This is a genomic window from Treponema sp. OMZ 805, assembly GCF_050937395.1.
Lineage (GTDB): Bacteria > Spirochaetota > Spirochaetia > Treponematales > Treponemataceae > Treponema.
The window spans coordinates 115,343-173,013 of record NZ_JACCLP010000004.1; the positions used below are offsets into that span (position 1 = coordinate 115,343).

57 protein-coding genes and 1 tRNA gene (2 of these 58 running past the window's edge) are annotated in these 57,671 nt (G+C 46.8%); 22 read left to right on the plus strand and 36 right to left on the minus strand.

The genetic code is table 11. From position 1 onward, the window contains the following. The 7 genes from HGH47_RS04925 to HGH47_RS04955 form a co-directional block, all read right to left on the minus strand. Positions 1-435, minus strand: the 5' portion of a protein-coding gene (locus tag HGH47_RS04925; RefSeq protein ID WP_212565825.1) for an ABC transporter ATP-binding protein. It extends 345 nt beyond the left edge of the window; the window shows 435 of its 780 coding nt (coding positions 1-435); its start codon is at positions 433-435; the stop codon falls past the left edge of the window. Continuing rightward, positions 435-1,574: a FecCD family ABC transporter permease gene (locus HGH47_RS04930; RefSeq protein WP_212565824.1), complete on the minus strand. Its 1,140-nt coding sequence runs from the start codon at positions 1,572-1,574 to the stop codon at positions 435-437. Before HGH47_RS04930 ends, HGH47_RS04925 begins: the two co-directional genes overlap by 1 nt. Before the next feature lie 104 nt (positions 1,575-1,678). Beyond that, entirely contained in the window at positions 1,679-3,808 is a 2,130-nt protein-coding gene (recJ, locus tag HGH47_RS04935; RefSeq protein WP_432910757.1) for a single-stranded-DNA-specific exonuclease RecJ, read from the minus strand. Positions 3,809-3,829: 21 nt separating this feature from the next. Next, positions 3,830-5,161, minus strand: a complete 1,332-nt coding sequence (locus tag HGH47_RS04940; protein ID WP_212565823.1) for a thymidine phosphorylase — start codon at positions 5,159-5,161, stop codon at positions 3,830-3,832. Between the two features lie 180 nt (positions 5,162-5,341). Further along, positions 5,342-6,151 carry a bifunctional hydroxymethylpyrimidine kinase/phosphomethylpyrimidine kinase gene (gene thiD / locus HGH47_RS04945; protein ID WP_016522524.1) on the minus strand — a complete coding sequence of 270 codons (810 nt, stop codon included), beginning with the start codon at positions 6,149-6,151 and terminating at the stop codon, positions 5,342-5,344. 552 nt (positions 6,152-6,703) lie between these two features. Then, the gene (locus tag HGH47_RS04950) at positions 6,704-7,561 is read right to left on the minus strand and encodes a hypothetical protein (protein WP_212565822.1); all 858 of its coding nucleotides are present in this window, start codon (positions 7,559-7,561) and stop codon (positions 6,704-6,706) included. Positions 7,562-7,960: 399 nt separating this feature from the next. Next, on the minus strand, positions 7,961-9,439 hold the full coding sequence (locus HGH47_RS04955) for a hypothetical protein (RefSeq protein WP_230974537.1): 1,479 nt from the start codon (positions 9,437-9,439) through the stop codon (positions 7,961-7,963). Positions 9,440-9,731: 292 nt separating this feature from the next. Here HGH47_RS04955 and infC point away from each other — a divergent pair, with 292 nt between their 5' ends. Genes infC through HGH47_RS04985 form a run of 6 tightly spaced genes read left to right on the plus strand, consistent with a single transcriptional unit; the run spans position 9,732 to position 12,135 of the window. Then, positions 9,732-10,253, plus strand: coding sequence for a translation initiation factor IF-3 (gene infC, locus HGH47_RS04960; protein ID WP_016522923.1), 522 nt, complete (start codon positions 9,732-9,734; stop codon positions 10,251-10,253). 15 nt (positions 10,254-10,268) lie between these two features. Continuing rightward, the gene (gene rpmI, locus HGH47_RS04965) at positions 10,269-10,475 is read left to right on the plus strand and encodes a 50S ribosomal protein L35 (protein WP_212565821.1); all 207 of its coding nucleotides are present in this window, start codon (positions 10,269-10,271) and stop codon (positions 10,473-10,475) included. Positions 10,476-10,499: 24 nt separating this feature from the next. Next, on the plus strand, positions 10,500-10,859 hold the full coding sequence (rplT, locus tag HGH47_RS04970; RefSeq protein ID WP_016522921.1) for a 50S ribosomal protein L20: 360 nt from the start codon (positions 10,500-10,502) through the stop codon (positions 10,857-10,859). Between the two features lie 3 nt (positions 10,860-10,862). Further along, positions 10,863-11,339, plus strand: coding sequence for a cell division protein ZapB (gene zapB / locus HGH47_RS04975; RefSeq protein WP_212565820.1), 477 nt, complete (start codon positions 10,863-10,865; stop codon positions 11,337-11,339). A gap of 2 nt (positions 11,340-11,341) precedes the next feature. Beyond that, on the plus strand, positions 11,342-11,680 hold the full coding sequence (locus HGH47_RS04980; protein ID WP_212565819.1) for a cell division protein ZapA: 339 nt from the start codon (positions 11,342-11,344) through the stop codon (positions 11,678-11,680). Then, positions 11,677-12,135 carry a YaiI/YqxD family protein gene (locus HGH47_RS04985; RefSeq protein ID WP_212565818.1) on the plus strand — a complete coding sequence of 153 codons (459 nt, stop codon included), beginning with the start codon at positions 11,677-11,679 and terminating at the stop codon, positions 12,133-12,135. Before HGH47_RS04980 ends, HGH47_RS04985 begins: the two co-directional genes overlap by 4 nt. On the opposite strand, the gene HGH47_RS04990 is transcribed toward HGH47_RS04985, so the two are convergent. Next, positions 12,074-13,357, minus strand: a complete 1,284-nt coding sequence (locus tag HGH47_RS04990) for a GAF and HD-GYP domain-containing protein (RefSeq protein ID WP_432910767.1) — start codon at positions 13,355-13,357, stop codon at positions 12,074-12,076. The genes HGH47_RS04985 and HGH47_RS04990 overlap by 62 nt on opposite strands. 180 nt (positions 13,358-13,537) lie before the next feature. Between HGH47_RS04990 and HGH47_RS04995 the strand changes: the two genes are divergently transcribed. From HGH47_RS04995 to HGH47_RS05015, 5 genes are all read left to right on the plus strand, one after another. Beyond that, positions 13,538-14,980, plus strand: a complete 1,443-nt coding sequence (locus HGH47_RS04995; protein ID WP_212566507.1) for an aminoacyl-histidine dipeptidase — start codon at positions 13,538-13,540, stop codon at positions 14,978-14,980. A gap of 254 nt (positions 14,981-15,234) precedes the next feature. Then, positions 15,235-16,656, plus strand: coding sequence for an alanine/glycine:cation symporter family protein (locus HGH47_RS05000; RefSeq protein WP_212565816.1), 1,422 nt, complete (start codon positions 15,235-15,237; stop codon positions 16,654-16,656). A gap of 184 nt (positions 16,657-16,840) precedes the next feature. Next, the gene (gene oadA / locus HGH47_RS05005; RefSeq protein WP_212565815.1) at positions 16,841-18,721 is read left to right on the plus strand and encodes a sodium-extruding oxaloacetate decarboxylase subunit alpha; all 1,881 of its coding nucleotides are present in this window, start codon (positions 16,841-16,843) and stop codon (positions 18,719-18,721) included. Between the two features lie 91 nt (positions 18,722-18,812). Continuing rightward, a complete protein-coding gene (locus tag HGH47_RS05010; RefSeq protein ID WP_230974536.1) occupies positions 18,813-20,084 on the plus strand; it encodes a glycoside hydrolase family 3 N-terminal domain-containing protein in 1,272 nt (423 codons plus the stop codon). A gap of 401 nt (positions 20,085-20,485) precedes the next feature. After that, positions 20,486-20,770, plus strand: coding sequence for a CC/Se motif family (seleno)protein (locus HGH47_RS05015; protein WP_269140248.1), 285 nt, complete (start codon positions 20,486-20,488; stop codon positions 20,768-20,770). A 143-nt stretch (positions 20,771-20,913) separates the two neighbouring features. Here the strand turns inward: HGH47_RS05015 and HGH47_RS05020 are convergent, their stop codons facing one another. Together HGH47_RS05020 and HGH47_RS05025 are read right to left on the minus strand one after the other, a co-directional pair. Further along, complete coding sequence (locus HGH47_RS05020; protein WP_212565812.1) at positions 20,914-21,798, minus strand: Abi family protein; 885 nt, start codon at positions 21,796-21,798, stop codon at positions 20,914-20,916. Between the two features lie 238 nt (positions 21,799-22,036). Further along, positions 22,037-22,684 carry a YoaK family protein gene (locus HGH47_RS05025; protein ID WP_212565811.1) on the minus strand — a complete coding sequence of 216 codons (648 nt, stop codon included), beginning with the start codon at positions 22,682-22,684 and terminating at the stop codon, positions 22,037-22,039. 141 nt (positions 22,685-22,825) lie between these two features. Here HGH47_RS05025 and HGH47_RS05030 point away from each other — a divergent pair, with 141 nt between their 5' ends. Genes HGH47_RS05030 through HGH47_RS05045 form a run of 4 tightly spaced genes read left to right on the plus strand, consistent with a single transcriptional unit; the run spans position 22,826 to position 26,896 of the window. Then, on the plus strand, positions 22,826-23,713 hold the full coding sequence (locus tag HGH47_RS05030) for an ABC transporter ATP-binding protein (protein WP_212565810.1): 888 nt from the start codon (positions 22,826-22,828) through the stop codon (positions 23,711-23,713). Continuing rightward, the gene (locus tag HGH47_RS05035) at positions 23,710-24,444 is read left to right on the plus strand and encodes an ABC transporter permease (RefSeq protein ID WP_212565809.1); all 735 of its coding nucleotides are present in this window, start codon (positions 23,710-23,712) and stop codon (positions 24,442-24,444) included. The genes HGH47_RS05030 and HGH47_RS05035 overlap by 4 nt, the downstream gene beginning before the upstream one ends. Then, entirely contained in the window at positions 24,441-26,009 is a 1,569-nt protein-coding gene (locus HGH47_RS05040; protein ID WP_432910774.1) for a Gldg family protein, read from the plus strand. Before HGH47_RS05035 ends, HGH47_RS05040 begins: the two co-directional genes overlap by 4 nt. Next, positions 26,006-26,896, plus strand: coding sequence for a DUF4340 domain-containing protein (locus HGH47_RS05045; protein ID WP_212565807.1), 891 nt, complete (start codon positions 26,006-26,008; stop codon positions 26,894-26,896). Before HGH47_RS05040 ends, HGH47_RS05045 begins: the two co-directional genes overlap by 4 nt. A gap of 50 nt (positions 26,897-26,946) precedes the next feature. On the opposite strand, the gene HGH47_RS05050 is transcribed toward HGH47_RS05045, so the two are convergent. From HGH47_RS05050 to rsmI, 14 genes are all read right to left on the minus strand, one after another. Further along, positions 26,947-29,226 carry an AAA family ATPase gene (locus HGH47_RS05050; protein ID WP_432910777.1) on the minus strand — a complete coding sequence of 760 codons (2,280 nt, stop codon included), beginning with the start codon at positions 29,224-29,226 and terminating at the stop codon, positions 26,947-26,949. Then, entirely contained in the window at positions 29,219-30,241 is a 1,023-nt protein-coding gene (locus HGH47_RS05055) for a hypothetical protein (protein ID WP_253675999.1), read from the minus strand. Before HGH47_RS05055 ends, HGH47_RS05050 begins: the two co-directional genes overlap by 8 nt. A 15-nt stretch (positions 30,242-30,256) precedes the next feature. Next, positions 30,257-30,880 carry a TP0733 family outer membrane beta-barrel protein gene (locus HGH47_RS05060; RefSeq protein ID WP_212565806.1) on the minus strand — a complete coding sequence of 208 codons (624 nt, stop codon included), beginning with the start codon at positions 30,878-30,880 and terminating at the stop codon, positions 30,257-30,259. 137 nt (positions 30,881-31,017) lie between these two features. Next, complete coding sequence (locus HGH47_RS05065; RefSeq protein WP_212565805.1) at positions 31,018-31,581, minus strand: hypothetical protein; 564 nt, start codon at positions 31,579-31,581, stop codon at positions 31,018-31,020. An 11-nt stretch (positions 31,582-31,592) separates the two neighbouring features. Continuing rightward, positions 31,593-32,189 (minus strand): hypothetical protein, encoded by a 597-nt coding sequence (locus HGH47_RS05070; protein ID WP_212565804.1) that lies wholly within the window; start codon positions 32,187-32,189, stop codon positions 31,593-31,595. A gap of 2 nt (positions 32,190-32,191) precedes the next feature. Further along, the gene (locus HGH47_RS05075) at positions 32,192-32,659 is read right to left on the minus strand and encodes a hypothetical protein (protein WP_212565803.1); all 468 of its coding nucleotides are present in this window, start codon (positions 32,657-32,659) and stop codon (positions 32,192-32,194) included. Next, positions 32,656-33,678 carry an RnfABCDGE type electron transport complex subunit D gene (locus HGH47_RS05080; protein ID WP_432910782.1) on the minus strand — a complete coding sequence of 341 codons (1,023 nt, stop codon included), beginning with the start codon at positions 33,676-33,678 and terminating at the stop codon, positions 32,656-32,658. Before HGH47_RS05080 ends, HGH47_RS05075 begins: the two co-directional genes overlap by 4 nt. Next, the gene (locus HGH47_RS05085; RefSeq protein ID WP_432910785.1) at positions 33,668-34,945 is read right to left on the minus strand and encodes a 4Fe-4S dicluster domain-containing protein; all 1,278 of its coding nucleotides are present in this window, start codon (positions 34,943-34,945) and stop codon (positions 33,668-33,670) included. The genes HGH47_RS05080 and HGH47_RS05085 overlap by 11 nt, the downstream gene beginning before the upstream one ends. Continuing rightward, positions 34,942-36,399: a hypothetical protein gene (locus HGH47_RS05090; RefSeq protein ID WP_432910787.1), complete on the minus strand. Its 1,458-nt coding sequence runs from the start codon at positions 36,397-36,399 to the stop codon at positions 34,942-34,944. The genes HGH47_RS05085 and HGH47_RS05090 overlap by 4 nt, the downstream gene beginning before the upstream one ends. Before the next feature lie 3 nt (positions 36,400-36,402). Beyond that, positions 36,403-36,888 (minus strand): divergent PAP2 family protein, encoded by a 486-nt coding sequence (locus HGH47_RS05095; RefSeq protein ID WP_212565799.1) that lies wholly within the window; start codon positions 36,886-36,888, stop codon positions 36,403-36,405. A 34-nt stretch (positions 36,889-36,922) separates the two neighbouring features. Beyond that, positions 36,923-37,837 (minus strand): TrmH family RNA methyltransferase, encoded by a 915-nt coding sequence (locus HGH47_RS05100; protein WP_432910789.1) that lies wholly within the window; start codon positions 37,835-37,837, stop codon positions 36,923-36,925. 3 nt (positions 37,838-37,840) lie between these two features. Next, on the minus strand, positions 37,841-38,989 hold the full coding sequence (locus tag HGH47_RS05105; RefSeq protein ID WP_212565797.1) for an iron-containing alcohol dehydrogenase: 1,149 nt from the start codon (positions 38,987-38,989) through the stop codon (positions 37,841-37,843). 104 nt (positions 38,990-39,093) lie between these two features. Beyond that, on the minus strand, positions 39,094-39,378 hold the full coding sequence (locus HGH47_RS05110) for a flagellar biosynthesis anti-sigma factor FlgM (RefSeq protein WP_432910792.1): 285 nt from the start codon (positions 39,376-39,378) through the stop codon (positions 39,094-39,096). Between the two features lie 47 nt (positions 39,379-39,425). Further along, positions 39,426-40,100 (minus strand): 16S rRNA (cytidine(1402)-2'-O)-methyltransferase, encoded by a 675-nt coding sequence (gene rsmI / locus HGH47_RS05115; protein ID WP_432910795.1) that lies wholly within the window; start codon positions 40,098-40,100, stop codon positions 39,426-39,428. Between the two features lie 61 nt (positions 40,101-40,161). Here rsmI and HGH47_RS05120 point away from each other — a divergent pair, with 61 nt between their 5' ends. From HGH47_RS05120 to HGH47_RS05140, 5 genes are read left to right on the plus strand one after another with little or no spacing between them, the layout of a single operon-like run. Beyond that, a complete protein-coding gene (locus tag HGH47_RS05120) occupies positions 40,162-40,575 on the plus strand; it encodes a hypothetical protein (protein ID WP_212565794.1) in 414 nt (137 codons plus the stop codon). Further along, positions 40,560-41,327: a selenium cofactor biosynthesis protein YqeC gene (gene yqeC / locus HGH47_RS05125; RefSeq protein ID WP_230974533.1), complete on the plus strand. Its 768-nt coding sequence runs from the start codon at positions 40,560-40,562 to the stop codon at positions 41,325-41,327. Before HGH47_RS05120 ends, yqeC begins: the two co-directional genes overlap by 16 nt. After that, positions 41,209-42,087, plus strand: coding sequence for a selenium-dependent molybdenum cofactor biosynthesis protein YqeB (yqeB, locus tag HGH47_RS05130; protein ID WP_230974651.1), 879 nt, complete (start codon positions 41,209-41,211; stop codon positions 42,085-42,087). The genes yqeC and yqeB overlap by 119 nt, the downstream gene beginning before the upstream one ends. A gap of 19 nt (positions 42,088-42,106) precedes the next feature. After that, positions 42,107-42,652, plus strand: coding sequence for a 4'-phosphopantetheinyl transferase family protein (locus HGH47_RS05135; RefSeq protein ID WP_253675991.1), 546 nt, complete (start codon positions 42,107-42,109; stop codon positions 42,650-42,652). Between the two features lie 11 nt (positions 42,653-42,663). Next, positions 42,664-42,957 carry a hypothetical protein gene (locus HGH47_RS05140; RefSeq protein ID WP_212565792.1) on the plus strand — a complete coding sequence of 98 codons (294 nt, stop codon included), beginning with the start codon at positions 42,664-42,666 and terminating at the stop codon, positions 42,955-42,957. 51 nt (positions 42,958-43,008) lie between these two features. Here HGH47_RS05140 and HGH47_RS05145 read toward each other — a convergent pair. The 7 genes from HGH47_RS05145 to HGH47_RS05175 form a co-directional block, all read right to left on the minus strand. Then, positions 43,009-43,081 (minus strand) — tRNA-Lys (locus HGH47_RS05145). 279 nt (positions 43,082-43,360) lie between these two features. Continuing rightward, positions 43,361-43,591, minus strand: coding sequence for a hypothetical protein (locus tag HGH47_RS05150; protein ID WP_212565791.1), 231 nt, complete (start codon positions 43,589-43,591; stop codon positions 43,361-43,363). Between the two features lie 92 nt (positions 43,592-43,683). Continuing rightward, complete coding sequence (locus HGH47_RS05155; RefSeq protein ID WP_212565790.1) at positions 43,684-45,360, minus strand: SH3 domain-containing protein; 1,677 nt, start codon at positions 45,358-45,360, stop codon at positions 43,684-43,686. Next, positions 45,312-45,908, minus strand: a complete 597-nt coding sequence (locus HGH47_RS05160) for a tetratricopeptide repeat protein (protein WP_230974531.1) — start codon at positions 45,906-45,908, stop codon at positions 45,312-45,314. The genes HGH47_RS05155 and HGH47_RS05160 overlap by 49 nt, the downstream gene beginning before the upstream one ends. Positions 45,909-45,987: 79 nt before the next feature. Continuing rightward, a complete protein-coding gene (locus HGH47_RS05165) occupies positions 45,988-46,950 on the minus strand; it encodes a vWA domain-containing protein (protein WP_212565789.1) in 963 nt (320 codons plus the stop codon). Beyond that, positions 46,950-47,948, minus strand: coding sequence for a VWA domain-containing protein (locus HGH47_RS05170; RefSeq protein ID WP_212565788.1), 999 nt, complete (start codon positions 47,946-47,948; stop codon positions 46,950-46,952). The genes HGH47_RS05165 and HGH47_RS05170 overlap by 1 nt, the downstream gene beginning before the upstream one ends. A 202-nt stretch (positions 47,949-48,150) precedes the next feature. Continuing rightward, on the minus strand, positions 48,151-50,247 hold the full coding sequence (locus HGH47_RS05175; protein WP_432910802.1) for a methyl-accepting chemotaxis protein: 2,097 nt from the start codon (positions 50,245-50,247) through the stop codon (positions 48,151-48,153). A 337-nt stretch (positions 50,248-50,584) separates the two neighbouring features. Here HGH47_RS05175 and rpsU point away from each other — a divergent pair, with 337 nt between their 5' ends. Both rpsU and HGH47_RS05185 read left to right on the plus strand, forming a co-directional pair. Continuing rightward, positions 50,585-50,794 (plus strand): 30S ribosomal protein S21, encoded by a 210-nt coding sequence (gene rpsU / locus HGH47_RS05180; protein ID WP_006188264.1) that lies wholly within the window; start codon positions 50,585-50,587, stop codon positions 50,792-50,794. Positions 50,795-50,959: 165 nt separating this feature from the next. Next, positions 50,960-51,616: an MBL fold metallo-hydrolase gene (locus tag HGH47_RS05185; protein WP_432910805.1), complete on the plus strand. Its 657-nt coding sequence runs from the start codon at positions 50,960-50,962 to the stop codon at positions 51,614-51,616. Between the two features lie 14 nt (positions 51,617-51,630). On the opposite strand, the gene pbp4b is transcribed toward HGH47_RS05185, so the two are convergent. The 5 genes from pbp4b to HGH47_RS05210 all read right to left on the minus strand — a co-directional run. Continuing rightward, a complete protein-coding gene (gene pbp4b / locus HGH47_RS05190; RefSeq protein WP_432910808.1) occupies positions 51,631-53,619 on the minus strand; it encodes a penicillin binding protein PBP4B in 1,989 nt (662 codons plus the stop codon). Then, entirely contained in the window at positions 53,594-54,676 is a 1,083-nt protein-coding gene (locus tag HGH47_RS05195) for an SPOR domain-containing protein (protein ID WP_432910811.1), read from the minus strand. Before HGH47_RS05195 ends, pbp4b begins: the two co-directional genes overlap by 26 nt. Before the next feature lie 7 nt (positions 54,677-54,683). Further along, positions 54,684-55,013: a hypothetical protein gene (locus HGH47_RS05200; RefSeq protein ID WP_206182633.1), complete on the minus strand. Its 330-nt coding sequence runs from the start codon at positions 55,011-55,013 to the stop codon at positions 54,684-54,686. Between the two features lie 21 nt (positions 55,014-55,034). Beyond that, positions 55,035-56,405: a tRNA (N6-isopentenyl adenosine(37)-C2)-methylthiotransferase MiaB gene (gene miaB / locus HGH47_RS05205; RefSeq protein WP_432910815.1), complete on the minus strand. Its 1,371-nt coding sequence runs from the start codon at positions 56,403-56,405 to the stop codon at positions 55,035-55,037. 91 nt (positions 56,406-56,496) lie between these two features. Further along, a protein-coding gene (locus HGH47_RS05210; protein WP_212565782.1) for a D-alanyl-D-alanine carboxypeptidase family protein crosses the window boundary here: on the minus strand, positions 56,497-57,671 show its 3' portion. It continues 289 nt past the right edge of the window; the window shows 1,175 of its 1,464 coding nt (coding positions 290-1,464); the start codon falls outside the window, past its right edge — the gene reads right to left on this strand; its stop codon occupies positions 56,497-56,499.

Genomic DNA, 57,671 nt, shown 5'->3' on the forward strand with positions numbered 1-57,671 from the left:
CTGCCGCTCGCCGCCGGAAATCTGGGTATACGTTTTTTCCCGCAGGTAGGAAATCTCCAGCATGTTCAGAACCTGATCGGCGATGCGGTATTCTTCAAATCCCGGAGCCTCGAAGGGACGCAGGTGCGCGGCACGCCCCATAACCACAACATCCGGCACGGAGTAGGGAAAGGGAGGCTCATGGCTTTGCGGAACATACCCCACGCATTTGGCAAAGTCTCTTGCGCGTATTCGGTCTCTGGGAACCCCATCCAGCAACACTTCTCCATCCAGCAATTTTAAAAATCCCAATACCGAACGAAAAACCGTAGTCTTTCCAATTCCGTTCGGGCCGAGAATGCACACAATTTCTCCTTGCCGAAGGGTCAGCGATACATCTTTCAGAATCGGCGTTGTCCCGTAACCGCAGGTAACATGTTTGAGCGTCAATTCCATTATGCAGCTCCTCTTCTTTTATAGAGAATAAAGATAAAGAACGGCGCCCCTAAAAGCGACGTCAGCACACCGAGCGGAATCTCATAGGCCATAAGCGACCTGCAAAAATTATCGATAATCAGCATGAAAAGTCCGCCGGTCAGCAATGACAGGGGAATCAATGTTTTATTGTTCGGCCCCACCAAAAAACGTACCAGATGAGGAATCATCAGCCCCACCCAGCCGATTGTACCTGCAACGGAAACAACCGCCGCCGTGAGTAAGGTCGCGCAGATAATGCAAACCACGCGCACGGCGCCTACATTAACGCCCATCGCTTTTGCTTCATCCTCTCCAAAGGATAAAACATTCAGCTTCCATCTCAGTGTAACGATCGGTACAATCCCGACGGCAAACGGAATAATAAAAAACAGTAAATCGCGATAGCTCACTTTAGCGATGCTGCCCATAAGCCAGTAGGTCATCTCCGGCAGTTGAGATTCCGTATCGGCAAGGTATTTGATGATGGATACCACTGCTTGAAACAGGGTGTTGACGGTCATACCGCACAGCACCAAAAGCAGGATCATATTACTGCCTCGGCCTATAGCCTTGCTGAGAAAATAGGACAGCGTAACCGCTATAATGCCCGTTGCGAAAGCTCCCGCTTGAATCATAGCAGAACTTTGATTCATCAGCATCATAAAACACGCGCCGACACTCGCGCCGGCCGAGGCTCCCAGAATATCCGGAGAAACCATCGGGTTACGAAACAGACCTTGATACGTCGCGCCGGCCGCCGCCAGAGCAGCCCCCACCAGAATAGCCGCACAGATACGCGGCATCCGCACCAGCCAAACAACCGTATCCTCCGCCGTTCCCCATTTTGAAAATTCACCGGCGCCGTTTTTGATCCCGTCCCCGATACTTTGTAACACTCGTGCAGGACTAATCGAGTACCGTCCGATACAAAACGAAGCAATGAACACCAAAGTCAACAGCGCAATCACCGCAATAAAGGCAATCAGCCCTTTTCGCTTGGATTGTTTGTATTCGCGGAGGAAACGTTCGTCTTCCGTATGGCTCACGCTCCCGGCTTTTTCGGGAATACGCGAGCCGATATCAAGATGTACAGTCTCCGTCCGGTTTTGGCTGTCCATATTCTCTCCTTTCGTTTGCCTCACGACAAAAGTTTTCAAGCAGCATTATTTAAGCCGTATTGGGTATCTTTATCCTAATGATGCGAAACAAGAGTAATACCTATTTACGCGCCCTGCGTCTTCCGCATATCCTGAATAACCATTTGAGGTACCGTATTGCCGTTAAAGGTATTCCGGCTTAGTGTGAATACGGCATCGATATTGTCGCCGATCTTAAATTCAACATTCAATTTATCCGCTGCCTGCCAATACACCGCTGTCCATTTATATGTTCCGCAATCGAACGTAAGACGCAAATGCTGCGGTTGGGTTTTCCCCATAATTGAGGCGGCGGTTAGTTTGATTCCTTTAGCGGCAAATTGCAGCGCCGGAAACCCTTCGCCGTAGGGTTCAAAGGTGTCGAGCACGGTTAAAAGATCAGGCGTTAAATAATCATGAGGGAGTTCCGCATCGATGGAAAGCGGAGGATTTTCGGAGTTTTCGTCAAATTCGATAGCCGCGGTAAATTCCTGAACTTTCTTTAAAAACGGCGCAAGTTTTTCCTGCATTAAGCTGAATCCTGCCGCAAATGAATGTCCGCCATAGTCGAGGAAAAAATCGGGATATGCTTCCGGCAAAGAAAGCACCCGATAGCCGCGGGCGGAACGAAGCGAACCGACTGCGGTTCCGTCTTCCATAAGACAGATAACCATACTCGGCACGTTAAACTTATCCGCAAGCCTATTTGAAAGAATACCGGTAATGCCGCGGTGGATTTTATCGCTTACGACAACGGTAAGCTTTTCGCGGTATTTTGCAAGACTTTCCCGCGCAATCGGTTCGGCAATTGCCCAGCCGGTCTTTCCGAGTTCTTTCCGCTCCTCGTTCATTGCAATAACTGCATCTGCAAGTTCATTGCGTACCGCTGCGTTTTGCTCAAGGAAGAGCCGGATCGCCGTTTCCGGTTTACCCATCCGTCCGGTTGCATTGATAACGGGCGTAATATTCCACGCAATATCGTTGGTTCCGATGTGCTTACCGATAAGCCCCTGTTTTATCATCAATTCGGAAAGACCGGCACGCGGCGCGGCATTGATAGCTGCTAAGCCTTGCTTTACCAATATCCGGTTTTCTCCGGTCAGCTGCATCAAGTCTGCAAGCAGCGAAAGCGCAACGAGCTGTAATTCACGCTTTTCTTTTTCACCGTACATATTATGCGCTTGTTGAACAAGCGTAATAAAGATATTGAAAAAGCCGTCGAGTTCGGACATCGGCGTGTCGTTGTACTTGCCAATCCGCGATAAATTCTTTAACCGCAAAAGGCTTAACTCGGCAAGCTGAGGCGCAATCTTTGCGCATTCAAGTCTAAAATCACTCACATAAAACTCAACCGACTTACCGAACACTTTTTCCAGCTGCTTGAGCTGCAACTCTTTATCCCAGACAAAAATCTGCTGCCCCTGCAAAAATCTGCCGAGCCGAGTATCTGAAAACGGAACCATACCGGGGATAATCGTTTCGGTGATTCGAGCCGTTTCAACTAAATTGACCGTATGGATAGCTTCCACTGCGAATGCATCGTTGACGGGGCGGACATTTAACAGGCAAATCTGCTGTTTATAAATGTCGAGAAGTCCGAAGCGCAGGGCAGTAACAACCTTCCACGCCGTAGCGCATCCGGAAAGATGTTCGTTGGGATACCCTGAGTCCGGCACCTTACAGTTAATGATTACTGCGGCATCGGGAAGCGTATCCTGCGGGGTGTGATGATCGATGACGATAACATCAATTCCTTTCTCCGCAGCGTAGGCGACTTCTTGAATATTGGAAATACCGCAGTCTACGGTAATGATGAGGGTACCGCCGTCGGTTTCATGCGCATCCACTGCGTCGCAGGAAAGTCCGTACGGTTCGTCGCCGGTGGGAATACGCCATGTCGTCGGGATGCCTAAATCGGTAAGCGCTTCGTAGAGCACGGTAACGGCGGTGATCCCGTCCACATCGCGGTCTCCAAAAATAAGTACCCGCTCACCTTCTTCCTTTGCATCGAGGATCCGGTCAACGGCATCCTCCATATTTACAAAAAGAAAGGGATTATGCACATAGCGCAGATCGTTTTCAAGGTGAAAAAACGCCTCGCTCCCTTCGGCAATGCCGCGCCGCAGCAAAATCGATGCAACAAGCGGAGTGCAGCCGTATTGCTGCGCCATGGAGCGGACAACACTCGGGTCTATATCTTTTTTTTCCCAATTCACTGTATGGTACCGGCTGCGCGGCTATAAGTCGGCCGCAGAAATTTCTTTAAATACCAGCGGACGCATTTGCGGCTTCTCCGCTGCATACCGTATCGCTGTTTTGATCATATCGGAAGCAGCCGGAAGGCACTCCGCATCCTTACCGTACACGTCCATGATGAGGTCGCCTTTTTTTACGGCATCGCCTGCGTGCTTATGCAGAATCATACCGGCATCAGGACACACCGCATCGGTGGTTTTATTACGGCCGACCCCAAGATTGACTCCGGCAATACCGATTTTGAACGCATCGATATCCACGATAAAGCCGTCTTGCTCCGCCCTAATGCGGCAAGCGTGCGGGCTGCGACGCTTGCCGCATTCGGCAACAAACTGCTGCGCATTGCCGCCTTGCAACGTAATGTTTTCTAAAAACAGCTCAAGCGCTTTGCCGCTGCGAAGCGCCTCTTGCGCTTTTTGAATTCCTTCTTCCTTGGTTCCGGCTTTACCGCCAAGTATGAGCATCCAACTTGCAAGTTGTAAGGTTAAGTCGGTTACATCCTGCGGTCCTGTGCCTTTCAGAACATTGTAGGTTTCTTCCATTTCCAAGAAGTTACCGACTGCATTTCCTAAGGGTTCATACATATTGGTTATCATCGCGATAACTTTTTTACCCATCGCGGTGCCGGTACCGACAAGGCTCTTTGCGAGCGCTTCAGCTTCGGGCAGCGTTTTCATAAAGGCGCCGCTTCCGCATTTGACATCGAATACCAGCGCTTCGGCGCCTTCGGCAACCTTCTTGGAGAGAATACTCGCCGTAATGAGCGGCACCGATTCGACGGTTGCGGTAACATCGCGTAAGGCATAAATCAGCCGGTCGGCAGGGACAATCTCTTTTGTCTGCCCCGTCATTGCAAAACCGGTTTTTTTAATATAATTTCGGAATTGTTCAACGGAAAGGCCGGTCTTATATCCGGTAATCGATTCAAGTTTATCGAGCGTACCACCGGTGTGCCCGAGTGCGCGACCGCTCATCATCGGAACCTTCACCCCGCAGGCAGCTACGATAGGTGCAAGCGGCAGAGAAAGCTTATCTCCGACACCGCCGGTGGAGTGTTTATCGACAAAGGGGCCTTCAATCCCCGACAAGTCCATGACTGCCCCGGAATGCAGCATTACATCGGTAAGAACGGCGGTTTCATCAAATGTCATACCGTTAAAGTAAACCGCCATCAGCCATGCGGCCATTTGATAGTCGGGAATCTCTCCGGCCACATATCCATTCACTAAAAAGGCAATTTCTTCCCGAGAGAGCGTTCCTGCGCCGGTTTCTCTAAACCCGCGCTTTTTCATAATGATATCAACTGCACGCATGTTTTTCTTCCTTACATAAAAAGGTACCGGAATCGATAAACACCGGAATATTCGCTATACAGCACAGGGCTTTTCCAAAAGGAGGTTACTTTCGGAATCGCTCCGTGTATCTTTAGGGCATCTCTAAAAACTCGGTTAGATTTGCTTCGCATCCTTTGAAATAGAGATGCCCGACGATTTTTAATTGAATGCTTTTCGCCACGCGGCGGGATTGCCCGGGCCAACCCATTTATTGAGGGCAAAACCGTTCCGTAAACTTAACGTAATAAATTTCTTTGCGCGAAGAGCGGCTTCATAGGGTTCAAGCCCGAAGCCTAAACCCGCAGTAATTGCAGCGGCAACGGTACAACCGCACCCGTGAGTCCATTCGGTTTTAATCAGCTCAGCTTCGAGATATTGGAAATCCTTACCATCGTAGAAAACATCGATGGAGGTCTCCGCATCTTTCAATTTTGAGCCGCCTTTGATGAACACATACGGTGCTCCCATATCATAAATCCGTTTTGCGGCATCTTTAATTTCTTCTAACGTTGAAGGCGTATCAACATGGGCAATCTGACCGGCCTCAAACACATTCGGCGTAATAATCTTTGCAAGCGGCAACAGTTTTTTAATCAACAACTCATTGATTTCGGGATTAAGCGGCAAATTTCCGCCTTTACAGATCATCACCGGATCAAGAACGTAGTTTTCTACCTTATATTTACCGAGATACTCGGCAGCCAGTTCGATTGCATAAGGGGTTGCCAACATTCCCGTTTTTGCCGCATCAACGCCGACGCCGGTAAAAATGGTTTCGAGCTGTGCACGCAACGAATCTTCGCCGATCGGGAACACTTCATGGCTCCAATCTTTGTGGGGATTCATGGTAGCAACCAAAGTAATCGCTGCCATACCATATCCACCGTACTCCTGAAATGTTTTTAAATCTGCCTCAAGCCCTGCTCCTCCTGATGCGTCGGAACCGGCAATCGTCGCTAATTTTACCATTTTATACTCCTCAATTATGAAAATATCTACGAGTGAGAACTATATCACATTTACCCGTTAAGTCAAGATCGTTGCGAGGCTGGGATTCTGGGCTCAGAGCACAGAGTTGCTTTTTACTGCCTGTTAGCCTATAATAATAAATACCACATTATGCCGATCCGATGTACCGCACTCCCACCGCACCAACCGCATTATCCCAAAGCGCAACTCCCAGCTTTTAAAAATAGCCTTTTGCAAAGAGGCGGTGTAGATGCTAGGAGTGTCCAGAAAGGTTTTACGATATGTCGTTGCTGCGAAAAAATTAATCCTCAACGTATCAAAACTGCCAAGGATGGCAGTGGTTTTATACAGGAGCGAGATTTGTGTTATGCACAAATCTCGTCGTTAAGCAGTTGTACACGGATGTACAACCGCTTAACAGTCTATTTCAAAAGGCTTACGGAAAGGTTTTACAGTATATGCCGCTTCTGCAAATACTCAACGTATCGGAACGAACAAGGATGTTTTTCGCTGCCCCGTTGAACTTACAATGAGGATTGCTCTGTTGACAAGTTAGTCGGTGTTGGGTTGCTTTTTCAAAACATCACTGTTTTTCTTTTTTCGATTCATTAATAAAAATGAGATTATTACCGGCAATATCGGCGCCGATAGAGCATATAGTAATTCAGCCGAAGCTAAAATTGTTTTTCCGTAGATCAAAATCGATAAGGCGGATACCGCATATAAAACGAAATGTTTTAAAATAATTTTACCGGTTCCTGTCATTGCACAAATAAAGGTTGCCACCAACGGCGCAATAAATTGTCCTAATACCTTGATATTTACTTCGGTTTGATCGATGTCCGCTTTTGCTGCAAAGGCAAATAGTATCGAAATAATAGTATAGCCGAAAAAAGAGATACATGTTGCTGCAAAGGAGTCAATAACGGCAGTTAGATATTTGGGTACTCGATAGTTTTCCGGACATAATTTTCTATGTACCAGCAGACTGAATACCAATGTTTGAAGAACAATTTCCGGCATACCAATTAAATGAAACCATAGCGGAAGTTTTGTATAGATTATTCCTTCGATTGATGCAGGTGAAGCAGCGGGAGTATTAATAATTCCAAACACCAGAAAAACCGACCAAAGCAAGAGCCAACCGTTTTTATCGGCTTTTAGAAATTGACGAAAAGGTAATAATACCAGACCGAATAGCAATCCACGAATAATTTGTATTAAAGGCCCTAAATAAACCGTTTGTGATTCAGTCGGTTTAAAATAATCGGCTATTATCGGCAGAGCGAATAATTGTTTATAATTAAAAACGCTCGATGCAATAATTCCGGCAATAAAATAAGTGATAACATGAAATGCCGTTACGGAAAGAATAAAAGGTATGATTTTTTCAGAATCGGATTTTTTCATCAGCCCCCCCCCCCCCCCAACACACATTTAAATTCATTCATTATATTTTAGTTAATCAACCTAACACCACACTTTGTCTGCCTTGCGAAGCAATGTCAGGTTGAAGTGGTGGTTGGATGATCTTTTTATTAGCACGTTGCGAGATTTGTGTTATGCACGAATCTCGTCGTTAAGCAGTTGTACACGGATGTACAACTGCTTAACAGTCTATTTCAAAAGGCTTACGGAAAGTTTTTTCAAAACCGTAGGGTAAACACATCAGATAGAATCGGTAAGAACGCAGAATAAATAAGCTGTGAGACCATTTGAGCCGCATAGCGGCGAAATTCTGGTTGAACAGCTTATTTATTCTGCGGGGTATTCAAAAAGTGTCTGATGTGTTTACCCTACCAATAGTCGCTATTTTGCGATGCGCGATGCGGCGCTGATAGTGCGGTGATGTTCTTCCCATGGAGAGGCAACACGGTTTACATCGGAAACGACGAGGAAGCACTGGGTTGCCTTGCCGAACCAGTCTTTATTGGTTGCATCTTTGCGGAGTACATACTGGCATTTTTTCCCATCGGTAGAGAACGAGCGGCATCCGTTTACCGGCTTGCCTGTTGCATCGATCATTGAACCTGAATCGCGATAGTATTCTTCTCCCGGTACGTCAAAATAGAAGTATGCGTTTTTAACCCGAGAATCGTTAACCGAAAAGATAATCTCTATTGTATCGGCGTCACGAGAGACGGAGCGAATAACCGGCATTGCCAGCGCTTGCTGTTCATTCTCCGCTTTTGCAGAGGGGACAATAAACGAAGTCTTTTTTGATTTCTCCTTTACTGTTTTACCCGCCGCACCTGTTACTGCTTGTCCGCCGATACCGGTTACATTTAATTCTTTTTCAAACGGCTTTTGTCCTGCAAGGGTAACCGATGCAAACCACTTTCCAAGAGCAGCTGCTCCTTCGCCTTCACCTGCAGCAAGATGCTTCAGCGTCAATAATTTATCTTTTTTATTGATCTCCAACAGCCCTTTCGCATTTTTCTCGTCAAGGCTCCACATATCAGCAGGGGACGCAAAAAACGCTTCATGGAAATCTTGAGCGGTAAGGTCTCCTTTATATTTTGCGAACATAGTAACAAACATTTTTCCGGCGCCTTTGTGCTGTTTAGAAACAAAAGAGGCATCAGCCTGTTCAATCATCCATAAAATATCCGTAATTTGAGCAGCGGCAATATGGGCAGCCGATCCTTTTGTTTCGGCTTTTTTGTTTTCCGACTGTTTTGCAGGAGCCGCTTTAGCGGCAGTGTTTTGTTTGTCAGATGCCGTTTTAGCGGTTTCTTTTTTGGCTACCTCTGCAGTCGTGCCTTTTTTCTGTGTTTTTTCCCCAACAGCTTTGGATTTTGATGTTTTTTGTTCTGTTTGTCCCTGTTTGGAAGACTTCGGTTGAGTGTTTTTTGCAGCCGATGCACCGGGTACATTTGACTTTGCTGGTTTCTGCTGCGCCGAACCCTGTTTAGCAGGCTTTGTCTGAGTATTTTTCACTTGAGAAGCTGTTTTGCTTTTAGCAGCGCTTCCCGATTGAGCTGTCGTCTTTCGAGGTGTTACCTTCTGAGCGGGCACTTGCGTTGACGTAGGCGTTTTTGCTTCAGCTTTTTGAGACTCGTTTTTTTTAGGTTCGACCTTTTCTGAATTGGAAAGCATAGCCGTAGTAGCCGAGTTTTGCATTGTTTCGGATTTGTTTTCAGTCTGTGCTGCCTGTGTATCCGAGGCAGAGGCTTTTGCAGTTTCTACGGGTGTCGGTTCGGGTTTTTTATCCTCCGGAGCAGTTTTACAACCCGCAGCAATTATTACTAAGCCGAATAAGATAAACGGTATCAATGATTTTTTCATTCGAAATCCTCCTCAGCGGTAAGGCGTATAAAAAACAAATAGTCTTATGAGATATATCGGTAATTATACCAAAAAGTCTAAGAAAATGCCAGAAGGAATCCCAGCCTCGCTCTGCGCCCATTTCTACTTGAAATATATGGGTTATCTGCTGCGTTGCTGCCAAAAACAGCCGGATACGTTTGCCATGCTTATCTTGGATACTAATCTTGACATATTCAAAGAAAATTCGATATACTTATGACCTATAACTTTATTTTATGTGCATTAAGAAAAGTGTACTGGAGGAGAATAGTTGGCGGAGAATAAAGGTTTGCGGATTAATGAACAGATCCGTGTCCGCGAGGTTCGTTTAATTGATGATGCAGGGGAGCAAAAGGGCATTGTTTCCACCCTTGAAGCTCTTAGGATGGCTCAAGACGTTAATCTTGACCTCGTTGAAGTGGCTCCGCAAGCGGATCCTCCCGTTTGCAAGATCTTAGACTATGGAAAGTATCGTTTTGAATTGGAAAAAAAGCTCCGTGATTCCAAGAAAAAACAGAAGCTGCAAGTTCTCAAAGAAATTCGTATGCAGCCTAAGATAAATGACCATGATCTATCTTTTAAAGCACGGCATATACAGGATTTTCTTGATGACGGCGATAAAGTAAAAGTAACAATCCGCTTTCGGGGGCGGGAGTTAGCCCATACCGAGCTGGGGCTGGACGTATTAAATAACGTACTGGCAAAACTCGGCGGAGATTTAACGGTAGAAAAACCTCCGGCAATGGAAGGGCGCACCATGTCAATGACATTAGCGCCTAAATCAAAGAAATAATTTACGAGGTGTACTATGCCTAAGATGAAGAGTAAGAGTGCCGCAGCAAAACGTTTTAAGCTTACCGGCAGCGGTAAAGTGAAGTACAAGCAAATGAATTTGCGTCATATTTTGACCAAGAAATCCCCGCAACGCAAACGCGATTTGCGCAAAGCCGGAATTTTAGCCGAAGCTGACAGCAAAAAAGTAAGAAAGCAGCTGCTTCCTTACGGCACCAATTAATTTTTGATTATTTAGGAGAATACAATGCCGAGATCGTTATGTTCAAATAAACGCATCCACAGACGCAAGAAGATTTTAAAGTTAGCAAAGGGATTCCGCGGACGCAGAGGTACGAACTATAAAGCTGCAAAAGACGCTGTTGTAAAAGCGCTTACTCATAGCTTTGAAGCACGCCGCGACCGCAAAGGCGATATGCGCCGCTTGTGGATCAGCAGAATAAATGCCGCTGTTCGTGCGGAAGGAATGAGCTATTCACGTTTTATCAATGGAATGGCAAAAGCGGGTATCACTTTAAACCGCAAAGCCTTATCCAATATGGCTATCGAAGATCCGGTCGCTTTTAAAAGCGTTGTCGAACAGTCAAAAAAAGCATTAGGAGCCTAACGTATGTTAAACCTCGATCAAATTAAACAGCTTGAAGCAAGAGTCTCAAAAGCGATTGAGCTGATGCAGACACTCAAAGATGAGAACGATTTATTAAAACTTGAACTGCACGATCGCCAAAAACGAATCGAAGAGTTGGAGAATATAGTACTTGTCTTTAAAAACGACCAAGCTAAGATCGAGGAAGGCATCATCAATGCGCTCAATCACTTGAGCGCATTTGAAGATACCGTGTATCAAGCGGCGAATTCCACCGCGACATCTGCCATATATGGAACGGCCCCGGCAGCAAACGAATCTTCGATAAGTGACGCTGCGGAAACACAGACAGAACCATCAGCGCCTGTTGTTACGGAACAACCGGACCCCATAGCGGATGAACCAACGGAGACTCAGGCTCCCGTTTCCACACCTGAAACAACAGTACAGTCGGCTCCGCAAGAATCTGTAAATCATTCCAATCAACTGGATATTTTTTAACGATGGCCGAACGCAAAGGGCGGTTGCAAATCGATCTGTTAGGTACGTCATTTGCGCTTGCGGCAGACCAACCCGCTGAATATTTACAGGCCATCTATAATCATTATAAAAAAGTCGTGTCGGAAGTTCAGCAAACATCCGGCGTGAACGATTCTTTGCGTGTTGCGATTATCGCCGGTATTCTGCTTTCGGATGAATTGAGCAAAGAACGGCTTAATCCGCAAGGAACACTTCCGCAAGACGAAACAGAGGTTTTAATTGAGCAGTCGGCACGAAAAATGATCGAAGATATCGATTCGATTATCTACTCGCTTGCTCCGTCAAACGATGCTCAAGCATGACCATCTTTGTCGATGCGGACTCCTGTCCGGTGCGTATCCGCGAAATTATTTGTAAAACGGCAAAGCGACTGCAAGTTAAAGCTGTCTTTGCCGCTAACCGTCTTATTCCTATTCCGAAAAATTCTTATTGTACCTCGATTATAACCGAAGCCGAAGATCAAGCAGCGGATATGTACATCCTTGCCCATGCTGTGCAAGGGGATATGGTTGTTACCCGTGATATTCCGCTTGCAAAACAACTTGTCGATGTGCATATCAGGGTTATTAACGACCGCGGTATTGTATACACGCCTGAAAATATCGGAGAACGTTTATCTATTCGGAATTTTATGTATGAATTATCGGTAAACGGACTTGCTCCCCAACGGACAAAAGCGTTCGGCAAGAAAGAAATTATGGAATTTGCTCAAGCGCTTGACCGTGAGACGCAGCGGCTTCTGAAAAATGTTCCTTGATGGCTTTAATTCTCGGTATAATTTCCAAAAAAGCATCGGTAATTTCGGGGTCGAATTTTACACCGCGCAGCCGCCGTATCTCTTCCAAAACTTTATCATCAGTCCATTCTTCTTTATAAATCCGTTTGCAGGAAAGCGCATCGTAGACATCTGCAAGTGAGGTAATACGGGCGCCAAGCGGAATTTCTTCACCAATAAGCCCCTGTGCAGCAGTGTGCGTACGGTTGTATTTTACTATTGCGCCGGTCTCTTCAGCGATATGCCCGGGATAACCGGTTCCATCCCAGTTTTCATGGTGCCGCAAGGCAATATCCCGCGACATAGTATCAACCGCCGAATTTCCCGACAAAAATAATTTTGCTCCGCGCCATGTATGGCTCTGCATAATTTGATATTCTTCCGGTGTGAGTTTACTGGGCTTTTTAAGTATCAAATCCGAAATTCCGATCTTTCCGACGTCATGCAGCATAGCAGCGATTTTAAGTGCATCTCGGAATTTTTCTCGTTCATGCCGGTTGATATTATGGTTAAACGCCCAGCGGTCATAAATTTCTACTGCATAGTTAGCAACCCGATGTACATGTAACCCCGTCTCCCGCGGATCATGCAGCTCAGCCCTTTGCACCATACGAAGAATCATCTCGCGAGTTAACGATGCGTGCATAAGCGTTGCGGCAGCATTTGCTGCAAAATGAGAGAGAAACATTTCGTCGTCGGAAGTAAAGGCGCAGATATGGCCATGTACGTCTAGCGCATTGATCATTTGCAGGACGCCCAATACATTGCCGGAAATCGCAATTAACGGCATCGTCAACGTCGATACTGTTTTATAGCCTGTCGCAACATCGCTGACCGTACCGAATTTATACTGTTTATCGGGAGAAATAGCATAGACATTCGGTTCATTGATCAACTGTCTGGTCATCGCAGCCGAACCTGCAATAGTCGTGTTATTGATTGGAAACGAAAAAACATGAAACGGAAGCTTTTCTCCCGGCTTTAATCGCTTTTGTAGCGTTTCGTTTTGGGCATAATGAATAACCAGATGATTCCCATCTACCAGATAAATGGAACCTGCGTCAGCATTTAAAGCCTGCCGTGCCTCAGTTAATATCCTTTCCAATAAAATATCTTTATCGCGAATACTGTATAACCGGGATGTCGTTTGCATAATGTCAAACAGAATTTCTTCCCGTGTCCTCACTGCCGACATCGTATCCATAACATTTCCTTTCCATTTATAAATTAATAATATAGAGATTCTGATAATATCATCTAAAATACGATGTGACAATACGGACGGACACCCTGTAACATTCGTAAAATTATGATACACTGAAAGGAACTCTAAGCGATGTTTCGATGGTTTAGAGAAATCCACTATTTCCGCTCAGGAGGAACAATTATGACTATAGAAAACATTCAACCCAAAGAAGTATTCCATTGGTTTGCCGAAATATCGGCTGTACCGCGCGGTTCACACAACGAAAAAGCCATCAGCGATTTTTTGGTGCATTTTGCAAAAGAACGTTCACTTGAAGTGTATCAGGATGAGGCGCTCAACGTCATTATCAAAAAGCCCGGGACGGCAGGATATGAAAAATCCCCGACGGTGATATTGCAGGGTCACATGGATATGGTCTGCGAGAAAACGGCGGATTCTAATCACGATTTTTTGAAAGACCCGATCAAGTTGATTGTAGACGGCGACAATCTCCACGCCGACCGCACAACGCTCGGCGGAGACGACGGCATCGCGGTCGCGTATGCGTTGGCAATTCTTGATTCCAAGTCGCTTGCACATCCGCCGCTTGAGGTCTTAGTTACCACAACCGAAGAAGTCGGCATGGACGGTGCGCGAGCGTTAAAAGCCGACCATTTGCAGGGGAGGATTCTGTTCAATGTCGATTCCGAAGAGGAAGGCGTCTTTTTAGTCAGCTGTGCAGGCGGCGCCAATACCCATATCGATTTTAAGATTGAAACGGAACCGTTGAAGGGACAGGCGCTCTCCGTCAAAGTCGACGGGCTACTCGGCGGGCATTCCGGTATGGAGATTATCAAGCAGCGTGCAAACGCCATCAAACTGCTGGGGCGGATTTTGTCCGCAGTAAAGGCGGAGCAGACTGTGCATATCGTGTCCATTTCAGGCGGCTCGAAGCATAATGCCATTGCAAAAGAAGCGCAGGCAATTATCACCGTCGAGGATGCCGCCCGCGCACAAGCAGCCATCGCAAAACTTGCCGAAGCAATCAAAGCGGAATACCGCGTTGCCGACAAAGATATCCGCATCACAGCCGAAGCGGCGACGGCTCTGCCTAAGATGATGTATAACGGCACGGTCAGCGGCGGCATCATAGACTTTATGACAATGGTTCCCGACGGGGTGCAATACATGAGTATGGATATCCCCGGATTGGTACAAACCAGCTTGAATAACGGTATCCTCGCCGTCGACGGAGAAACCTTGACATTTACGATTTCGGTGCGCAGCTCGGTGAAGAGCGAACTGGATGAAATTGTGCAGGTGCTGCAGCTCTGCGCGGAGCGTACCGGCGGCGTCTTTAACAAGGTGTCGGAGTACCCCGCGTGGGAGTATTCACCGCAGTCTCGCGCCCGGGATGTTGCCGTAAAAACATACAAAGACCTTACCGGAAAAGAGCCGATTGTGTCCGCCGTTCACGCAGGGCTGGAGTGCGGTCTTATCAAAAAGACCATCCCCGACATTGACGCCGTCAGCTTCGGTCCGAATTTATACGATGTCCATACCCCAAATGAGCATTTGAGTATTTCCTCAGCCGAGCGGATGTGGAAATTTATCGTTAAACTGCTGGAAAATATGCGGTAAGAAATATAATCCAATGGAATCAACAACCCCGATGCGGATCGTCGGGGTTAAATTTTCCGCACGAATAAATTATTAATTGGGACATTCTAAAAACCTACCGATCGACAACTCTTTATAACGCTCTCTTACTTATTATTCATTTTTTAAGTTTATTAAAAATATTTATAAATAGATAAAAAAATAATTATATACTTGCGAGCACCGACAATATATGATACGATATTCAAAGATTATTAATTGGAGGTTCTATTTGTATGGAAGCGTTTTTACAAAATCTTACTAATTTAGTTGGCAGCATAAACAGCTTTGTATGGGGTCCGTATTTCCTCATTCCCCTGCTCTGCGGAACAGGGTTGTTTTTCACCCTTCGACTCAAAGGCGTACAATTTTCAAAGTTCGGCGCCGGATGGCGCAGACTTTTCAGTAATTTTTCATTAAAAGGAGAAAAAGCGGGAAAGCATGGGATGAGTTCTTTTCAAGCTGTCGCAACCGCTATTGCCGCACAGGTAGGAACCGGTAACCTAGTCGGTGCAATGACTGCGCTGATTATGGGTGGCCCGGGAGCAATCTTTTGGATGTGGCTTGCCGCATTGGCAGGTATGGCAACAAACTTTGCCGAGGCTTGTATCGCACAAGTTTACAAAACAAAAGATAATTCAGGACAGACAGTCGGCGGCCCTGCATATTACATTTCCCGCGGATTAGGAAATACGGGCTTTGCAAAATTCCTTGCGGCGTTCTTTTCCATCGCAATTATCCTCGCGCTCGGATTTATGGGTAATATGGTTCAAGCGAACTCAATTTCCGATGCGTTTTTAAATGCATTCTCCGTCCCCACATGGATAACAGGAGTTATCCTTGCCGTTATTGCCGGTATCATTTTTATGGGAGGTGTAAAGCGTATCGCTTCCGTTACCGAAAAGGTTGTTCCGTTGATGGCGATTGTTTATATTATTGTCGGAATCATCGTTATTTTGATGAATGCGTCCAATATTCCGGCAATGTTCGCGATGATCTTTAAAGGGGCATTTAACCCGAGATCTGTTTGGGGCGGAGCTTTAGGTTTCGGTATGGGACGTGCAGCCCGTTACGGTATTGCACGCGGTCTTTTCTCCAATGAAGCAGGTATGGGTTCAACGCCGCATGCGCATGCAGTTGCAACCGTAGACAGCCCCGTTGAACAGGGTGTATTGGGAATTGTCGCCGTCTTTATCGACACCTTCGTTGTTTTGAATATTACCGTTTTTACCGTACTCAGCGCAGGAATTATCAAGTTTGAAAACGGGCAGCCGGTAATGAAAGGTATTCAGCTGGTTCAAGAGGCGTTTTCACAGCATCTTTTCGGGCACACTTTCGGTTACCTTTTTATTGCAATCTGTTTATTCTTTTTTGCATTCTCCACGATTATCGGTTGGTATTATTTTGGCGAAACCAATATCCGGTATCTGTTCGGCTCAAAAGGCTTAGTACCATATCAACTGTTGGTCGTAGTATTTATCTTTTTAGGCAGCTTGCTGAAAATCGATTTAGTATGGGAATTGGTAGACTTCTTTAACGGTATTATGGTTATCCCGAACCTTATCAGCTTATTGTTGTTGAGCGGTACCGTTGCGGCTGTCTTGCATGATTATAATGCGGGTAAACCGTATGACGTCAATAATTATATCAGAAAGTAACTGAATTTTAAAACGCACCAATCCGCCGATTAGTCTTTGCTCGGATTAGTCGGCGCGATTCATCCGTATCTACCAAAAACAGCTCTCTTAAAATAACCTGTCAAAAAACACCTTGCAAAAACCACCGATAAACAATATCATTATAAACCAATGTTCAATGTATGAACCGCATAGGAGTAATGGTATGGCACACAAAGTTCGGATTTCCGATCTGGTATTACGGGATGCGCATCAGTCTTTACATGCAACGCGCATGACAACCGCAGATATGCTGCCTATTTGCAGCAAGCTGGATAGCGTCGGATATTGGAGTTTGGAAGCATGGGGCGGAGCGACGTTCGATTCATGTATCCGTTTTTTAAATGAAGATCCGTGGGAGCGGCTGCGCTCTTTGCATAAGGCGCTGCCGAATACTCCCATTATGATGTTGCTGCGCGGACAAAACTTATTGGGTTACCGACACTATGCCGATGATGTCGTCGATGCGTTTGTAAAAGCTGCTGCCGATAACGGTGTCGGGGTGTTCCGTATCTTTGATGCGCTCAATGACCCGCGCAACCTTAAACGTGCAGCGGATGCAGCAAAGAAAACCGGTAAGCATGTTCAAATGGCGATCTCCTTTGCAACAACTCCGTATCATACTATCGAAAACTATGCGGAACTGGCAAAAACGTATACGGAATTCGGTGCCGATTCCATCTGTATTAAAGATATGGCAGGGCTTTTAAAGCCGATGGAAGCATTCGATTTAGTAACGGCGATTAAAAAGAAGACGAGTATTCCGATCAATATTCATACCCATGCAACAACAGGGCTTTCCGTAGCGACACTGCTTAAAGCAGCGGAAGCGGGAGCGGATATCTTGGACACGGCTATTTCGTCGATGTCGATGGGAACCTCGCACAGCCCAACCGAAACTATGGTAGAAATTTTCCGCGGTACTGAATGGGATACCGGTTTGGATATCAACCTACTCCTCGAAATTGCGGCCTATTTCCGTGAAGTACGCAAACATTACGCTCAGTTTGAATCGAGCTTCCTCGGTGCAGATACCCGTATTCTCGTGTCGCAGGTTCCGGGCGGTATGCTTTCCAACCTTGAAAATCAGCTGCGCGACCTTAAAGCCTCCGACAAAATAGATGCAGTCTTAAAAGAAATCCCGATTGTTCAAAAGGACTGCGGCTATATTCCGCTTGTTACCCCGACCAGCCAGATTGTCGGTACTCAGTCGGTGTTTAATGTGCTGTTCGGACGGTATAAAAAACTGACTGCAGAAACCCGCGACCTGCTTATCGGCCGGTATGGTAAAACGCCCGCTCCGTGCAATGAAGAGCTGGTAAAAGTCGCTTTGGCGGAAGCAAAGATAGAAGCCCCTGTAACGGCACGTCCTGCCGACCTCATCCCTAATGAGCTGGATAAAATAAAAGCCGAAGCAAAGGAAAACGGAGCGGGCAATTCTATCGAAGATGTTCTGACGTATGCGATGTTCCCCAAAGTTGCGCCCAAGTTCTTTAAAGAGCGCAGTAAAGGCCCCGTTGTGTTTACGGGAGCGGAGAAAAAAGCTAAGGGTACCGCGAACGGCAGCGGTTCGTATACGGTAACGGTGAACGGAACCGATTATGCGGTTTCTTCATCTAACGGAACATTCACCGTAAACGGCACCGCATACACAGTCAGCGTAAAAGAAAATACCGGTTCCGCACCAGCTCAAAAAGCGTCAGCGCCTGTATCGGCAAAACCGGCGACAGCTTCATCCGCTGCTTCGGTGGCATCTGTCGCGGCACAACCGGCTGCAGCATCCAAACCTACAGCACAGCAGCCCGCCCCGCAGGGGAAAGCCTCAGTCGGAGTCGGCGGCGAAAAACTTGCTGCGCCCGTTGCCGGTACGTTATTACGCTACACTGTTGCGGAAGGCGCACAGGTTAGCGAGGGACAAACGGTTATCATGCTTGAATCGATGAAGATGGAATTGGAAATCAATGCGCATAAGGCGGGCATTATTCACTTTGTGGCTGCAGCCGGTGTGCAGGTAGCAGAAGGCGACTCACTCGCAGAAATCCGTTAACAGCCGCTCTGCCGGTAATGGACAAAGATATTCGCTTCTCCGGTACCGCTTTTTTATGTTATCGCTAAAAAAAATACGCTGCAGCTGTTGTATGACGGCTGCAGCCGTTTTCGTTTTTACCCTTTCCGCTTTATTTGCGCAGTCTCGCAATCTCACCGTATCAACAGCCGCCTCAGAATATATGGCCTCATCTCAAAATGAGGCGTCCCTCCGTGCCGTTGTTTCTCAGCTTTCGCTTGAAGAAAAAGCGGCGCAAGTACTGATGGTCAATATTGCGGGGAGCAAAACGGCGGATGCAAAAAGCATCGCATCGTTCAAGGGAACCGTTCCGGGCGCCGTGCTTTTATTTGGCTATAATATCGCAGACACGCCCCAAGCGGTTGCAGACTTTTTAGAATCGGCCGCACAAGGATTTCAAAGCACGGCGCAGCGTTCAGGCCGTACTTTTGTCCCGCCGCTTTTTGCACTTGATAACGAGGGCGGCACTGTCTACCGAACCCGCCGCATCACCGCGCCGCTTCCCGCCGCAGAGGAAATCGGCAAGCGTTTTTCCGTCGAGGAAACTGAGGAACTCTACCGGTTATTGGGACAGCAGATGCGGGAGCTTGGTCTCCATCTTAATCTGGCTCCGGTTGCGGAAGCAGGAACGGAAGACGTTGCAACGGCGCTTGGTACGCGGACATTCAGCTCGGAACCGGAACAAGCAGGGCAATACGCCGCCGCTGCAGTACGGGGTATGCAGAACACCGGTATTCTTGCAGCGGTCAAACACTTTCCCGGCAACAGCGCCGCGGATTTACACAAAAGTGCTGCCGAATTAACCGTTGACTATGAAGCCTTCCTCAGCCGCTATTGCTCAGTATTCCAGCCTTCAATTACGGACGATGCGGCAGCGGTTCTCATTTCTCATATTACGGTACCGGCAGTCGAAGCCGCGCCGTTCTGTTTTTCTACAAAAGGAATTGCCCTACTCCGTAATGTATTGGGCTTTTCCGGCCTTATCATCACGGACGATATTGCAATGCAGGCATTAAACCGGAACGGCGCTTCGCCCGAAGAAAACGCCGTGCGTGCAATCGCAGCCGGCTGCGACATGGTTATGTGCTCGCTGTCTAAGATTTATCCGTTGGTTGAAGCCATTGCCGAAAAAGCCCGCACTGATACTGCGTTTGCAAAGCGGCTTGACGAAGCGGTACTGCATGTTTTAACCGCCAAGCAAAAAGTGCAACTCATCGATACAAGCAAGCCTATCTGCCCAGACGGCTTCTTGATACCGCATACACCTGATTGGGAAAAATTTCGACACGCAAAAGAAGCCGCCGTCGTATATGAAAGAAGAAAGGTAGATGCATCAGACGAGTAAATATAAATCACAAAATCGGGAGATTGGGCAAGCATTTGAAGCGCGAAGAAGTTCAACTCTGCTTGAACAGCCTCCCGATTTTGTGGGGAACCTTAAAAAAAATGCCTGATACGTTTACCCTGATATTTTTTCAATAGATTTGACGAAAAGTAAAATTTTTTTTATATTACTTTCAGAAACTAGGAATAAATCCTATAATTGAAAAATTTCTTTAATGTTTTAATATATTGAAGAAAAAGGAGTGTAAACTAAAATCCGTACAAATAGCACGGCTTTTAGTTACTCAAGTTTGCTTAAACGCAAACTTGTATATCATAAGCACGTTCTCACTTCGTTGCGAACGTGCGTAAAAAGTCAATCGAAAGTTGATACTTTCTTCTTGACTTTTTATAGGAGGAACTATGACAGTTACTGTTGATGAAAAAGCAAGAGCTTTTCTTGCAAAACACAATGAAACCAGCGTGTATACCTATTTAGGCGGATGCCGCACGTGAGGCGGCGTCGTACCTCAACCGGCCGTGTTTGCCGGTTCGCCTGATTCGCTCGATGACTACGACACCTATACTGCTGACGGTATTACCGTCTATGTACGCAAGGGCACTCAAACCGAAAACGGCACACTGACCGTTACAGTGGTTAAGATGCTGTGGATGGATTCTTTAGCAGTAGAAGGGATGGCATATTAGCCGTTGAAATTATCCCCGCAGGATGAACGCCTCCGGCAATCGATTTTCAACCTCTTTTGAAAATCGATTGTTGGGGTTACCGAAATGAGATTCCTCTCCTTTTTATCTATTTCAAGATGTTTATCGTCTTTGTAAATACAAATTTAAGACTTTTTCAATCTTGGACATAATTTTAAATGTGTATCCCAATCAAGAGGAAATCCAATATGCTGTAAATCAATATCTTTTGCATAAAGTCGCAGAAGAATTTTCATTTTTTGAAGAATTATATTGTTCCATTTTTCTACATCAGGAAATAAAAATTTTACTGCTTGTAGTTGCCCCCACAAGCGCCGTTCTGCATTTTTCTCCACACTAACAGAAGCCGGAATTGCCGGGAAAATTCTGTAATAGAGGCGTCCATAATGAGCGCAAATATTCCGTAAATCGGTGCAGCACCGTAAATAACTTATGATATTTTTGGGTATATTATTATACAGTTTTTTTGACAGCTCTTTTTGATCTAGACTTAGTAAGTCTGCATAAAAATATGAAAGCATTCCGAATGTAAAGAGTTCCGTTATAACCCACAGAGGGAATTGACCCCCATATTCTTCAATATGATGCTTTACAAACAGGACTTTTTTATTCTTTTCAATCTCGCGCTTAATCATTTCTATAAACTTATTGCTGTCATGTTTCTCAGAAAAAGTATCCGGATTAAGATAGCCCAGAGAGCCATACTTATGTGCATGAAAATACGCAAAATTACACCGTAAGAAAATTTCGATTTCTTCAAGCGCAGATAATAGAATACTCCGTAATTTGCTATCAAATTGATATATCCGATATACTCGCTTAAAAGATGTTTCTCTTTTATATGAGCCATCTTTATTCTTAAACGGAAGGAAATAAGCTGAAAGTCTATAATAATTTATCAACTGCAGCTTTTCTTCGCAGAAGGTGTCATCATCTATAATACATCCGCGCGATTTTAGCAAATATACTTGTTGATCAAAGGTAATAGGATTTTTTACTTGTTTAGTCATAAAAACGTCCTCCCATGGGTCACATCGTTGAGAGGTGCGGGAGGTCCTGTTACAATAATAATAGCATATAATAAATTTGATTGCAATTCTGTATCAAAACATTATTACCAGATACTTTTTGAATATTCTCATTTTCAGCAAAAACTTGTTACTGCTTTACATCATCCACCGTCCATGGCGGAACTTTGTCCGATTTGATGCCTCTCTTCTAAAATCAACACCATCTACCGCATTATACTTAGGTTATAGATTTTCCAAGAAAGGCAAAATAAAATATCGCAGTAAAAAAATAGAGAAATGCACTGACGTAAAAACCGGAAGAAGACGGTGTAAATGCGGAAGCTGCCGCACCGGCGGCAAAATATATGATACCGGACAGATAGTGTACACTGCGTAGCAGCTCTTGCCGTTTTCCACGAATGACTTTTCCCATCGCGAGTCCCGCATCCGTTAAATAGCCGCTAAAATGCGAGGTGCGTATCAATATGCCATTATATGGAATGAACATACCGTTTTGTATGCCGAGTACCATACATGTTATTGAAAGGACAATACGTAATGGCGGCCTTATAACGGCGATCGCGAAAAACACTGTTGAGAAAACCAATAAAAGAATACCGTAGCGTTTTGAGAATGTGCAATCACTCTTATGAAAAAGCATACCGGAGATACATGCTCCGATATAAAAAGAAAGAATAAGCAATAAAAAGGCGGCTGCCTCCGCAACAGCTCCTTTGGAAAGAGTAAGCGCTACACGAGTAATAGTACCAGTGTGATGGCTGACCGCCGTACCGGCTGTAATAAAAAATACACCGTTCAGAAATCCTGCGATAAAAGTTAGCAGATGTATTAATATCGTTAGAATAAGATTGTGTCTTTTGTTCACTCAAATACTATAATCCGATTTTGATAAAAAAGCTACGTGATTTATTCGTACGGAGATTTAATACCTGCTGTTTTTCAGCTACACTCTGCGTCGGGGTTTGTTGATTATCCGAAAAGTGATATAGTACCGGCAGAGGCAACAGTGATTATCCTTGAAGTACAAGACATCTGTAAATATTACGGCACAGGAAAGAAGCGGCAAACCGGCTGCGAACACATCAGTTTTACCGCGGAGGCTGGAGGTATCTACTCCCTGCTCGGATTAAACGGGGCGGGGAAAAGTACGGTATTGAACAGCATCAGCGGGTACCGCTTGCCCTCTTCCGGAGATGTATCGATTTGCGGATATTCCATTTTGAACGAACCGATCGAGGCTAAGCGGAATATCGGGATTTTGTATGAGCAAAACCCGCTCTATGATTTGATGACGGTGCGGGAGTTCTTGCTTTTTACGCTGCAAATGCGCGGTTTCGGTAACGGCGTGCAGCAAGACCTGCTTGACGAGGCGGTTGAGTTTACCGATTTGCAAGAAGTATACGCCAAACGGATTAAAGAGTTATCGAAGGGATACCGGCAGCGGGTAGGGCTTGCGCAAGCGATTATCCATCACCCCCGCCTCGTCCTCTTGGACGAACCCGCGTCCGGCCTTGATCCGTTCCAGCTGAAAGACTTTGAAAAAAAGATACTCGCGCTATCCACGTATGCGGCGGTCATCCTTTGCACCCATCAGCTTGAGCTTGCCGGACGAATATGCTCGCAGCATATCCTGCTCCACAAGGGACGGCAGATTGCCGGAGGAACACGGGCGGAACTTGCTGAGCGTTTATACGAGGACTTCGGCATTGAAGAAGATGCTGCTTCCGATACGCTTTTGTTCAAAACCTTTGAACAGTACGCCGGAGTTACCACCCGCGAGTTCCGTGAATCTGCCGCTTCCGAAGCCGCGGGACGGAAGCGCTCATATTCAGAAACGCCATCATCTGCGGTAGGTGCCGAACAATCGGAAGCCGGTAAGCGGGGGCGGCGATGAATCGTTTTCCGGCGTTTAAGGCGCTTTTTAACAAGGAACTGCATACCCTCATATACAGCCCCGCGCTGTATGCGGCAGCGCTCGTGCTTTACCTCGGGGCGGCGCTTCCGTTTGTGGGTTCAGGATACTGGTTTTCGGCGGGGCTGTCGGACTTCCGCTCTTTTTTCCTCAATCTGCCGTTCCTGTTCTGTATTGTCATTCCCCTGCTTGCGATGAACAGCTGGACTGATGAAAAAAAGCACGGCACCGACCGGCTCCTTGCCGCCTATCCGGTGGATAAACGCCTGCTTGCCGCGGCAAAATATGCAGCCCTGCTCGTCTGTTTTGCAGGAGCCGCCACGCTTACGATGGTAATTCCGCTTTCGGTTATTCCGCTTGTCTATTTTGATTTTTTTCCGTTTTTTCTTTCGTATTGTGCCGTCCTCTTCTTCGGCGCAGCCTTTACCGCATGGTCGCTCGCACTTTCAAATATCTCTGCGCACACCGCTGTCAGCTTTTTGCTCAGCTTTTTTACCGGTATCTTTTTTACCGCAAGCCACGTGCTTGCTCAAGTTTTGCCGCTCCCGTCAGCCATTGTAAAAATACTGCGCTATTGCTCTTTTACGCTTCATTTTGAATCGGCCGCGCGCGGTATTTTCGACACCCGTGATTTCTTCTTCTATATATTGCTCATCGTCGCGGCGCAGGGGCTTTCGGTCTTTTTACTGTACGTTCAGGAGGAAAGCCGATGAAAACAAAACCGATAAACATAAAGATGCGCAGCGTAAAAGAGTACCGTATTCAAGCCCTGCTGCTGGGCGCCATCATAGTAACGGCAGCGCTGCTTTCACAGCGGCTCTATGCCCGGCTTGATATGACAAGGCAGCACACCTATTCGCTTTCAGCCTATACCCGATCGATACTGAACAGCCTCGAAGGAACGGTAACGATTACATGGTTCCGCTCGTATAATATTGACGGGTTTCTGCCGTCGCTGCAATATGTTGAAGACATCCTCGCAGAATATCAGCGTACTGCGGAGGGACGCTGCATCGTGCTATACAAGGATACGGAAGAGCTTTCCCCGCAGCAGCTGAATCAGCTCGGTATTGTCGCTCGACAAATTGAGCGGAACAGCAATAATACGCAGGTGCTGCAAAACCTCTATTCGGGATTGCTCTGCGAATACCGCGGGGAAAGCAGGGTAATTCCGTTCCTCTCCGATATCTACACCCTTGAGGCTGATATTGCGCGTTTCATTTCCGAGATGAATCAGGATGCGCAGGGGAGAAAACTCGACCGCTCCGTTTATGTTGCGTTTCCCGAAGGCGGTGCAGAAAACGGCGCAACGGGTAATTATAGATATGTACTGCCGTGGCTTGAGTATGCGGGTTTTGTATCGATTACGTTGACCAAGCCTTATCCGGAGCTGCACCCCGAAATTCCACTATTGGTCATCGGTTCTTCCTATTTTGATGCCGATATGCTGACGGCTGTTGATACTTTCATTAACAGGCACGGTTCCGCCGTCTTTTTTGTGTCCGCAAACACCGTGGACATCGGCGGCAGCTGGGAGGCAACACCCAAAAAAGATAACGGACTGCTTGAACTGCTCGCCCGCTCCGGCTTTGCGGTGCAGACTAATCTTGTGATGGATCCCGTAAACTTCCGCATGACATTACCGGCCGCCGACGGCACTCGGTACGAGCATATCAACTACCCATTTTGGATTCAGGTGTTCCGGCAGGAGGCGGAAGCCCTTCCTCCGCTGCTATCTGCGGCAAAGCCCGTGCAGTTTTTCTGGCCGTCGGAGGTTGTTTGTACCGCCGCGCGGGGGAAGACGCCGCTTCCGCTGCTTGTTTCAAGCACTCGGTCGGCGCTGCAACAGCCGCCGTATAACACCGACCCGCACGGAACTCAGCTTGCCGCAGCCGCGAATGGAGAACACGCAGCCTATCCGCTTGCAGCCTTCAGCGAGCGGGGCGTCAATGCGGTGAGCGGTATCAGCGGAGCAGACAATGCGCGGCTCTTGGTGGTTGCGGATGAGTATTGCGTGAGTTCCGCCGTAGAATACACAAATTCCGATGCGAATTTGGACTTTATGGTGAATACCGTGTACTGGATTGCGCGGCAGGATGCGCTTTTGCAGCTGAAAAACAAACAGCCGGCGGTTTTGCCTTTCCGCTATTTTGAAAGCGATGCAGCGTTTAACCGTATTATCGCCGCCGCCCGTATCTTTAACCTTGTGCTGGTCACCCTGCTGATTATCGGTGCAGGCGCCGCGCTATACATCCTCCAGCGGAGGAACCGCGCATGAAAAAAGAAACAAAGGTTCTGTTTATCATCCTCTGCGCGCTGCTCTGCTGCTATGCGCTGAGCTTTTTACACCGGTCTTCCCGGGCGGGCGTCTTTTCGAGCAGCTTGATGCATGAACAGGATATCCGCGAGGTTGCGGAAATCCGGTTTTCTATTCCGACAAGGGCTGAACCGGTAGAGATGGGCGAAATGACGCTGATTAAAGAGGGCGCCCGCTTTTATCTCCGCACCGGAAACGGCAGCTATTCGGTCAGGCAGGAAATTATCGGCCGCTTTTTTTCGCTGCTCGGCGCCGGCCGCTCCTTTCTCCCCATATCGGCACGCCCGCAGGATTATCCCGATTACCAAATCGATGACGGACACGCTTCGCGTATTGTCTTTGTGCGGAAGGATAAAACCGTTCTTTCTGAGCTCTTTTTCGGAATGACCGATGCGGCCGGCGCCGGTCGGTATGTGCGGACGGGAACAAGCGTAAAGGTGTTTTTAATCGATAATGCGTTTGAACCTTTTTTAACGGTCGCCGCTCCGTTCTGGCTCGACTTACAGATATATGCGGCGCTTTTCCGTGGCACGGGCATCCAAGGCTTGGAATATGGGAATCACCCTGTAATCCGAACGGAAGCGAACGGCAATGCGTTCCGCGCATTGGAAAACTTTTTAGAAAAATTCTCCTGTATCGACATATACAGTGCGCCGCCATTGCAAAGTCCTCAAACGGTACGGGTGCGTTTAGCGCTCGGCGACGGCACGGAACTGCGATTTTCGTTTACGCCCCTGCAAAGCGGCGACTACGTATTTTTCGACAGCCGCAGTGCGAATGCCTACCTGATCAGCGGGTATACCTGCGAACAGCTGCTCCGGCATATCGATGCGATATGTAATTCGTAATAAGAATAGAAACTAAGGATTGGGTAAAACGCCGTTATGGTGGAGTTCCTCTAAAGGGAAATGCTCATGTATACGACGGTGCGGGTATACACGGCAGGTTTTCTACACCGCTGTTCCAGCTGCTGAATGATTTTTTCGAGCGTTCCTTTTTCCGAACCAAAAGCCTTGCGGATTGCCGTGCCGTATTCGGATTCAGCTGAGAACCAACGGTCGAGTTCCGCCTGTGTTACCAGCCGCTTTTCCTGATAGTCTACTTTTTTCAGCAGCTGTATGCGATAGCCTGCTTTTTCGGCGATACTAGCAACGGTGTTCTCCGTCCATGCAGTACGTGTATTTCGGCTGTCGGAAAAAAATGCTGCTTCGGCAGCCGAAAAACGATTTACGGATTCGTCAGTTGGGAGCAGTACCGACAGCCTGAGTCCCTGCTGCGGAAGCGCGAATGCAAAAATGATACGCGCACCGTCGGTATGCTCTTGCGCTATGCGGGAGAAGAAAGCGGTAAAGCCTTCCGCACTCGCCGCGGGGTTATACGAAAGCACGGCATCAAACGCCAGATCGGGAAAAAGCGCGTTGCTTTTCTCTCGTACATGTACCATACTATCTAAAGTTCCCGTATTCTCTGGCGTAGAGGATGGTTTTTCATTAAGTCGGATGGCGGCCGGTGTACTTTCACTTTGTTGCCGCGTATAGATTGGAAGAACGGTCATAATCGGACGGTTTAAAAATTCAAAGGTTTCTGCATACCGCTGTGCGGATTGCAAGGCTTCTTGGTGTTCAAATATTCCTGCGGTACATCCGTTAAGGGTGATACGGGTACTCGGCCACAGTAAAAGCCCCCCGTCAGCCCTGTACACCAACACGCGGTCATCGGCGGACAGGTTTGCCAGCCCGATAAGGGTGTCCCGTATCTGCTCCAGTATTTCGGCGCTGCTGCCTTCCGTCCGTGCCTGCCAATCCTCAACCGTAAAGGCATCCTTCTTTCCCTCGGCAGCCTCATATATGGCAGCCAGCTGAGTTTCCCGCTTTGCCAGTACCTCGTTCCGTATCTTTTCTTCATAGCCGGTGTATCCGGGTGTGTAAAATACCCTACCGACCAGTTCATCGGGTAAGTACTGCTGCGCAATCCAGTGGTCACGGTAGGCATGAGGATACAGGTACCCTTCTCCGTGTCCGAGCGATTCTCCATCACGGTTTGCGTCTTTCAGGTGATTCGGCACTTCGGTCTGTTCCTTTTCTACCGCCTTGAGAGCGTCAAAAAAACCGAGCGAGCTGTTCGATTTGGGACATGTCGCAAGATACAGCGCCGCATGGGTCAGATGATACCTTCCCTCCGGCAAACCGATACGGTCAAAGGCTGCCGCCGCGCTTGTAACAACGGTCAGCGCGTGAGGATCGGCAAGTCCGATATCCTCGCAAGCGGATATAAGCATACGCCGAAAGATAAAGTGAGGGGACTCCCCTGCCCGCACCATTCGGGCAAGCCAGTAGAGCGCAGCATCGGGATCGCTCCCTCGGATGGATTTTATAAAGGCACTGATGATATCGTAGTGGTAATCGCCGTCCTTATCGTAGAGTACCGCTTTTTGCTGGATACTTTCCTCAGCGGCCTGCATATCGATGATGATTTCCGTACCGGCAGGCGGCGGCCAGTTATCAACAGAGGTTTCAACGGCTAACTCAAGCGCATTTAAGAGACTGCGAGCATCTCCTGCGGCGGTTTCGACGAGGTGTTCCAATGCGCCTTCGGTAAAAGAAACCTTCCACTTTCCGTAGCCCCGTTCCGTATCCTGCAAGCATCGTTCCACCGTCCGGTACAGATCGGCATCGGTGAGCGCCTTGAGCTGAAATACCCGACTGCGACTCACTAAGGCTTTATTCACTTCAAAAAAAGGATTTTCGGTTGTCGCACCGATAAAGATAACGGTTCCGTTTTCTACCCACGGCAGCAAAGCATCCTGTTGGGCGCGGTTCCATCGGTGTACTTCATCGACAAAGAGGATGGTCGGTTTTCCGTAGAGTTTTTTATATTGTTCCGCCGATGCAATCGCATCGCGTATCTGCTGTACACCTGCAAGGACGGCGTTTAAACTTAAAAAATTACTTTTGGTATGATTGGCAATAACTTGAGCAAGGGTTGTTTTTCCCGTCCCCGGCGGCCCGAAAAAGATAACGGACGAAAGCCTGTCCGCTTGGATCGCTCTTCTTAAAAGCCTCCCTTTTCCGACAATGTGTTCCTGACCGATATACTCGTCAAGACTGCGGGGGCGCATTCGTGCAGCAAGCGGAAGCCGTTCCGCCGCCGCTGCTGTCTCGAATAAATCTTTACTCACGGTTCCATTCTATTCGCTCCGGCTTATAGAGTCCCCACAAGCCGGTATATTTCGCGTTGGGATCGTTTACACCGACATAGACGATATAACCGGTATCGGTATCAAACGCCTTGATGAGATTGATCGTATATTTTCCGACGCTGTTATTATATTGATGAATATTCGCAGGCGGGACAGAAGAATCTGTAGAACCCGCTTGAATCGATTGCGCACCGGTAAGATCAGCGCCTGCGAGTTTAATTTCTCCAAAGCCCTTTATACCGCTGATCAGCACTAACTGCTTGCTCGGCAAATAGGTAATACTTTGCGGGGCACTTACCTTATGTTTGGTGTCTGTCCAAGCACTGCCGTCGTAACAGTACAGCTTGCTATTGTCAAAAACGAAGACAGAACTTGAGGGGCCTTCACAAATACCTTTTAATCCCGATGAAGGACAACCGGCTACCTTTGCACCCGTTTTATCGTAAAGACCGTCTTCCAACAAGCAGTATTCACGTGCTGCGCCTACCGGAAATTTTCCGTTTGACCATGTGCTTGATACCGCACCATTCTCAATGGTACTTATCGTATAGGTTGTTGTCTTTCCGCTCTCTTCTGATTTAATTGCAAACACAATATTCGTTCCAATAACAGACTGCGCTGTCACTCCGGACACCTTACTCCAAGATGAAGCGGTCGTGTCATACTTATGAATCGTAAAGGTATCGCCTTGCCCGAATGCGGCATAGAGAAGCTTATTGGTGTCGTCGGCGGCAAGCCCCGTACAAAGACCCGAGGGGCACCCGCTCATCTCCGACCATTTTCCTCTGTTTCCCTTTGCCTTGTAATATATTTTTCCGTTTGAAGCATATAACGTATTGCTAATCTCAACTATTCCGCGGATTAATCCTTTAACGGAAGCAGGATTGAGTTTTACCTCCTGCTCTATCGCAGCGAATATCGGAGAGTTTTTACATGTTGATAAACCAATTATGACAGAAATTACAAAAGCGACTGCAAAAATTCTTTTCTTCATAGATGTCATCCTTTTTTAGAAGTGATACCGGGCGGCAAAACCGATATTTAAGAAGTTCCCAGTACGATTAAAGCTTTTGTCTTTATACCATTGCGGAACAATATCCCATGATAATTCGCCGCCGAACGACCATTCAGGAGAATACTGATAGAAAACGCCCGCCTGCGGTCTAAAGAACAGGCTGAAATACCGTGTACCGTTATAAGACTGAAAATCACCGCCGATCCCGAAAGTGAGCGGAATACGGAATTTGTCGATTGCAAAGGTATATCCTGAATTGATTGTAAAAGGAATAGCAAAATAGAGATTGCTGCCGCGTGTTAAGTGAAAGGTAAAAGCAATATCACCCCCGATCGAGACCCCTTTCGTCAGATAATGAGTATAACCGAGGAAGATGCTGCCGCCCGGATAGATATTAGTTTTAATTGCAAACTTATTCGGCGAGGTATTAAAAAGCGGTATACCCAGCTGTAAACCCATGCGGATAAACTGGTCGCCCTTCCGAATCGGTTCATAGACATAAGCGGTGATAGGGGCTTGCGCAGACGGCGTTTCCGGTTCTTGAGTTTCGGCAGCTTCTTGCGCAAAGATATTCCATATCAAAACAGAAAAAAAGAAAAATAACCAACAACGTTTCATAAAGGAATTCAACTCCATCTCATTTTAAGGGATTGGGTCGCTCTAAAAACTTAGATATGGATTTTTAGAGGTTCCCGATAAAACAATATCAAACTTGTCTTGTAAGGCGCTGTTAAACAATCACTCTATACTATAAGTTACAGAAGCGCCGGCGTTAACCAAGCGATGTCCCATGCATAGAGCGCTAACGCAATCAGCCCCATACTAATCAGTAATAGCGGTGCATTTTTCCATTGAGCGCTCACATTGCTTTCCTCAACTCTCCGTTTGACGGCACAGAGAATAAACGACCAGACAAGCATACTTGCCAAAGCGCTAAGCACAATGGCAATCAATTCGATATAGGTGAAAGCTTGATAGAGGGCAAAGATAACAGTACCGCCGGAAAACAAACGCTCCCGTATCAGTCGGCTTTCCGTACGTTTTAAAAGTATTCGATATAAGACCAAATCGCACAGATACACAATTATCAATGCAACAACCGGTGTTATACTGACGATATCGAGCGGTAATAAAAGAGAGAATTCAAGCAGCCGGCTGAGCGACGCAGCAATAAGCATTATCGCGCCGTCCCGTAGAATAAACGAAATAATCACACGGGTTGAACGCGCATTCATCGAAAGGCGCTCCAAGCCGATACCATGCAAAAAAATTAATGAAGCAGGGAAAGTATAAAAAAAGATTAAGGATGCAATAAACATACGGCGTCTCCCTATAGCCGACTTCGATATGATTCATCGGTTTGAAACGGTAAAAGTTCACCCTTATGAAAACTGCGGAAAAGCCAGAGTGCGATGCCGAACATCATAAGAACACCGGCGCTGCTCCCCAAAAATGTAAGCGGCAAAGAAAACGGGATAAGTGTAATGCTGAATAAGCCGGAGCGGATAGGTAAAGAAACCGTACCGAACACAACAAGTTCCCTCAATATCGAAACAGCTGCTAAGAGAATTGAATAGAGTATCGGCATTTCAAACGGATATTGGCTTGAATCATACATACCGATACTGATAATCAGTATATACGAAAATCCAACCATATAGATGTATCTTTCAAGGCTAATTGCCATAACAGGAAAAATCACCCCTACGATTTGTGCATATAATGCTGCCGCAAGAATAATATCAAGGTAGAGTACAATATGAGAAAACTTATCAATTTTAAAATAATCGATAAACATCTTGCTTACGATTCCGACTGCCAAAAGGAACCAAAATTCCGCAATAAAGATCAGGCCTTCAGCAAAATGGGCTGCGAGGGGGATGATCGGACATAAACCTAAAAAAAAGACGACCGATTTATTGACCATAACTATCCCTCCTGCTTCTTCATCAATATGTCAATTCTATTTCGGTACATTGCAATGGTTGACGGCGTTATCCCGTAACGCTCTGCCTGCACCGGAAGAGCATCAATCCCTGCAAGTCCGCAGAAGACGCAACCGATTGAGCGTTCATAAAAAAAGACTGCAGGATAAACACCGTACTTACCGGTTAGAGGAAGCATAAATACAAACGCTTCGCGTCCGGAGTATGAGGCGGATAATACGGCTTTGAACGGCAAACCGGATAAACCTGTATTATCAAGCCAGCTAACAGTTATTTGCCGCCCTTTAAAACCCGGATATGCACGGCAAAGCTTTTCTGCAGCGGCGGTCAGATAGCGGGTATCCGCCTTTTTCCGTAGATACGACAGCCCTAAAAATGAGGCTAAGAATACAAGCAAAATTCCGGCAAGCGCGGCATATTTTTTTAAAAGGTGTTTTGCAGCATCGGTCATAATGCACCTCGTCGTCTTTTATAAAAATATGCTTCCAGCCACTCGATGAGGGGTGTGAGGCAATCGGCAAATAAGACGGCAAAAGGAATACCAGCCGGTATAGCGCCGGGACCGGCAATACAAAACGCGAAAATACCGGTCAGTATGCCGGTGATAAACCTCCCTTCCCATGAGCGGGGAATGGAGCCGCTGTCGTTCATGACAAAAAAGGCCGAAAAAAGAGCACCGCTCGTCAATATCGCAGATAATATATCCCCCTGTCCGTATGCACTTGCCTGCGCTGCGGACGGAAATAGATATACCAGCAGCCCATAAATGAGCAAAAATGTAAAAGGCAGCGTTTTATGAATCGTTTTTACTGACAGCAGTACGATTGAAGAACATAATGTTAAGAGATTATACCGGAACGCCGGTACCGTTGATGGATAATGAAGAAACAGTCCGATATACCCTTCCGGCAGCGTTACATCAACTCCATGCAGAAATGTCGAATTAAACATCGAAGTTATATATTGATCTGCCGGTGTCTGCAACAGACCGGAGCCTTCCAGCGCTGCAAAAACGCTACCGCCGGAGATTATCCGATCAAGAGCGACCGGTTGTACAAAGCAATCGGGCTTGCACACTGCAGCAATGCAGGCAGCAAGCATAACCGGATTAATCCATGAGGAACCTTTTCCACCGAAAACACCCCAGCTGAAAAAATAACTCATAAACGCGATTAAAAAGCTAAAAACAAAACCGCCATTAACCGGCAGAAAAAAACCTATCAATAAGCCGGTTACGAACGCATGGATATCAAAGCGGATTCTACCTTGCAGATACCCGATAAGAAAAGACACAAGCGTTGCAGCCGCTCCGGCAGTTATGATCAGAAAGATGCTTGCAAAATCGTGCATAATCCCCATAGCAATAAGCTGAAGCGATAAAAGACTTAATACCAGAATTGCCGTATTCCGCGCATTCATACCGGTATAGACGTAGGGGGCAGGAGAAAGTATGGTACGGTTATACGGCATAACTATCTCCTCTCTCTGCTGCCGATTTGATAATCGCGCTTAACGGAATACGCACCGGACATACTGCCGAACAACAGGCACAGCCGCTGCATAACGCAATAGAGCGCAGCGTTTCGGCAGTGTACCGATTTCTTTGAATCCGGCGTACCGTATTTATCGGGTCGATATATGCGGGGCAGCTCCGCAGGCATTGTCCGCAATGGGTGCATTCGTCCAGTTGTTGTTGAATATCAATATCGGTACCGACCGCGTGGATCGATTTAATCCCCTTACCGGCGGGTAAGTCTAAACTGTCAACCAATGTTCCACGCAATAAGCCATTCAGAATGATATGCGTATTTTTGCTTTTAAAGCCGCCGCATTCTTCTATGAGGTGGCCGATCGGTGTACCGATGCGTACTTTAATAACCGTGGCGTGTTCCAATGTCTTGCCGGTAAGGAGTAAGTACGTTGTCAGCATCGGTTGATTATGCTGCACCGATTCATAAACCGACAAAGCAGTCAAAGCGTCGATCACAACAGCATCTTTTTCTGCCGAACGGGTATGGGCATTTCCTGCAGGATAGGTTTGCGGAACGGTGAGATGCGCAAGATCGCGGTCGGAAATAACGGTTCCGATCGTATCAAAAAGGGCACGGTCTTTTTTTTCCATACCTGTTTCAACGATAATTTTCGCAGCCCCTACCGCATGAGCAATAATATCAATTCCTTCTGCGACTTCGCGGATAAACCGGCGGGCTAAAAAAGAATCCAGCATACAGGTAGGGTCTTTATCGTAAAGCATAACGGTAAGCGTTTTTATACCTTGCTTTACAGCCATCCTGATCTCTTCTGCAAGAGAAACCGTTTCTCCTGAAGTATTAACTAAACCGGCAAGGTCGATGAAGTGAAGAAGCCCTGTTTGATCGCTTTGTTTCCACAGATACGGAGTGCGTCGTTTACCCAGTATGCTGAAGCCACCCCCTGTTTTGATATGGAGACCGCGAAATGAATGACCATTTGGAAGCTGCGCGTCAACAATTCCCGACACAATGCCGGGAACCGAGGCATGGACGTGCGCCGATAAGCTGTTACCTGCGCGAGCGACCATCTGTCCCTCATTCACAAAATCTCCGACGGAGACTAAGGGAAGGCTACTCGTTTGTGTTTTTGATGCAAGCGGTACCAGCGTATATTGCGGCAGAAAAGCATTTCCTTCGAATTGGGGATCCAAGCGGATATATTTTGCTTGCTGTTGTCCCCGTTTAAATCGTATAAATTCCATCATCGTATTTTGCTCATTATAATCAGAACACAGGGAAATAACAACGTGCCGAGGATAATAAAAAATGCAATAACAGGACTCAGTGTGGATACATATAAAAGACGATAGGCTGCAGCGGAAAAACCGGCTTGAGCTATCAGCATCTTCTCTAACGGGAGCAGCGCCAGTCGCTCGTTTCTTAATGCACGGAGAATAAACACCGTATCGAAGGAATATATAACCCTTTCGTCACGATGCAGCTTTCCATCTGAATCCTCATGATAGGAATCAAAGTATATCCGCATATTCGGGGTAAGCGGCGGTAACGGTTCATGAACATTGAGATAAGGTAAAGCCGCCGTATACCAATAATCTTCTATATAGTTACTTAAATCGGGGAGATAATCCTGCGGCCGCGATGCCTGCACGGTAAAAAAACCTGAATCGGTAAACGGAATCGGCGACCGTGAAACCGGCTGCGGCACATTCAGTTTAGCGGCAGCAGGGCTTAAACGGTTTGTTGATAATACAAGCGGGATAACTGCGGAAACAAATAGCAAGGCGCCGGTCAGTATGGTTGCATTGATGGCATATCGAGTATTCCAAAACTGTGCCCATGATTGCGGATGCATCGCAAACAGCTTTAACGAAGGATGTTGGCGGTATCGCTCCAGATACGTTTCTCTTATCTGCAAAAAGCTGTGCACTGAAAAGAGCATACCTGCCGATAACAGCAACGCCAACAAGAAAAAGCAAAGGGCAACGATGCCATCGATGACCGCAGTCAACAGCGGAGCCGCAGGAAGAACGAGCATAAACCTGTTATGCTTAATCCGTTCTTTAAGCTGCTTCCATGGGATTGCCAGTTCATTTTCCAGCGCCTCAAGCCAGTATGCAGCGGTTAATATGCTTAAAAGAGCAGTCGCGGATGATAAACTGCTTTTAACGCAGAATGCATAGCAGACAAAGCTGAACGCAGCGGCAAAAAACAGCAGTTTTTTACGGGAATTGGCACTGCAGTAGGCAAACAGAATAAGCGCAAGAAGTCCTTGTATCGGACTATATGGAATAGCGGCTTCAAGAAAAAAATGCGCTCGTTTACCGTAGAGTGAAAAATAGAACGAAAGGTATTTAAAAATCGAAGTATACGGAAGATAAAGATATTGGTATCCGCCGTCATCATCGCGGAACCATCGAGTATAGCGTTCGGTATCGGTAAACGGAAAGCGTTCGTGCCGACCGGTTCCTAATAATGAAAAGCGGCTCGAAACGGAAAACTCCGATGCGGTACCCGAGATGCCGACTTCCTCTGCAGCAGAGATATAGGGTTCAATATCATCCGAGCAGGGAACTGCTGCTATCCGATATCCGTCCCATGTCGGAGCATAAAAATGGAGAGGGAAAAGGATAAAAAGCAAGAGGATTCCGGTTGCGATGAACGCCGACAAGAAATATAAAAAACCGTTCAGCCGCTTCATGGGTTATACTGTATAATAGAGTGAAAAATAACTTCCGATTACAACACCGAGAATCATACCGGCAAAAACTTCAACAGGGGTATGGCCTTGAACTTCTTTGACAGGCTTAAAAGATGTATTCATTATTTCGGCCATTTTTGCGCCTACTTCGTTTAACATTTTTGCTTGAAGTCCACTTGAGCGGCGAACTCCCATTGCGTCCCTAATAACAATCATCGCAGAAAAAATAGAAAAAATAAATAAATCCGAAGAAACGCCCTGTTTAAAACCGATTGTAGTCGAGAGAGCCGTCACAAGAGCAGAGTGGCTTGAGGGCATACCACCCGTGCGCCATACCAATAAGTCGAAAAAGACCGGCAGAGAATGTACTGATGATCCGCAAAATCCGATGAATGTTTTGATAAATTGACTCAAAAGCCAGCTTGTAATGGCTGCTAAAAAAATCGGGTTTTGGGCTACAATCTTAACTTGTGTAAAAAAAACCTGCATCTTGTGGACAGTTTTGTACAATTAACAGCTTTTGTCAAGCACTGTCTTTTAAAGAAGCCGTCCAGTATTGCATGAGGATGCCGAATGCGACTGCGACATTGAGCGAGGCTTTGATGCCCTTCATTGGAATGCTGACAATACCGGCGGAAACGCTTTTGAGAGCTTCCGCGCTGAGTCCCAGTTCTTCGGAGCCGAGTAGGACAATGCCGTGCTTGGGGAAAGAAAAAGAAGTAATCGGAGTGCCGCCTGTTTCAAGCGCAAAGACGGGAAGGTCGGCAGGCAGAGCTTCAAGCGGACAATACTCCCACGGCAGAAAGTGAGTGCACCCCATCGCCGACCGCTGTGCACGAGGTTGTTCGGGCGAAACGCAACCCTCCGACAGGAGCAGCTTTTCTGCGCCGAAAGCCTCCGCGGTACGAAATATGGAGCCGAGGTTAAAGGGTGCACGGATGTCTTCGGCATACACATAGACCCCCGGATAAAACGGGCGCGGTACAGGAAGTGCCGGAGGGGGCGCGTCAGTCTGTGTTTCAGTGTATGGCAGTGACACATTCAGCGCAGCAATATCGTGCTTTGGTATGGCGGTACCGTAGCGCAGCCCCGGAGCGATTAAATCCCATTCGGAAGGCTGCACACCGCTCTGTCGATACAGCGCATGACGCAGCGTATTAAACAGTATACGGTAATCTCCGACGGTGAGCGCGTCCGCATGTAAGGCAGAAGTATACGTTTTAACGGCAGTGGTAATAACGGAATCGGACGGATAGATTGATGCAAGGTGGGTGCAAAGCCCTTCGATATAAAATGAATCGCAGGAAAGAGAAACGACCGAATACGGTAAATCCGAAGGGACTGCAACGCATTCGGCTTCAAGTATCTCAAGGATTTTAATAATCTTGCGTATCTTTTGAGTAGAGGGGAGCCGGACAAGCTTAAAAAGCTCGATCATGTGTTAATATGCTTGTTTAAGCAGCTCAAACACATCATCGCTCCGCATCGGCTTAGGGATATAGTTCATAAAACTCAGCGAAACGGTATCTTCGGAAATAGCAACCAGCTGCTCAATAGATAAACCGATATCCTTCAAACGAGTGGGCAGATTAGCTTGAGCCAAACGGCGGCGGATTTCTTCGATAGCATCCTTTGCGACGTACAGCGGATCGACACCGCGCGTATCAACATTCAGCATCCGTCCGATTTTTAGGAGTTTGTCGAGATTCGATGTTTGCGCATTCGTAAGGATATACGGTAAAAGGATTGTTCCGACTACCGAGCTGGAAATATTATAGCGGCTTGCACAGGCGAGTGCGATGGCGCTCCCTAATCCCGGGCTGGAAAAAGAAATACCGATAGCAGTTAAACAGGCCGCTTCTGCAATAACCGTTTCGCGGGAAGCGCCGGTAGAACGTCCGTGCTGCGGATCAAGCGACAACAAAAAGCGGTCGATTGCTTTCCCTAAAATCGTTTCCGACAAAAAGTTTGTTTTTGAAGAGGTATAGCCTTCAAACGCAATGCCGACGCCTTGAAGAATAGTTGCCGTCGTTGCATTTGGTGCAAGATTTGAATAGCAAGCGGTATCGAATACGCAGAGCTTACAGAGATCCTTCCGCACTTTTAATAAATGAATTTTTCGTGAACGAGCGTCAACAATCGGACTGAACGGTGTAAAAGTGAACGGTTCGCGGCAAGTAGCGGGAACTTCAATGAACGGAAGCGGTTCCGCCGCGCAAGGCTTCCCTTCGATAAAATCATAGATGGAACCGCTTTCATTGTATAACGAGGCAACGGCACGACCAACTGCGACCGGTCCCATACCGCCTGAGGCAATAACGGCATCGACAAAGACTCCGCGGGCAAGACTTAATGCGTTTTCAATGATATCCGAGTCGGCGGAACGTTTTACGCCGTCAAATACAAGAACGGATATATCCCTTTCTTCCAATGCGTCAATAATTTTTTTTGCAATACCGGTTTCGTGCAGCAACGGATCAACAATAAATAAGAATTTTTTTCCAAATTGAACGGCTTCCGCGCCAATTTTTGCTATGGAGTAACTTCCGAGGATAATATTTGATGTAAGCTTAAAGGTAAAATTAGACATACTCGTATTCCGCCTTTATTTCAGGTTTTTTAGAAGAAAATATATGAGCGATTAAAACTGCGTTGAAACGACACAATACCATTTGATTGTGCCGCTGCACGCTTTTAGAGACCGTAATCGTCTAATATCTTGTCAGCAACGAGTTCCAAGAGAGCATTATTTATATATGAAGGATCCGCGAACTTTTTCTTTACCTCGGCAACCTTATCTTCACGAATATCAGGTGCATTTCTCACCGCTTCCAATGCGATATTTGCATCTGATAATACCCGCGCTTCATTTGAAACGGAAACGGCATCCGTTTTACCGAACGCTTCAGTCCTTGGCATCCGCTGAATAGGTTGTACAGGTTTTACAGGCTCAATTCCGTTTAGTCTATCAATTGTCATGTTTTTTCCGCCTTCCATAGCTTTTATCGGCATTTTTATCGAAAAAATTAAGCCTTTCCGGATACAAAAACCGAAAACTCGCCTTTTATCGATTGCCGCTCCTGTAATGTATGTAAAATATCCGATACCTCACCGGATAAAATTTCTTCATGCAGTTTGGTCAACTCACGGCCGACAACAACCAGCCTCTTGCTATCAATATCGGCAATATCTTGTAACAGCTTGATAATTCTGAACGGAGATTCGTAGAGTACGAAGCCCGTGTGCATATCAAAAAGTTCCTGCAGCCGCCGTTTTCTCCGCCCTTGTTTAGGGGATAAAAACCCTTCAAAAAGCACCGACGAGTCGCACGTTCCTGCAATGCTGACCATAACCGCAAATGCGGAAGCGCCCGGGATTGGGACGACAGGATACCCTGCCTCACGCACCAGCTTAACGAGAATGGCTCCGGGGTCGCTCAAGGCCGGAGTTCCTGCATCGCTCGCATACGCGACATTCTTGCCGTCAGCCAATAGGCCGATAATTTTCTGGGCGGCATCCGCTTCATTCTGCGAACGGCACGAAATAAGCGGCTTCCGTATCTCAAAATGAGTTAAAAGCCCCAACGTATGCCGTGTATCTTCGCAGGCAATATAGTCAGCCGTTTTGAAAATTTCCAATGCCCGTACTGTAATATCGCCTAAATTTCCAATCGGTGTTCCGACTACATATAACGATGCCACTATAAAAGTATACTGTGTTTTATAGGTTGCCGCAAGTCCATGAATCGTGTATCTTATTGGTATGGGTACGTTTCTTTCGCCGCTTTCATGGTTCATATTGGTATTTATCGGTATATTATTAATGGGTGTCGCTTATTTTTTATTTACTTTCAAAAGTAGAAAAACAGGAGATGCAGAATATTTACCGAAAGGAAAACCGGGCGCGCCCGGCGTCTGCCCTATTTGCTGTACCGTATTAAAGAAAGGGGAACAGCTAAAAACAAAGGTTTATCCATCGGAAGGAACCGACCGATTATGTTCAATCTATGGATGTCCTCACTGTTATCCGATGATAGAACCCGACGCAGATCGTTTTTGTCCCGTGTGTAAAGCCCCCGTTCCAACCGATTCATACCTCATTGCACGGCTATTTGACCGTAGTAAAACGGATAAGCACGTCCGTATCCTCGGATGTAAAGTATGTCGGCACGCATAAACCGACGATGCCGTATCCGCAATTTTAATCGCAAAAGTATATGCCCCCTTACGAAAAAACTCCATATCTGCCGCGGCGATGTCGTATCTTTTATCGGGAGCGGCGGAAAAACCACATCCATAATTACCACTGCAAATGAACTCGCAGCGCGGGGATTACACGTCGCGGTAACGACTACGACAAAGATGGGGATACGCGAAAAGGAGCGGCTTGATTCCGCCGTGTCCTTTTTCGGTATGGAGACGGGAGAAAAGCTGAGCGCACCGCCGTTAGAAGTAATCGATAGTCTCTGTGATAATTACGATGTAGTTCTAATTGAAGCGGACGGCAGTAAACGGCGGGCGGTCAAGGGGTGGAACGATACCGAACCCGTCATCCACCCCCGTACCACAAAGACGGTTGGGCTTATTTCGACGCGGACGCTCGGCAAGCCGGTGAATGAAACGTGGGTACACCGAACGGAACGATTTTTGAACATTACTTCCGCAAAGATGAATAGACCGCTGCGACTTACCCATATTATGCAAGCGGTTTTTCACCCAAACGGTCTTTTTTTGAAGGCGCGCGGTACTTGTTTTGTACTCTGTATTGCGCCGAGGAGCGAACATGAAGCAATCCGCACCGCTTATTATCGTGCGCGGGGCAGGAGATTTGGCCAGCGGGGTACTGGCAGCAATCCATACCTCAGGTTTTCGTGTCCTTGCACTGGAAACCGAAAACCCTTCCGCCATCCGCCGTACCGTTGCGTTTAGTGAGGCTGTTAGGCTTGGGCATTGCACAATAGAAGGAATCGAAGCGCGCCTGATTGCAAAAGAGCATGCCGCAGGGATTCTGTCTGCAAAGGACAGTGAAGCAGGTACTCGATCCGGTACGGAATCGATTGCGGTCGGAACCGGCGCTGCTGTCGGCTCCAAAGCAAACCGGTCAAGCTTTATCCCCATTGCGGTTGACCCTACGGGAGAGTTGATCAGTGTATTGCAGCCTGCCGCCGTTGTGGATGCCATCATCGCAAAGAAAAATTACGGAACGCGCCTCGATATGGCGCCGTTGGTCATTGCGCTGGGACCGGGCTTTACCGCCGAAAGGGACGCACACATCGTTATCGAAACTATGCGCGGGCATAATTTAGGACGGCTCATTTATCAAGGAACGGCGCTCCCCAATACCGGCGTTCCGGGGCTGGTCGGCGGAGAAAGCGCCTTGAGGGTTATCCATGCACCGGCGGCAGGCACGCTGCGTGTTATACATGATATCGGCGACTCGGTTACCCGCGGCGAAACTATTGCCCGCATCATACGCGCGGACGGCAGCGTTACTGATGTTGCCGCTTCGCTTAATGGGATAATCCGAGGCATGCTGCCCGACAGGTTTACCGTCCGCAGCGGACTCAAAATGGCGGATATAGACCCGCGCCTTACCGAATTGAACAACTGCTTTACCATTTCCGACAAGGCGCGCGCACTCGGCGGGGCAGTATTGACGGCGCTGCTTTCCCGCGGTATTGTGCCATAAGACGAATGTCTATACGACAATGACGGAGCTGTGGATTTGCCGGCATAAGGGATTATCCTCTGAACAAGAGCGCACACTGGCAAAGGGATTGCTGAAAACCATACTTGCTGAGCGGATTCCGCATTGTCCTGTGCAGCTTTTGTTTGAATACGGAAAATACGGAAAGCCGTACCTAAAAGATGGAGCGCTGTATTTCAGTTTATCATATACGCATGGAGTGTGCCTCATTGCGCTATCCGATAGTGAAATCGGCGCTGATATTGAGCGGTTGCGCGCTGCAAAACCGAATGTTGCAAGCCGCTGTTTTACCGATGCCGAAAACAGCTATCTTTACCAAAATATGGAGCTGTTTGATCAACGATTTTACGAGTTGTGGACACAAAAGGAAGCATATCTCAAATATACGGGGGAAGGCTTTTACCGCTCACCCAAAAGTGTAGATGTTTTATCTTGTCCTATTCGCCGCAGTCTCTATACGTTGACGGTGAACGATGTAGTCATCTCCTTGTGCGGAAAAAATATACAACCGGTTTCGGTTTATAAGGTCCCTTTACAAGGAAATTAAGAAGGTACTCTATGAAAGAAAATACTGTGATGCTTTGCGCTATCGGTGCGCTCTTGCTTATCATGTTGACGGCATGGATTATCAATCTTGTACGGGCGGCAAAAAACAAGCTGCCGATGCGCTGGTTGGAACGTGTTGTATATATATCCGGCATTATTTGTGTCGGATTAAATGCAATCCGCAGTTGGCGCCTCTACGAAAACAGCATCGGTATCTTTATCGTCGCTCATGCGATTGCGCTTTTCAGTATTCTGTCGGCATTTATCCGCTCGGAACGGCAGCGTAATGGAAAAGATAAATCCTAAAATTGCCGAACGTGTAAAAAAAAGACTACAAATAGTTTTGCAGTCTTTTTTTGAGCTATGATGGATTCGAACCATCGACCCACGCCTTAAAAGGGCGTTGCTCTACCTACTGAGCTAATAGCCCATATCTTGAAATAACAGGGCGAGTATATAGGATATTGATTGCTATGTCAATAGCCTTTTTTTAAAATGCCGAGAGCTATAAATACTAGACCTATTCGATAACTGTGTTTCGAATAGGTCGATGAACTCTTGCATCGCACAATTTAGAACATCGCATTTCAAGGTAACCTGTTCAGAAACGGAAGTTTCCGAACAGATTTACTTTTATTTCGGTATTCCTGTTACCGATTTTTATGTTAAAGACGGGGTGCCGAGAACTTGCCCCCCTGCCTTTTTCCCGCTATTTTACAACATGGCGTCCTGATGGGGATGCCGGACAACTTATTCCTGCTGAGGTAACAATTCTATCACCGAGAATGCTTATTTGACGTCCGCAATGAATACAGTGAACACCGTCATATACGGCAATATGCTTTTTTGTCGGGTTCTTGGTACAAACAATATCACCGGTCGCTGATACTAAGTTATGACCGACCGGTTTTATATCTTGCTCACAAAATCTACATTTCATAAAAATCTCCTGTAAAAAGCAATGCTTATTCTTTCTATCATTTTTTAGGAGAGAAATCAACATACCCCGACGCGCGAATCAACAACCCCGACTTAATTGTATCGGATAACCGATTGCAGCGGTATCCAGCCGGTAACCCCGACGGCGGTTTTAATGTAGTACCATTGCGGCGCCTTGCGCATGATGATAACACTTTCACCTGCCGAAAGCCGGTGCACGATACTACCGGTATGTTCCGGTATACGCCGCACCGCTATTTCGCCGGTGTCCTCAATACACACGCCCTGCGGCCGCACTATGAGCCGGAACAGTACGGCGGTGAGGCTTCCGCTGCACAATGCAAGGATGATACAGAGCAGCATAAACCGCTTTTTATTGCGGAAACCGCACACTGCCGCACCGATCAGCAGTAAGCCGGAGATTGCCGCCGTTAGAATACCGAGCAGGCGCGGATACAGCGGCAGCGGATGCGCAATCTCCAACGCAGCTTCCAACTTTCTGCGTTCACGGCGGATTGCGGGAGAAAAAAGTGCCGCAGCTTCCTGCTTACGGTAGTCGGCTATTTGCTTTGCCGCGGTGCTTTTTTCTTGCTCGGTCATAGTGCTGCCGCTGTACTGCGTTTCAGGCGGGAGCGCCTGAAACGCAGCGGCGGTGAAGCCGCCCGCGCCGCTTTTATCGGTAGCCTCCGTAATTGCCTGCCGGTCGATGCGGTAGGCAGCAGGAGTGCTGAATGCTTTTCCGCCCGCCGTAAAAAATATCTGCGCTTGAGGAAGGCTTTGAACGCCTATCCGCAAGGGTATCAAACTAAAGGCGGCAAGAACATAGCGCTCGTCATCGGTCTCGGAGCTGCCGGTATTAGACAGGGCAGTATTTGACAAAGCCGCCGAGTTTATTAAAACAGCCGCATCGAACGGCAGTTCTGTGAGTGTAAGCGGTTTCAGCGCGGCGCTTTCGGAAGGAGCGCATTCGATACGGACTATTTCAGCCGGTAACGGCAGCTCACTGTGCATATCCCGAAGCGCGGCGCCCCTTCGGCCATCTTGTGGTTGGGCTGATTCGGAGCCGATTCCTGCAGAACCGAAAACTCCTGATCGACCGGCTTCGGAACGGGGCGCTTCGAGGTGGGAGTATTCTGCTTGCTCAGAGGCGGTTTGTAAAGCATGCCGGTAACGCTCGGTATATCCTGCCGAATAAAAGGCTGCGGTTAAACACAGGATGTATTCGGTGCCTTGTTCAAGGGCTGCGCCGTCCGCAATCGGCAGACCGCTTGAAGAATACAGCGTCCACACAAACGGCGTATGCTCCGAAAGCCGCGGCCGGTGTACGGTTATATCCAGCGGTGTCAGCTCGACCGTTTGCCGTTTCCATTGCAGTTCCGGCTCGAATCGGAACCTGCCTGTTTTGTTAAAACGATACCGATAGCGTAGGTGTAGACCGTCCCGTTCGGGGATCGCGCTGCTCTGTATCAGCTCTGCCGTATCGTTCTCCCGCTCGAGGATAAATCGCGGCGTATTGCCATTATTCTTCTGCAAATACGGAGCTTCTCGTTTGATGATAACTTCAATTTCAAATTCACGATCAATTGATAATTCGGTACCGTCTATTTTGAGTTCAATAAAATGCTTAGCATAATCGCTTTGCTGCCCATAGAGGATTGCGGCTGCACAAAAGAAAAAAAAGAGTGTTGCCGTCTTCGCGACTAGCCTGCATACTAAAAGTCCTAATAATCGTTTATCGCCGGTTCCGATTCGCGCTGTGTTTTTTTCCATTCGGTTTGCTCTCTTTTGCGAATAATATCTAAGATAATCGAATCCGTCAGATCGGCCTCGGGATCTTCGGTAGCATTTTGCGGAGCTTGATGCTGCATCTCCCGCTGTGTGTCGCTCAACTTTTTGCTCAACTCGTAATTAATCTTAGCCGCCGTATCGCGGCCGGACAGTTCCAATGATTTTCGGAACAATGTCACCGCTTCCGCATAATCCTTTGCATGAAACGCAATAATGCCTTGTTGATAAAACCGATGCGCCCGTAAAATATCCGGAGCGGTTTCGAAACCATTTTGTAATTTTCCGGACGCAGCCTCATCTTCTCCCTGCATCAGATATGAAGAGGCAAGCGCAAAATCCGTGTACGGTTTTATGGTCTCATCGGATAATTCCGCCGCTAAACTTTCAGCCTCATAAAAATACAACACGGCATCGTTCCAATCGCTCCGCATCCATGCGAGTGTTCCTTTTACGTGTGCAATTTTGGTTTGCTGTTCTGCGCTGCATCCCAATAGGGCAAACATCGTCATCAATAAAAAAATAAAACTCACCGACAAAAATGATGATCTACATAACGATGATAATAATGTTGAACGTGATGATATGGGTGATATGACGGCAGCCGGACGTCTACATTTTTTTAGCACGGATACCTCCCGCACAAAGACCGAGACAAAAAAAGAGGAGCGCCATCGCCGTACACTCGAATGTCCGCCGTACCGGTTTTTGCACATATCGTATTTTCTCGCTTTCGGTATCGCCTTCCGTCAGCGATTGCAACACCTTCTGAGCCGAACCGAGGTCGCCAGCGGAAATATAAAAACTTCCGTTTAAGGCTTGCTCCGCATAGCGTTTAAGAATAGCTTCCTCCAACGCACTTTTTTGCACGACCGATTCGTGTTTTTCATTCAGGATGGAGAGTGTGCCGCCTGTTTCCGTTCCAAAGCCGATGATAATCAGTTGAACATTTTCCTGTCGATACCGCGGAAGAATACGCGGCACCGAACCGATTGTTTCACCGCCGTCGGTACATAGCACAACCGTTTTTCCGGTTAATCGATTTTCGGGGAATGCCTCCAATGCGACACGCAGCCCGTGTTCAAGATTACTGCCTGCCGAGGTTGCATTGAACGGCGACAGCGTTTCCGCTGCGGTCAGTACACTCTGATGATTAAAACTCAACGGTACGGCAAGCGTACCCAGTCCCTTTATCGTAACGAGTCCGCAGGCAGTTTCCGGCAAGCGTTCTATCAAAAAGGAAACATACCGCTTTGCAAATTCGAGCCGGTTCGGTGTGATGTCGGCGACGGTCATACTGCGCGAAATATCGACGGCAAAGATGACCGCATTTCCGTGTTTGACTACGGTGGTTTGTTTTGTGCCCCAGAGCGGTACTGCTGCAGCAATACTGAGAAACAGCCAGCCGATGCTCCAAAGCGCCATTCGGATTCGCAGTGTCCGTATAATGGCGTGAATCTCTCCCGCCGCAGCGTAGCTTTCTTTTAATTTTTTTATGCGATACAGCGTAACGGCGCAGGCAGGCAGAATAGCAATGATGAACAACAGGAAAAACGGTTTTTCAAATTCAATCATTATGACACCGCCTGCATTCCGATTCTGCGGAGCAGCCATGCTCCTACCGCGCAGCTCATTGCAATCAATAAAAACAGCCCGTCAAGGTACGCGTATTTACGCATTGTCATTGAAGGAGGCGTCGCCGGTATTTTTTGAATAAATCGATTAAAAATATCCGTTAATAATTCGGGTGACTGTGCCGAAAAATAGCGGCCGTTACCGTAACCGGCGATTTTTTGTAACTCCGCTTCATTAAACACGGTGTTGAGCGTACCGGAAATTTCTTTTTTTTGAATCGGATCAATATACTTAACCGGCGCATATCCCGACTTTCCCAACCCGATAATGTAGAATCCGATTTTTTTATGCTTGATGATATCCGCAGCAGCGCGGGGATGCACCTCTCCGGTGTTGTTATCTCCGTCGGTAAAGAGAATGATATGTGAGGGGATCGTGGAATACTGTGTCAGATGCAGCACGGCAGAGGCAAGCCCCATACCGATTGCCGTTCCGTCACCGAATTCACCGACTTGCAGTTGATCCAACCGAGTCAGAAACGTGTGCCGATCGATTGTCGGTGGAATGAGTACGGCGGCGGAACTTCCCAGCGCGGTAAGACCCAACGAATCACCTTCGTACTTTTCCGCAAAAGACTTGATAATCTGCTTCGCCGCCTCAAGCCGTGTCTGTGTTCCCATGTCCTGTGCCGCCATCGAGGGGCTGGTGTCGATGACAAACATCAGCGCCTGTCCCGAACCGGCATACATCGCTTCGGAAGTTTGCCGTACCGGTTCCGCAAGCGCTGCAACGGCGAACACAAAGGCTGCCGCAAGGGTGTACTGGGAGATACGGTGCACAAGATACACCCGCAGATTTTTTTCTGGAACAAATCCGTTCCAATTTCCGAGCGGCAGCGATATCGATACCGCTTGCAATCTCCCCGTCCGCCGGAGCAGTACAAAAGTCGGCAGTAACAGCAGGAGGAAAAAAGAAAGCGGTCGTTGAAAATTCAGCACACGGATGTCCTTATCACGGGGGTAATTTTACGGGTCTGTGTGCGTTTATGCAAGGGTACGCATTGCATCCATGACAAAGCTTCATAGATATGCAGATTATTCAAATCGCTGAAAATACTGATCTTGCTAAACTTGGTAACCTACGAGAATCCCCCCCATATCCGCCAAGAGCGCGAAAAGAGAATTGTTAAATAAAGCGAATTTATGAGCAATACTTACACTTTGAATTTCCCGATTTCATCAACCAATCGATTGATGCTTTCTTTCGTTCCGTAAATGACTTTACTCCGTAGATGGCATCGTTAATCTGCATAAAATTTGAAGCCATTTCTTCCATACGGCTTTGAAGGGTTTGCGTAACTTTATCTAAGTTTCGTACCTCATCCATAACCTTTTCACTCCCGCCGGAGATTTCGGCAGAGCCTTGCTGAACCGATTGCGTTACCGCATTTATATCCTGCATGGAAGTCAGCACTTCTTTACCGGCTTTTGACTGCTCCGTCATCGAAAATGCAACCATAGAGGCCGATTCCTGTACTGCATCAGTATGCCCCGAAATAACGGTAAATTTTTCTACCGCCAGTGAGGCTGCCTTTACCAGTTGATCTATCTCGGCGGTTATCATCTTTAGAGTTCCGCTGATGGTTTTTCCTTGTGCGCTCGATTCTTCTGCCAGTTTCCGTATCTCATCGGCGACAACAGCAAACCCCTTTCCTGTCTCTCCGGCGTGAGCAGCCTCAATCGCAGCATTCATTGCCAACAGATTTGTTTGCGAGGCGATATTTTCAATGACATTTGAAGCTTCAAGCAAACTGCCCGATTGTTCTGCAATCTTTTGCGAAATGGCATTTGTCTCCACAAGGGTATTTTTACCGTCGACTGTTGCCGACGAAAGTGACTGAAGCGCCGTATTTGCCTTTTGCACGCTCGCAGTAACTGCTTGGATATTTGCAACCATTTGCTCTACCGCAGAGGAAACATCGCTGACATCGGAAGATTGTCCCTCAATCGACGTATTTAATTCACGTATAGCTTCAATAATTTGTGCGATAGCACTGGATGTTTCCGAAACACTATGTGCTTGATTATCAGCTGTAGCATGGAGACTGTCTATTTCACTTGCAATCTGAGTAATAGCACCGTCCGCCTTTTGCATCTCCAGAAAAAGATTTTCACCGATGCTCGTCATATTATGCGCTTCATCTTTGACTTGTTTAAATAACTTCCGCATCGTACCCGTTGTATGATTCAAATAATTACCGATTTGACCTATTTCATCCTTATGGGTATCCGCTTGTACGGTCAGATTTCCTTGCGCAAGTGACCCTAACACGCCCCCAATATCGATAATCCGTTTTGAGGTACTCCGCGCATTCAGTGCAATCAGCAGCGACACCAAAAGCAGCATTATGATTATTGCAACCGTAGAATCCAGCACAATACTGAAAACAGACGGTAAAAAGTCTTTAATCGGCGCCGTCAACACAATCGTATAAGGGAAATCTCTAGAGGCCGCTCTTTTTGCATAAATCATTTTTCCGGTTTGATTTTCATGCCAAGAGCCAAGATGCGTAAATCCCGACACCGGCTGTGCTTCGGCAGGAATATAGTCTTGCAAATGTTTGCCGAATACATCATCGTTTGATGAGATAACGATATTTCCATCAACATCAACGAGATACAGTGTTGAATGCGCACTCGGTAATGCTTGCTTTAAGCTTGTAACAGATGTATCCAAACTCAGCCCGATACCGGCAACACCGATAATATCTTTTCGTACATCGAAAACTTGTGCATTAATCCATAAAGCGGTAATCCCTGTCTCTTTATTTTTATTGATAAAAAAGGTAACAGGATCTTTAAGCTGTAAGGTGGTATAAAACCATGCGTCCGAATCATTTCCGGGATCTAATTTTCCTACTTGTATTACTCTATTTGCATCAGACTGGTAGTTGATATTTGCCATGGCACCGGCAATAAAGACCGAAATGATATGTTCTTTTGAAGCAAGTTCCCGAAAATCCCGCATTACATCACTTTTAAGTTCCCCTTCCGGCTGCCCCTGTTCAACCCAACTGATAAGGCTATGGTTTTCCGACCAATTCTGCGCAGCGGAAAAACCTCTGGTAAAAGCAACTTCTAAATTGATTGCCGCTGAATCCAGCATCGCTTTACTATCTTGATAAAACCGCTGCTCAAATTTTTTACGAACCGACAACACCATAAAAGCAAGACTGAGTGAAGCCGTAACGAGCACAGTAATAATCATAAAAAGCGTAAGTTTAGAGCGTATGGACATAGTATCTCTCCTGACATTTTCCGGCGTTCCTGCCCGGACAGTATTCTTACTTTGAAACTTTTTTTCTAACGATTTGTATTATGACTATTAGAAATGTTCTACTTTTGAAATATGCAGCTCCATAACATTCATCCGCTATTCATCGAGCCGCTACCGATAGCATCAGTATATTTTCAGTGTATATCGATCTAATGTAAAAGTCAAGCAAACTTTTTGAAAATACTTACCGTATCGAAACAACCGAGCAGTCAAAAACCGCCTGCTTGACAGAAAAATATAAAATCGTTATCGTACAAGAAGATACTAAGGATATAATCCATTGGAGGTGATTCTGTAAGTGGCAAGTATCGTTATCGATGATTCCGAAAACCTTGAAAAAGCGATTAAGCGTTTTAAACGCCAAGTTGAAAAAGAGGGAATTATCCGCGAGTGGAAAAAGCGCGAATACTATGAAAAGCCGTCTACTATTTTAAATAGAAAGAAGAAAGCTCTTCAGCGCAAATTAATGAAAAAAAACCGCAAGTCATATGATTCAAAATCATACTAATTTTTAACAATCAACAGCAAAGCCGATTAGATAATTCCTATTTATATTATTTATATTTGAAGAATTAATAATCGGCTTTGTAACTCTTCTACCAATATTGTTTCAATCCATAAAATCATCTATACTATTCTTACTTATTCTCAAAGCGCGTAGAAGGAATCGATCATGAAATATTCAATAGAAAAGTTTGAAACCGGCTACCTTATGGTTAACACATGGGTATTCCCGTTGAGCGAAAAAAGCGTTGCCGTAATCGATCCGGGCGGATTGAGTCCCGAATTATCCCAGTATTTATCTAAACTTAACCCTACGCATCTTGAAATTATGCTGACGCACGGTCATTTTGACCATGTCGGCGGCTTGCCGGCCTTAGTAAGAAAATATCCTGATTACCGCTTGTGGATCCACGAAAAAGATGTCGCATACCTCGGAGCGGCCGGAACGGAAACCCATTTCAAAAGTTTTGGACCGCTCCATGTTCAAAAATTGATAGAGCCGCTGGAAAAAAATCCGCTTCCGGAACCGACAGATTTTTATAAAGAAGGAGACATCGTCAACGGCTTTACCGTGCTGCATACCCCCGGACATACGCAAGGCTCTGTTTGTCTGTGGAATAAAGAAGCCGGAATCCTTTTTAGCGGTGACACCCTTTTCTATGGCTCCCGCGGCAGAACCGATTTACTCGACGGCAATGAAATGCAAATATGCCGGTCGCTCAAGCGGCTTTTTACCGAGCTGCCGGGAAATACTCAAGTTTATCCGGGGCACGGCTCCAACACGACGATTGAATTTGAAAAAAAATACCAAGGAGCATACGTGTAAAGGCGCTCCCGCTTCTATATTCGACCATCAACAACTTTCAGAATCTGTGCCGCCTTCTCAGTCTTGAGAAATTTTCGCAATCCGGCAGACTTTCGAGCGCGTTGCTTTACGATTTTCATAATTGCTGCGAGGTCATTGATATAGCCTTGGTTGTTAAAGGCTGAAATTTGTTGCAGCATTTCGTATTTCTTTTCGGCAAGTTCGATGAGCATACTCTCCAGCTGTGCTTGCGTCGGCTGACGAAAAGCCTCGTAAATAAGTGCCGTGATCGCCCCATACCGCTTTGCCAAATAATAATCGCCCTCGAATCGGCTGTTACGGGTGTTATGCGCCGGAACCGTATTTTTTGCATTGGTTAATAAAATGATGATAAGATGTTCGACAGGATCGATAATGGTAAGCGTTCCCGTCCAGCCGGTATGCCCGAAGGTTCCGGCAGAGGCAAAGGGCGAAAAAGCCCACGTATATTCCTGCGCTCCCTGCCGCCGCCACCCGAACCCGATACTTGAAACAAGCGCCTGTTGCGCCGTAAAATATCCTGCAACGGACGGATCAAAAAACCGTTTGACACCGTATCCGCCCTTATTCAGCATTACTTGCGCAAGTACTGCAATACTTTCCGCATTTGCAAACAGCCCCGCATGCCCGCTAATCTCTTCCATTGCCGTATACGCTTCAGCGTCATGTACAGTTCCATGAATGAGTTCCGTGATTTGTGTACTATCAATAGCATCTTGAGTGCGCGGTTTTGCACGAATTTCCGTTGCAGCAATCTCATCGAGTGTAAAACCCTGCCGGAGCGGTGTAAAACAAATTCTATCCAAACCAAGCGGGCGGTAAAAATTGTCGGCAACATATTCCGCCAGCCCCACCCCCGTTACCTTTTCGATAATATAGGTAAGCAGCATATAGTTGATATCCGAATAGATCATTGTCGTCCGAGGTTGATACACAAACGGAGTTTCCATAATCAAGTCAAAGGTATGCTCACGATAGCTTTTTTTTGAAACATTTTTAAGTTTCTTAATTTTCTGCGAATACGCCCTTCCAGCGGGAAATCCCGATTGATGAGTAAGAAGATCAAAGATCGTAATATCGGCTTTGCCTTTTATTTTACTTTTCTTAGCATCAACAAATTGCGGGAAAAAATGGTGGACGGTATCGGTGAGCGCAAGGCGCCGTTCGGAAATCAGTTTTTGAACGGCGAAATTAACCGCATACATTTTTGTATTGCTTGCAAGGTCAAATAAAGTCTTTTCCGTTACAGGAATCACTTCGTCAAGCGGATTGCCTGCACTGTCAACCCTGCTGATGGCGCCGTAAGCGCTGTTCTTGATCATCATGCCGTCTTTAATAATGACAAGCTGAGCGCCGGGAAACCCCGTCTCCGTTTCTGCAATCAGGAGCTGATCGACTAGTTCGAGTGTTTCGGTTGAATACGGTGCATCTTTCTGTTGTTTTTTTGAAACCTCCTGCGAATTGGAAAGCGGCAAAATAACAGGGTAGGGTATCTTTACCTGTAATGAAGGTTGCGCCTGCTCTTGTGCCGTACCGCTTCCGGCAGGAGTAAGCGCCGCAATATAGAGCATATTTCTACCGTTCTGAATATACGGTGATGCATCAAAGCACATCGGTTTACCCGTGCAAAGAGATTTTGTCGGAATCTTTCGGTTATTAATGTACAAATCAAAAGAAGCAAGCCCCTGTGCCCAAAAATAAATACGAGCCTGTCCTTTATACGCAGTAAAGGCAAGATAGTTATTCGGTAAAATAGAAGCATCGTATTCCTTCATCGGAATCGGAAACGTCTGTTCCGCTTGCATTTGTGCATCGGCAGAAAATACTGCGTCAATCATTCCGGCAGTATCGGTAGGCAATAAGCTGTCGTGTTTATGGGCAGAGGTAGAAGCGCATCCCAAAAGGCTCAACAGAAAATACGAAATAACAACCGAGACAGCAAGCGGCCAAAGGAACAATCTAAGGGAAAATCGGGAAGGCTTCATATCCGGCATCCTTTAATCGGAGCCCCATATCTCCGGCAGCGTTCTCTTTAACAAGTACGGCAAAATAAACAGTACCGCTGGGACGCGTTTCTTCTTTTATAATGGGAGTAAAATGTTTTTTTTGCAAATCGGCGGCAAGCGCTTCCGCATATTTTTTTGTCTTATAAAATCCAAGCTGATAATAGGAAGGCTTAGCCTGTGTTTCGGAAACCGCTGCCGGTTTTGAGGATTGAGTAGAAGCTGCCTCTGCTTTTGATGCAGCACTCGATTGTCCTGAAGTTTTTGTCGCTTCTGATGACGCACTTGTTTTAGAAGCGGTACTTCCGGCGGCCGGTTTCTGAGCAAGTCCGCTTCTCGGCATTAAGTACCAAAAAGTTGACGGCTGTACGGTAACGATTCCATTCACCGCTGCCGCTTCCATACCGGAAGGGTACTCTTTCAGCAGCCGCTGCTTTGCGTCCTCATCACCGTTGACCCACCAGAGTGTAAACAGCAATGCAGGATGATATTCCGAAAAAGCTTTTTTCTTAGTATAGGCGGTAATGAGGGGTACAGCTCGATCAGCCCTGTCTTCGGCGAGCAGTCTCCACGTATCATACACGGCGGCTCTCCGGTAATATGGATCTTCATCGCTCACCGGTAACGCGGCAGCAATTTCACTTAATAGGCTGCGGGCAGAATCCAGACTGCCGCCGCAGAGCAACACACGAACCGCATCCAGTAAAAGCGCAGTCTTTTTATCGGTAGTATCGAACTCAGCCGCCCGCCGGTAACAGTCCGCCGCATTGGAATAATTCCCGTTATGCTGTTCATAATCTGCCAACAGCATCAACGCTTGAACTTTTGCCTGAGCATTCGGGAGTGTTGCTAGATTCTTTTCAAAAAATTGCCGAACAGCTGCATCTGTCTTTTGTGCAAAGGCTTTTTGTGCCAAAGTTTGCACGGCGGGCTGCAACGCCGGTTCTGAAGGTTCTGCAAAGACTCCGGTACCGGCATTTATAATCATCATTGCTCCGGCGATAATGACAAAAAAAAGATATGGTTTCCCGAATCCCAAAAGGCGGCTACACATCCTGCTTTGCCGCCCCGCTCTCTTCGGAATGTTTCTTTTTCCCGAACCAACGGCGTTTTTCAGGTTTTAATTCAACTTTTTCAACATCATGATATAAAGCCGCTTGCTTTTCAGCTTTCTTCATTTTATGACGGCTGCTGATAAGAAAGGGCAAGACCGCAATATTTCCAAGCAAAAATGCAAACAGCATACTTAAAAAAATCGGCACATCTTTAAATACGTAAAAAATGACGGAAATATCGCAACGGTTTGATAGGTTAAACCCCATAAACAGCGCAATCATCAGCATCACAATAATAAAATACACTAACTTTCCCGGCATTATATCCTCCCCTGGAAATCCTTATACGACAGGGACAGCCCTAAACGTTTTCCCTTTTACGGATTGTAATTGAACTTTCATAAAATGTCCAATATGTTTCGGATCACACTTTTCCGCAAGCACAGCCATCTCCCCCTGCTCGGTATGTCCGAACAATTCATCGGGATTATTTCTCGACTGCGATTCAACCAACATCATAACGGTTGAACCAACCCGTTGCTGCATTTTAAGATCGGTAATATGTTGCTGTAAATCGATAACCTGTTGCAGCCGGTTAATCCGCTCGACATCGGGAATCCGGTCAGGGAAATCGTACGCTTTTGTCCCTTCACGCGGGTTATAATGATACATAAAAGCCGAATCAAATTGCACCGTCCTCATCAAGTCGAGCGTTTTTTCAAACTCTGCCTGTGTTTCTCCCGGAAACCCGATTAAAATATCGGTTGTCAGTACAATATCCGGTATCCGTTTACGAAGCTTTTCAACAATACTGAGGTATTGCTCAACAGTATACCGCCGATTCATTCGCGCAAGAATTTCGTTGGAGCCGTTTTGTACCGGCAAATGCAGCGATTTACATATCCGCGGATCCTCCGCCATCACCTCAATCAGTTCATCCGATAAATCTTTCGGGTGGCTTGAGATAAAGCGTATCCATTTAATAACGTCCTGTTCGGCACACGTCGCTGAAACCGCACGAAGCAAAGACGGAAAACTCACCGCTGCTCCCGTGGCAGGGTCAACTCCGTGATACGAATTGACATTCTGCCCCAACAGCGTAATTTCCCGGACATTCTTTCCGCTTAAAAACCGAATCTCATCCAAAATGCTTTCAACCGGACGGGAAATTTCCCTCCCACGGATATACGGCACAATGCAGTACGTACAAAAATTATTACAGCCGTTCATAATCGGGACAAAGCTTTGAAAAGCCCCTTCGGTATACGAACATTTGGAAAAATGATAGCGCTGTTCATTGCTGGACTGCGGGTTAAGCGCCGTCAGCTCAGCGATACCTTCCTTTGTGCCTGCCCAAAGCGTTTCCCTTTCAACCGCATCGAAGATTGCCGTAAATTGATCCCGTTCAAACATCCCGACGACATAATCAAGCAGCGGGAATTTTTCCTTTATCTGATCATGCAGCCGCTGTGCCATACAGCCCATTAAGACAATCGTAAAATTCCGCTTCTTTTTCATCGCGGAAAAAAGACCGAGCCGCCCGAATACGCGGGTTTCGGCGGTTATCCGCACCGAACAGGTATTCACAATCAGCAAATTGCAGTACTGTATATCTTCGGCAGCTTCCCAGCCGCGTTCCCGCAAGAGCTGTTCCAATGCCGCAGACTCGGCAAAGTTCATTTGACATCCGTACGTTTCAATAAAGTATTTCAAAATATGTATTCCTAAAATTATCTATAAAATAAATAAGGCAGCTCTCAACACTGAGTTTTTTAGCGATGCCTAATATAAAAAGTTTTCCACCTTACCGACGATTTAAAAAGCGATGCAATTTTAATGCAAGATTATCATATTTCCAACGGAGGACGCTCCCTTTTTCAAGGGTTTTGTTTGCAATAAGCGGAAATTCGGCAAGTACCAGCGGTTTCCCCTCATCTTCCGTAAAGAATTGCACCTTTCCGATTTTTTCTCCTGCGGCAATGGGAGCGGCAAGCGCACCGGGCACGAGTATACGCGAATGAATTTCAGCGGTATTCAGTACGGTTTCACCTGACTTCGCATCGGAAAGAGGAACGGTAAAAGCTCCACCATTTCCGCTCGGATCGTCCAACAGTGGCAGCAGCGCCGCTCTATTCGCCTGTTCTTTTGCCCCGACAACGGGAATAGCCGGAATATCCAATGGAAAGTTCTGTGCATATCTTGTGGAAAAGTGAGAAAACGCCCATTCCATCAATATTGTGCCGTTCTCTTCCCGTAGAGCCTTTCCCTCCGCCATACTTTTACCGGCGCCGCCTAAAATAACTGCAATGAATCGGATACCGTTCCGCTGTGCGGTAAGCGCAATATTAAAACCGGACTCATAAATGAACCCCGTCTTAATGCCATCGCAGCCGTCCAGTTTAGCCAACAGCGTATTCGTCGCCGGCTGGCGGATAATTGTTTGCGGTTTCAGCATATTATGCGACTGCGGATAGCTGAATTCCCGCAGCGAGTGAAACTGCGCAAGGTGGTCGGGGTATTTCCGCACATACACTGCACAAAAACGGGCAAAATCGCGGGCGGTTGTGCGGTTATATTCGCTCAAACCGTTTGCATCCTCAAAGTGCGTATTTTGCAAGCCGAGCGCCACGACAGCTTCATTCATCTGCCGAACAAAGGTCTCCACGGAACCTGCCGTATGAATTGCAAGTGCCACCGCAGCGTCATTACCGGAAACGACCGCCATACCCCTCATCAACTCTTCAACGGTTACTCGCTGATTTTTTTCTAAAAACATCAGCGATGACCCCGGCGGAATATTTACCGCCCACGATTCTGCAGGCGGCGTGATAGTGTCGGTCAGGCTGATCTCTCCCCGCTCAACAGCCTGCATCACCGTGTACATCGCAACCAATTTTGTTAATGAGGCAGGAGGAATACTTTGATCGGGATTTTTTTCGAATAACAGCGCTCCGCTTGAGGCGTCCATCACAGCAGCGG

Bases quoted from the DNA above. Each gene is read 5' to 3' on its own strand.
- HGH47_RS04930 (WP_212565824.1), bottom strand. From the start codon at position 1,574: ATGGACAGCCAAAACCGGACGGAGACTGTACATCTTGATATCGGCTCG.
- HGH47_RS04940 (WP_212565823.1), bottom strand. From the start codon at position 5,161: ATGCGTGCAGTTGATATCATTATGAAAAAGCGCGGGTTTAGAGAAACC.
- thiD (WP_016522524.1), bottom strand. From the start codon at position 6,151: ATGGTAAAATTAGCGACGATTGCCGGTTCCGACGCATCAGGAGGAGCA.
- HGH47_RS04950 (WP_212565822.1), bottom strand. From the start codon at position 7,561: ATGAAAAAATCCGATTCTGAAAAAATCATACCTTTTATTCTTTCCGTA.
- HGH47_RS04955 (WP_230974537.1), bottom strand. From the start codon at position 9,439: ATGAAAAAATCATTGATACCGTTTATCTTATTCGGCTTAGTAATAATT.
- rpmI (WP_212565821.1), top strand. From the start codon at position 10,269: ATGCCTAAGATGAAGAGTAAGAGTGCCGCAGCAAAACGTTTTAAGCTT.
- rplT (WP_016522921.1), top strand. From the start codon at position 10,500: ATGCCGAGATCGTTATGTTCAAATAAACGCATCCACAGACGCAAGAAG.
- zapB (WP_212565820.1), top strand. From the start codon at position 10,863: ATGTTAAACCTCGATCAAATTAAACAGCTTGAAGCAAGAGTCTCAAAA.
- HGH47_RS04980 (WP_212565819.1), top strand. From the start codon at position 11,342: ATGGCCGAACGCAAAGGGCGGTTGCAAATCGATCTGTTAGGTACGTCA.
- HGH47_RS04985 (WP_212565818.1), top strand. From the start codon at position 11,677: ATGACCATCTTTGTCGATGCGGACTCCTGTCCGGTGCGTATCCGCGAA.
- HGH47_RS04990 (WP_432910767.1), bottom strand. From the start codon at position 13,357: ATGGATACGATGTCGGCAGTGAGGACACGGGAAGAAATTCTGTTTGAC.
- HGH47_RS05000 (WP_212565816.1), top strand. From the start codon at position 15,235: ATGGAAGCGTTTTTACAAAATCTTACTAATTTAGTTGGCAGCATAAAC.
- oadA (WP_212565815.1), top strand. From the start codon at position 16,841: ATGGCACACAAAGTTCGGATTTCCGATCTGGTATTACGGGATGCGCAT.
- HGH47_RS05010 (WP_230974536.1), top strand. From the start codon at position 18,813: ATGACGGCTGCAGCCGTTTTCGTTTTTACCCTTTCCGCTTTATTTGCG.
- HGH47_RS05020 (WP_212565812.1), bottom strand. From the start codon at position 21,798: ATGACTAAACAAGTAAAAAATCCTATTACCTTTGATCAACAAGTATAT.
- HGH47_RS05035 (WP_212565809.1), top strand. From the start codon at position 23,710: ATGAATCGTTTTCCGGCGTTTAAGGCGCTTTTTAACAAGGAACTGCAT.
- HGH47_RS05040 (WP_432910774.1), top strand. From the start codon at position 24,441: ATGAAAACAAAACCGATAAACATAAAGATGCGCAGCGTAAAAGAGTAC.
- HGH47_RS05045 (WP_212565807.1), top strand. From the start codon at position 26,006: ATGAAAAAAGAAACAAAGGTTCTGTTTATCATCCTCTGCGCGCTGCTC.
- HGH47_RS05055 (WP_253675999.1), bottom strand. From the start codon at position 30,241: ATGAAGAAAAGAATTTTTGCAGTCGCTTTTGTAATTTCTGTCATAATT.
- HGH47_RS05060 (WP_212565806.1), bottom strand. From the start codon at position 30,880: ATGAAACGTTGTTGGTTATTTTTCTTTTTTTCTGTTTTGATATGGAAT.
- HGH47_RS05065 (WP_212565805.1), bottom strand. From the start codon at position 31,581: ATGTTTATTGCATCCTTAATCTTTTTTTATACTTTCCCTGCTTCATTA.
- HGH47_RS05070 (WP_212565804.1), bottom strand. From the start codon at position 32,189: ATGGTCAATAAATCGGTCGTCTTTTTTTTAGGTTTATGTCCGATCATC.
- HGH47_RS05075 (WP_212565803.1), bottom strand. From the start codon at position 32,659: ATGACCGATGCTGCAAAACACCTTTTAAAAAAATATGCCGCGCTTGCC.
- HGH47_RS05080 (WP_432910782.1), bottom strand. From the start codon at position 33,678: ATGCCGTATAACCGTACCATACTTTCTCCTGCCCCCTACGTCTATACC.
- HGH47_RS05085 (WP_432910785.1), bottom strand. From the start codon at position 34,945: ATGATGGAATTTATACGATTTAAACGGGGACAACAGCAAGCAAAATAT.
- HGH47_RS05090 (WP_432910787.1), bottom strand. From the start codon at position 36,399: ATGAAGCGGCTGAACGGTTTTTTATATTTCTTGTCGGCGTTCATCGCA.
- HGH47_RS05095 (WP_212565799.1), bottom strand. From the start codon at position 36,888: ATGCAGGTTTTTTTTACACAAGTTAAGATTGTAGCCCAAAACCCGATT.
- HGH47_RS05100 (WP_432910789.1), bottom strand. From the start codon at position 37,837: ATGATCGAGCTTTTTAAGCTTGTCCGGCTCCCCTCTACTCAAAAGATA.
- HGH47_RS05105 (WP_212565797.1), bottom strand. From the start codon at position 38,989: ATGTCTAATTTTACCTTTAAGCTTACATCAAATATTATCCTCGGAAGT.
- HGH47_RS05110 (WP_432910792.1), bottom strand. From the start codon at position 39,378: ATGACAATTGATAGACTAAACGGAATTGAGCCTGTAAAACCTGTACAA.
- HGH47_RS05120 (WP_212565794.1), top strand. From the start codon at position 40,162: ATGGGTACGTTTCTTTCGCCGCTTTCATGGTTCATATTGGTATTTATC.
- yqeC (WP_230974533.1), top strand. From the start codon at position 40,560: ATGTCGGCACGCATAAACCGACGATGCCGTATCCGCAATTTTAATCGC.
- HGH47_RS05135 (WP_253675991.1), top strand. From the start codon at position 42,107: ATGACGGAGCTGTGGATTTGCCGGCATAAGGGATTATCCTCTGAACAA.
- HGH47_RS05140 (WP_212565792.1), top strand. From the start codon at position 42,664: ATGAAAGAAAATACTGTGATGCTTTGCGCTATCGGTGCGCTCTTGCTT.
- HGH47_RS05150 (WP_212565791.1), bottom strand. From the start codon at position 43,591: ATGAAATGTAGATTTTGTGAGCAAGATATAAAACCGGTCGGTCATAAC.
- HGH47_RS05155 (WP_212565790.1), bottom strand. From the start codon at position 45,360: ATGGAAAAAAACACAGCGCGAATCGGAACCGGCGATAAACGATTATTA.
- HGH47_RS05165 (WP_212565789.1), bottom strand. From the start codon at position 46,950: ATGATTGAATTTGAAAAACCGTTTTTCCTGTTGTTCATCATTGCTATT.
- HGH47_RS05175 (WP_432910802.1), bottom strand. From the start codon at position 50,247: ATGTCCATACGCTCTAAACTTACGCTTTTTATGATTATTACTGTGCTC.
- HGH47_RS05185 (WP_432910805.1), top strand. From the start codon at position 50,960: ATGAAATATTCAATAGAAAAGTTTGAAACCGGCTACCTTATGGTTAAC.
- pbp4b (WP_432910808.1), bottom strand. From the start codon at position 53,619: ATGAAGCCTTCCCGATTTTCCCTTAGATTGTTCCTTTGGCCGCTTGCT.
- HGH47_RS05200 (WP_206182633.1), bottom strand. From the start codon at position 55,013: ATGCCGGGAAAGTTAGTGTATTTTATTATTGTGATGCTGATGATTGCG.